Origin of the sequence: Pseudophaeobacter sp. A-200-2 (genome assembly GCF_041008815.1) — a bacterium.
Classification (GTDB): Bacteria; Pseudomonadota; Alphaproteobacteria; order Rhodobacterales; family Rhodobacteraceae; genus Phycobacter; species Phycobacter gallaeciensis_A.
Genome location: NZ_JAXGFU010000009.1, coordinates 167,853 through 224,792, shown reverse-complemented (window position 1 = coordinate 224,792; position 56,940 = coordinate 167,853). Strand labels below are relative to the sequence as shown.

At 58.9% G+C, this 56,940-nt stretch carries 52 protein-coding genes, 1 tRNA gene and 4 pseudogenes (2 of these 57 running past the window's edge); 26 read left to right on the top strand and 31 right to left on the bottom strand.

The features are described 5' to 3' along the window. The 3 genes from SM766_RS15205 to SM766_RS15195 all read left to right on the top strand — a co-directional run. Positions 1-881, top strand: the 3' portion of a protein-coding gene (locus SM766_RS15205) for a TRAP transporter small permease subunit (protein ID WP_368948329.1). 442 nt of this gene lie to the left of the window's left edge; only the last 881 of its 1,323 coding nucleotides appear in the window; its start codon lies off the left edge, out of view; it ends in the stop codon at positions 879-881. Between the two features lie 3 nt (positions 882-884). Then, entirely contained in the window at positions 885-2,240 is a 1,356-nt protein-coding gene (locus SM766_RS15200; protein ID WP_065272999.1) for a TRAP transporter large permease, read from the top strand. Between the two features lie 313 nt (positions 2,241-2,553). Further along, positions 2,554-3,594: a fatty acid desaturase gene (locus SM766_RS15195; protein WP_368948328.1), complete on the top strand. Its 1,041-nt coding sequence runs from the start codon at positions 2,554-2,556 to the stop codon at positions 3,592-3,594. Positions 3,595-4,003: 409 nt separating this feature from the next. Here the strand turns inward: SM766_RS15195 and SM766_RS15190 are convergent, their stop codons facing one another. The 3 genes from SM766_RS15190 to SM766_RS15180 form a co-directional block, all read right to left on the bottom strand. Continuing rightward, positions 4,004-4,888, bottom strand: coding sequence for a DMT family transporter (locus tag SM766_RS15190; protein ID WP_368948327.1), 885 nt, complete (start codon positions 4,886-4,888; stop codon positions 4,004-4,006). 153 nt (positions 4,889-5,041) lie between these two features. After that, positions 5,042-6,073 carry a TRAP transporter substrate-binding protein gene (locus SM766_RS15185; RefSeq protein WP_065273778.1) on the bottom strand — a complete coding sequence of 344 codons (1,032 nt, stop codon included), beginning with the start codon at positions 6,071-6,073 and terminating at the stop codon, positions 5,042-5,044. 75 nt (positions 6,074-6,148) lie between these two features. Next, on the bottom strand, positions 6,149-7,339 hold the full coding sequence (locus tag SM766_RS15180; RefSeq protein ID WP_065272995.1) for a cytochrome P450: 1,191 nt from the start codon (positions 7,337-7,339) through the stop codon (positions 6,149-6,151). Between the two features lie 133 nt (positions 7,340-7,472). Between SM766_RS15180 and SM766_RS15175 the strand changes: the two genes are divergently transcribed. Beyond that, on the top strand, positions 7,473-8,366 hold the full coding sequence (locus SM766_RS15175; RefSeq protein WP_065272994.1) for a LysR family transcriptional regulator: 894 nt from the start codon (positions 7,473-7,475) through the stop codon (positions 8,364-8,366). A gap of 19 nt (positions 8,367-8,385) precedes the next feature. Here SM766_RS15175 and SM766_RS15170 read toward each other — a convergent pair whose 3' ends face one another. Further along, positions 8,386-9,378 carry a GT-B fold glycosyltransferase domain-containing protein gene (locus tag SM766_RS15170; protein WP_368948325.1) on the bottom strand — a complete coding sequence of 331 codons (993 nt, stop codon included), beginning with the start codon at positions 9,376-9,378 and terminating at the stop codon, positions 8,386-8,388. Between the two features lie 201 nt (positions 9,379-9,579). Here SM766_RS15170 and SM766_RS15165 point away from each other — a divergent pair, with 201 nt between their 5' ends. Further along, positions 9,580-10,017, top strand: coding sequence for a hypothetical protein (locus SM766_RS15165; protein ID WP_368948323.1), 438 nt, complete (start codon positions 9,580-9,582; stop codon positions 10,015-10,017). 30 nt (positions 10,018-10,047) lie between these two features. On the opposite strand, the gene SM766_RS15160 is transcribed toward SM766_RS15165, so the two are convergent. Next, on the bottom strand, positions 10,048-10,923 hold the full coding sequence (locus tag SM766_RS15160; protein ID WP_368948322.1) for a hypothetical protein: 876 nt from the start codon (positions 10,921-10,923) through the stop codon (positions 10,048-10,050). A gap of 197 nt (positions 10,924-11,120) precedes the next feature. Here SM766_RS15160 and SM766_RS15155 point away from each other — a divergent pair. The 3 genes and pseudogenes from SM766_RS15155 to SM766_RS15145 form a co-directional block, all read left to right on the top strand. Next, positions 11,121-11,196 (top strand) — tRNA-Thr (locus SM766_RS15155). A gap of 928 nt (positions 11,197-12,124) precedes the next feature. Then, positions 12,125-15,970 carry a hypothetical protein gene (locus tag SM766_RS15150; protein WP_368948321.1) on the top strand — a complete coding sequence of 1,282 codons (3,846 nt, stop codon included), beginning with the start codon at positions 12,125-12,127 and terminating at the stop codon, positions 15,968-15,970. Positions 15,971-16,261: 291 nt separating this feature from the next. After that, positions 16,262-17,326, top strand: a pseudogene (locus SM766_RS15145) (IS3 family transposase); the annotation flags it as partial. Positions 17,327-17,447: 121 nt separating this feature from the next. Here the strand turns inward: SM766_RS15145 and SM766_RS15140 are convergent. After that, entirely contained in the window at positions 17,448-17,777 is a 330-nt protein-coding gene (locus SM766_RS15140; protein ID WP_368948320.1) for a DUF2322 family protein, read from the bottom strand. A gap of 499 nt (positions 17,778-18,276) precedes the next feature. Here SM766_RS15140 and trhA point away from each other — a divergent pair, with 499 nt between their 5' ends. After that, the gene (gene trhA / locus SM766_RS15135) at positions 18,277-18,921 is read left to right on the top strand and encodes a PAQR family membrane homeostasis protein TrhA (protein ID WP_490363363.1); all 645 of its coding nucleotides are present in this window, start codon (positions 18,277-18,279) and stop codon (positions 18,919-18,921) included. 388 nt (positions 18,922-19,309) lie between these two features. On the opposite strand, the gene SM766_RS15130 is transcribed toward trhA, so the two are convergent. Next, positions 19,310-19,798: a flavin reductase family protein gene (locus tag SM766_RS15130; RefSeq protein WP_368948318.1), complete on the bottom strand. Its 489-nt coding sequence runs from the start codon at positions 19,796-19,798 to the stop codon at positions 19,310-19,312. Further along, positions 19,798-20,874 carry an LLM class flavin-dependent oxidoreductase gene (locus SM766_RS15125; protein ID WP_368948359.1) on the bottom strand — a complete coding sequence of 359 codons (1,077 nt, stop codon included), beginning with the start codon at positions 20,872-20,874 and terminating at the stop codon, positions 19,798-19,800. Before SM766_RS15125 ends, SM766_RS15130 begins: the two co-directional genes overlap by 1 nt. Before the next feature lie 134 nt (positions 20,875-21,008). Between SM766_RS15125 and SM766_RS15120 the strand changes: the two genes are divergently transcribed. Then, entirely contained in the window at positions 21,009-21,539 is a 531-nt protein-coding gene (locus SM766_RS15120) for a winged helix DNA-binding protein (RefSeq protein ID WP_368948317.1), read from the top strand. Positions 21,540-21,719: 180 nt separating this feature from the next. Here SM766_RS15120 and SM766_RS15115 read toward each other — a convergent pair. Next, positions 21,720-21,912, bottom strand: a pseudogene (locus SM766_RS15115) (IS3 family transposase); the annotation flags it as partial. Between SM766_RS15115 and SM766_RS15110 the strand changes: the two are divergent. After that, positions 21,909-22,108: pseudogene (locus tag SM766_RS15110) on the top strand (hypothetical protein); the annotation flags it as partial. The pseudogenes SM766_RS15115 and SM766_RS15110 overlap by 4 nt on opposite strands. 215 nt (positions 22,109-22,323) lie before the next feature. Here the strand turns inward: SM766_RS15110 and SM766_RS15105 are convergent. Next, the gene (locus SM766_RS15105) at positions 22,324-23,238 is read right to left on the bottom strand and encodes a LysR family transcriptional regulator (RefSeq protein WP_368948316.1); all 915 of its coding nucleotides are present in this window, start codon (positions 23,236-23,238) and stop codon (positions 22,324-22,326) included. A gap of 148 nt (positions 23,239-23,386) precedes the next feature. Here SM766_RS15105 and SM766_RS15100 point away from each other — a divergent pair, with 148 nt between their 5' ends. The 6 genes from SM766_RS15100 to SM766_RS15075 all read left to right on the top strand — a co-directional run bounded on the left by SM766_RS15100 (position 23,387) and on the right by SM766_RS15075 (position 30,398). Further along, on the top strand, positions 23,387-24,148 hold the full coding sequence (locus tag SM766_RS15100) for an HAD family hydrolase (RefSeq protein ID WP_368948315.1): 762 nt from the start codon (positions 23,387-23,389) through the stop codon (positions 24,146-24,148). A 2-nt stretch (positions 24,149-24,150) separates the two neighbouring features. Next, a complete protein-coding gene (locus SM766_RS15095) occupies positions 24,151-25,080 on the top strand; it encodes an ABC transporter permease (protein ID WP_368948314.1) in 930 nt (309 codons plus the stop codon). A 3-nt stretch (positions 25,081-25,083) separates the two neighbouring features. Continuing rightward, positions 25,084-25,971, top strand: coding sequence for an ABC transporter permease (locus SM766_RS15090; protein WP_368948313.1), 888 nt, complete (start codon positions 25,084-25,086; stop codon positions 25,969-25,971). A 76-nt stretch (positions 25,972-26,047) separates the two neighbouring features. Beyond that, on the top strand, positions 26,048-27,601 hold the full coding sequence (locus tag SM766_RS15085; RefSeq protein ID WP_368948312.1) for an ABC transporter substrate-binding protein: 1,554 nt from the start codon (positions 26,048-26,050) through the stop codon (positions 27,599-27,601). A 70-nt stretch (positions 27,602-27,671) separates the two neighbouring features. Next, positions 27,672-28,544 carry a metallophosphoesterase family protein gene (locus tag SM766_RS15080; protein WP_368948311.1) on the top strand — a complete coding sequence of 291 codons (873 nt, stop codon included), beginning with the start codon at positions 27,672-27,674 and terminating at the stop codon, positions 28,542-28,544. Between the two features lie 3 nt (positions 28,545-28,547). Continuing rightward, entirely contained in the window at positions 28,548-30,398 is a 1,851-nt protein-coding gene (locus tag SM766_RS15075) for an ABC transporter ATP-binding protein (protein WP_368948310.1), read from the top strand. A gap of 29 nt (positions 30,399-30,427) precedes the next feature. Here the strand turns inward: SM766_RS15075 and SM766_RS15070 are convergent. The 3 genes and pseudogenes from SM766_RS15070 to SM766_RS15060 all read right to left on the bottom strand — a co-directional run. Beyond that, positions 30,428-30,745, bottom strand: a pseudogene (locus SM766_RS15070) (transposase); the annotation flags it as partial. A gap of 444 nt (positions 30,746-31,189) precedes the next feature. Continuing rightward, positions 31,190-31,651: a hypothetical protein gene (locus tag SM766_RS15065; protein WP_368948309.1), complete on the bottom strand. Its 462-nt coding sequence runs from the start codon at positions 31,649-31,651 to the stop codon at positions 31,190-31,192. Between the two features lie 623 nt (positions 31,652-32,274). Then, positions 32,275-32,664 (bottom strand): transposase, encoded by a 390-nt coding sequence (locus SM766_RS15060; protein WP_368948308.1) that lies wholly within the window; start codon positions 32,662-32,664, stop codon positions 32,275-32,277. Positions 32,665-33,053: 389 nt separating this feature from the next. Between SM766_RS15060 and nirK the strand changes: the two genes are divergently transcribed. Together nirK and SM766_RS15050 are read left to right on the top strand one after the other, a co-directional pair. Then, positions 33,054-34,202, top strand: coding sequence for a copper-containing nitrite reductase (gene nirK, locus SM766_RS15055; RefSeq protein ID WP_368948307.1), 1,149 nt, complete (start codon positions 33,054-33,056; stop codon positions 34,200-34,202). Between the two features lie 77 nt (positions 34,203-34,279). After that, positions 34,280-35,080, top strand: a complete 801-nt coding sequence (locus SM766_RS15050) for an SUMF1/EgtB/PvdO family nonheme iron enzyme (protein WP_368948306.1) — start codon at positions 34,280-34,282, stop codon at positions 35,078-35,080. A 30-nt stretch (positions 35,081-35,110) separates the two neighbouring features. On the opposite strand, the gene SM766_RS15045 is transcribed toward SM766_RS15050, so the two are convergent. The 7 genes from SM766_RS15045 to SM766_RS15015 form a co-directional block, all read right to left on the bottom strand. Further along, positions 35,111-35,803: an NnrU family protein gene (locus tag SM766_RS15045; RefSeq protein ID WP_368948305.1), complete on the bottom strand. Its 693-nt coding sequence runs from the start codon at positions 35,801-35,803 to the stop codon at positions 35,111-35,113. Continuing rightward, entirely contained in the window at positions 35,800-36,018 is a 219-nt protein-coding gene (locus SM766_RS15040; RefSeq protein ID WP_368948303.1) for an NnrT protein, read from the bottom strand. Before SM766_RS15040 ends, SM766_RS15045 begins: the two co-directional genes overlap by 4 nt. Continuing rightward, positions 36,015-36,188: a hypothetical protein gene (locus tag SM766_RS15035; protein ID WP_368948301.1), complete on the bottom strand. Its 174-nt coding sequence runs from the start codon at positions 36,186-36,188 to the stop codon at positions 36,015-36,017. The genes SM766_RS15040 and SM766_RS15035 overlap by 4 nt, the downstream gene beginning before the upstream one ends. A 1-nt stretch (position 36,189) precedes the next feature. After that, positions 36,190-38,064, bottom strand: a complete 1,875-nt coding sequence (locus SM766_RS15030) for a nitric oxide reductase activation protein NorD (protein WP_368948300.1) — start codon at positions 38,062-38,064, stop codon at positions 36,190-36,192. A gap of 4 nt (positions 38,065-38,068) precedes the next feature. After that, entirely contained in the window at positions 38,069-38,863 is a 795-nt protein-coding gene (locus SM766_RS15025; RefSeq protein ID WP_368948299.1) for a CbbQ/NirQ/NorQ/GpvN family protein, read from the bottom strand. A gap of 4 nt (positions 38,864-38,867) precedes the next feature. Then, entirely contained in the window at positions 38,868-40,211 is a 1,344-nt protein-coding gene (locus SM766_RS15020; protein ID WP_368948298.1) for a cbb3-type cytochrome c oxidase subunit I, read from the bottom strand. Positions 40,212-40,288: 77 nt separating this feature from the next. Continuing rightward, on the bottom strand, positions 40,289-40,741 hold the full coding sequence (locus tag SM766_RS15015; RefSeq protein ID WP_274833916.1) for a c-type cytochrome: 453 nt from the start codon (positions 40,739-40,741) through the stop codon (positions 40,289-40,291). 125 nt (positions 40,742-40,866) lie between these two features. Here SM766_RS15015 and SM766_RS15010 point away from each other — a divergent pair, with 125 nt between their 5' ends. Beyond that, positions 40,867-41,079 (top strand): DUF1858 domain-containing protein, encoded by a 213-nt coding sequence (locus SM766_RS15010; protein WP_274830414.1) that lies wholly within the window; start codon positions 40,867-40,869, stop codon positions 41,077-41,079. A gap of 26 nt (positions 41,080-41,105) precedes the next feature. Here the strand turns inward: SM766_RS15010 and SM766_RS15005 are convergent, their stop codons facing one another. Continuing rightward, the gene (locus SM766_RS15005) at positions 41,106-41,801 is read right to left on the bottom strand and encodes a Crp/Fnr family transcriptional regulator (RefSeq protein ID WP_368948297.1); all 696 of its coding nucleotides are present in this window, start codon (positions 41,799-41,801) and stop codon (positions 41,106-41,108) included. Positions 41,802-41,900: 99 nt separating this feature from the next. Between SM766_RS15005 and SM766_RS15000 the strand changes: the two genes are divergently transcribed. Together SM766_RS15000 and SM766_RS14995 are read left to right on the top strand one after the other, a co-directional pair. Beyond that, positions 41,901-42,329, top strand: a complete 429-nt coding sequence (locus SM766_RS15000) for a pseudoazurin (RefSeq protein WP_368948296.1) — start codon at positions 41,901-41,903, stop codon at positions 42,327-42,329. 77 nt (positions 42,330-42,406) lie between these two features. Continuing rightward, positions 42,407-43,618: an NnrS family protein gene (locus tag SM766_RS14995; RefSeq protein WP_368948295.1), complete on the top strand. Its 1,212-nt coding sequence runs from the start codon at positions 42,407-42,409 to the stop codon at positions 43,616-43,618. A 441-nt stretch (positions 43,619-44,059) separates the two neighbouring features. Here SM766_RS14995 and SM766_RS14990 read toward each other — a convergent pair whose 3' ends face one another. The 3 genes from SM766_RS14990 to SM766_RS14980 all read right to left on the bottom strand — a co-directional run bounded on the left by SM766_RS14990 (position 44,060) and on the right by SM766_RS14980 (position 44,945). Then, positions 44,060-44,236: a hypothetical protein gene (locus SM766_RS14990; protein WP_274831099.1), complete on the bottom strand. Its 177-nt coding sequence runs from the start codon at positions 44,234-44,236 to the stop codon at positions 44,060-44,062. 131 nt (positions 44,237-44,367) lie between these two features. Then, entirely contained in the window at positions 44,368-44,598 is a 231-nt protein-coding gene (locus tag SM766_RS14985; RefSeq protein ID WP_116560341.1) for a DUF982 domain-containing protein, read from the bottom strand. A 140-nt stretch (positions 44,599-44,738) separates the two neighbouring features. Next, positions 44,739-44,945 carry a cold-shock protein gene (locus tag SM766_RS14980; RefSeq protein ID WP_274831098.1) on the bottom strand — a complete coding sequence of 69 codons (207 nt, stop codon included), beginning with the start codon at positions 44,943-44,945 and terminating at the stop codon, positions 44,739-44,741. A gap of 370 nt (positions 44,946-45,315) precedes the next feature. On the opposite strand from SM766_RS14980, the gene SM766_RS14975 reads away from it, so the two are divergent. Beyond that, positions 45,316-46,056 (top strand): NYN domain-containing protein, encoded by a 741-nt coding sequence (locus tag SM766_RS14975; protein ID WP_274832300.1) that lies wholly within the window; start codon positions 45,316-45,318, stop codon positions 46,054-46,056. 308 nt (positions 46,057-46,364) lie between these two features. On the opposite strand, the gene SM766_RS14970 is transcribed toward SM766_RS14975, so the two are convergent. From SM766_RS14970 to SM766_RS14940, 7 genes are all read right to left on the bottom strand, one after another. Then, on the bottom strand, positions 46,365-47,444 hold the full coding sequence (locus SM766_RS14970; protein ID WP_368948294.1) for a helix-turn-helix transcriptional regulator: 1,080 nt from the start codon (positions 47,442-47,444) through the stop codon (positions 46,365-46,367). Positions 47,445-47,682: 238 nt separating this feature from the next. Beyond that, positions 47,683-49,071 (bottom strand): calcium-binding protein, encoded by a 1,389-nt coding sequence (locus SM766_RS14965; protein WP_368948293.1) that lies wholly within the window; start codon positions 49,069-49,071, stop codon positions 47,683-47,685. Between the two features lie 195 nt (positions 49,072-49,266). Next, positions 49,267-49,725, bottom strand: coding sequence for a DUF995 domain-containing protein (locus SM766_RS14960; RefSeq protein ID WP_368948292.1), 459 nt, complete (start codon positions 49,723-49,725; stop codon positions 49,267-49,269). A 665-nt stretch (positions 49,726-50,390) separates the two neighbouring features. Beyond that, positions 50,391-50,702 (bottom strand): HGGxSTG domain-containing protein, encoded by a 312-nt coding sequence (locus SM766_RS14955; RefSeq protein WP_368948358.1) that lies wholly within the window; start codon positions 50,700-50,702, stop codon positions 50,391-50,393. A 256-nt stretch (positions 50,703-50,958) separates the two neighbouring features. After that, positions 50,959-51,672 carry a hypothetical protein gene (locus tag SM766_RS14950; protein ID WP_368948291.1) on the bottom strand — a complete coding sequence of 238 codons (714 nt, stop codon included), beginning with the start codon at positions 51,670-51,672 and terminating at the stop codon, positions 50,959-50,961. A 729-nt stretch (positions 51,673-52,401) separates the two neighbouring features. After that, positions 52,402-53,085 (bottom strand): hypothetical protein, encoded by a 684-nt coding sequence (locus SM766_RS14945; protein ID WP_368948290.1) that lies wholly within the window; start codon positions 53,083-53,085, stop codon positions 52,402-52,404. Beyond that, entirely contained in the window at positions 53,082-54,269 is a 1,188-nt protein-coding gene (locus tag SM766_RS14940; protein WP_368948289.1) for a tyrosine-type recombinase/integrase, read from the bottom strand. Before SM766_RS14940 ends, SM766_RS14945 begins: the two co-directional genes overlap by 4 nt. Before the next feature lie 307 nt (positions 54,270-54,576). Here SM766_RS14940 and SM766_RS14935 point away from each other — a divergent pair, with 307 nt between their 5' ends. The 3 genes from SM766_RS14935 to SM766_RS14925 all read left to right on the top strand — a co-directional run. Continuing rightward, a complete protein-coding gene (locus tag SM766_RS14935; protein WP_368948288.1) occupies positions 54,577-54,864 on the top strand; it encodes a DUF6538 domain-containing protein in 288 nt (95 codons plus the stop codon). 294 nt (positions 54,865-55,158) lie between these two features. Next, positions 55,159-56,391, top strand: a complete 1,233-nt coding sequence (locus tag SM766_RS14930) for a class I SAM-dependent methyltransferase (protein WP_490363362.1) — start codon at positions 55,159-55,161, stop codon at positions 56,389-56,391. Between the two features lie 263 nt (positions 56,392-56,654). After that, a protein-coding gene (locus tag SM766_RS14925) for an O-acetylhomoserine aminocarboxypropyltransferase/cysteine synthase family protein (protein WP_065272991.1) crosses the window boundary here: on the top strand, positions 56,655-56,940 show its beginning. Its footprint extends 1,007 nt past the window's final position; only the first 286 of its 1,293 coding nucleotides appear in the window; it begins with the start codon at positions 56,655-56,657; the stop codon falls past the right edge of the window.

Below are 56,940 nucleotides of genomic sequence, written 5' to 3'. Positions count from 1 at the left end.
TGAGTGACGGGCGCGAAAGGATCGCGCAGGCAACCGAGGATCTGAAAACCGCCACCCCCGCGCTGGAAGTGGCAGGCGACAATCTGGCCTTCTGGAACAAGGTCGGCGCCTATGCGCTTTATGTGCTGCTGGCGGCGATGCTGGTCGATGCGGTGCTGATGCCGGGGCTGGTGCGCCGCGCCAATCAGAACCTGCCCGAGGAAGAACCCGAAAGCGAAGCAGAAAAGGCCCTGCGGGAGCTGGAAGAATCTGAGCGGGTCGAGGATTCCAGCCATGTGTCGACGGGCTGGACCGGCTGGATCGACCGGACATCCCTGATGGCGGGTGAATTCGTCAGCTATTGGGCGGTAATCGCGGTCTTCGTCTATTACTTCGAAGTGATCAGCCGCTATGTCTTCGGCTCGCCCACCAACTGGGCGCATGAGGCGATGTATCTGATGTTCGGCATGCAGTACCTGATTGCCGGCTCTTATGCGATGCTGACCGAGGCGCATGTACGCGTCGACATCTTCTATGCGCCACTCAGCCGTCCGAAACGGGCCTGGGCGGATCTGTTTACCTCGATCTTCTTCTTCATCTTCGCCTTCACCCTGCTCTTCACCGGCTACAAGTTCGCGCTGGACGCGAACGCGGTGGCGACCGGCAACGGGTTCATCTCGGAATGGGCGCGCGGCAATATCGGATTTGGTGAAATGCTGGGCAGCATGAACCTGGCGCAGTGGACCGATCCGAATATCCGCTGGGGCGAAATCAGCTTCAATGAATGGGAAATCCCGCTGTGGCCGATGAAATGGGTCATGGTGATCGGCGGCCTGCTGTTGGTTCTGCAGGGTATTTCCAAGCTTGCGCAGGACGTGCGCGCAATCGTGAAGGGGGCCTAAGACATGGGTCTGGAAATCGGAATTGAGTGGCTGACACTCATCATGTTCGGCTCGCTGCTGGCGCTCTTGCTGGCGGGGCTACCGCTGGCCTTTGTCACCGGCGGTCTGGCCTGCGTGTTCCTCTATGTGCTTGGCGATGAGAGGGCACTAAATATCGTGCCCAGCCGGATCTTCCCGCTGATGACCAATTATCAGCTCTCGGCGATCCCACTCTTTATCTTCATGGCCTCGATGCTGGAACGGGCCGGGATCATCAACGACATGTTCGATGTGATCTACAAGGTGCTGGGCGGCGTCAAAGGCGGCCTTGCCGCCGCGACCATCATCGCCTCAACCGTTCTGGCGGCCATGGTGGGCGTCATCGGCGCCGCAGTGGTGACCATGGGCATCATCGCCCTGCCCGCGATGCTGAAACGCGGCTATGATCCGAAGATCGCGATGGGGTCTATCATGGCGGGCGGTACGCTCGGCATCCTGATCCCACCGTCGATCCTGGCGATCATCTATGCCGTGGTGGCCGAGCAATCGGTGGGTGAGCTGTTCATCGGCGCGGTGTTTCCGGGGCTGATGCTGTCGGGCACATATGTGCTCTATGTGATCCTGCGCTCTACGATCAATCCCAAGCTTGGCCCGCCGATCCCGGTGGAAGAACGCGTCAGCTTTGCAGAGAAGATGCGCCTGATGGGCAATATGTCGGCGCCTATCGCTCTGATCGTCATCGTTCTGGGGGTGATCTTTACCGGTGTTGCTACCCCGGTTGAGGCGGCCGGCATCGGCACCTTCGGTGCCTTCATAGTCGCCGCCATCCACCGAAAGCTGGACTGGCAGACCGTGCGCGAGGCTTCGATCGGCACGCTCAAGGCCAGCGCCATGGTGATCTGGATCATGTTCGGCGCCACCATCTTTGTCGGTCTCTACGTCCTCGAAGGCGGCCAGCAGTTCGTGCAATCGGCGCTGGAGGCAACCGGCTTTGGTCCCTGGGGTATCCTGATCATCATGATGATCGTCCTGGTGGTACTTGGCATGTTCCTTGACTGGGTGGGTATCCTGCTGCTCTGCGTGCCGATCTTTGTGCCGATCATCAAGGCGATGGGGCCTGAACCCTTTGGCCTCACCTCCGAGGCGGATCTGGTGCTGTGGTTCGGGGTGCTCTACCTCGTCAACATGCAGATGAGCTTCCTGTCACCGCCCTTTGGCTATGCGCTGTTCTACCTGCGCGGCGTGGCTCCGGCAGAAATCCCGATGACGGATATCTTCAAATCGGCGCTGCCTTTCCTTGGCCTGCAGATCCTCGGCCTGATCCTCTGCATGGTCTTCCCCGAGATCATCACATGGCTGCCGCGCCTGGTTTACGGCTAAGCAAGACTGCCGCCCAACCGGCCAAGACACCCAACCATGAGCCGCTCCGCCCCGGGGCGGCTCATATTTTTGTGACTTTGTGCCCTTGCGGCGCATTGTCTCTGCCAATCCCCGGCCCAGCAGAGAAGCACGACCTGCTTTATCCCTCAAAATCAGCTGGTTGAATGTGTTCTTGGCCGGATTTCACGCCGCAAAAGCGCCCGCACAGACCATGACCGCAGTTCCTGTTCCAGCAAAGGAGTTTCAAATTTCGCTTGCCATACCCATCTGCTAGGGTATCGGGACAATCAAGAAGCAATAATACAGCAGGCGCATGACCGACACGACCGACCTACAAAGCACCCCCCGGGGTGCAACTCCTGCACGCGACTGGGTGAAAACCCTTGCCGGCTACCGGGATCCCAACCAGCTGCGCAGCGCCTTTGAACTGGGTGCAACCGTCATTCCCTTCGTGATTCTCTGGGCGCTGGCCTGGTGGAGCCTGTCGGTCAGCTACTGGCTGGCCTTCGGCATTTCCCTTTTCAACGCCGCCTTCCTGCTGCGGCTCTTCGCCATTCAGCACGACTGCGGCCATGGCGCCTTCTTCCCCAACCGGACCTTCAGCGACTGGATCGGGCGCGTCATGGGGGTTGTCACATTGACGCCCTATGATGTCTGGCGCCGCACCCATTCGGTGCACCACAGCGCCACCGGCAACCTCGACAAACGCGGCATGGGCGACGTCCACACGCTGACCGTCGCCGAATACCGCGCGCTTGGTCCGTTTCAGCGCCTTGTCTACCGGCTGTATCGCAATCCACTGGTGCTGTTCGGCCTTGGCCCCAGCTATCTGTTCCTGCTGCAAAACCGGGTGCCGTTGGGACTGATGGACAGTGCGAAATACTGGGTCAGCGCCATGCTCACCAATCTGGCCATTGCGGCGGCGCTGCTGACGATCTGGTATTTCGGCGGCTGGCAACCGTTGCTGCTGATCTTCCTGCCGACCACCCTGCTGGCGGCAACCATCGGCGTCTGGCTGTTCTACGTGCAGCACCAGTTCGAACATACCAACTGGGACAGCAACGAAGACTGGCAGCTGCATGACTCCGCCCTGCACGGCAGTTCCTACTACCAGCTGCCCGCCGTGCTACAGTGGTTCAGCGCCAATATCGGCATCCACCACGTGCATCACCTTTACAGCCGCATCCCGTTCTACCGGCTGACCGAAGTGCTGCGCGACCATCAGGAACTGGCCGAAAGCAACCGCATGACCATCCGCGAAAGCCTGGCCAATGCGCGGCTGCACCTCTGGGACGAAGACAGCCGCCGCCTGTTGTCCTTTGCCCAGGCCCGCCCTCTGCTGGCGGCGGCCTGATCCGGGTCAAAGCCACCCTGTAACCGCGTCTTTCATGAGCAAAGACGCGGTTCACTCAGCTTAATACTCCGAAAACTCTCGCTATTTTTCCGGATCGCCGGAAACTCTCTGTTTGCAACGCGCATGCCAGGGTTTTCCAATCTGTGGACGTGGGGTCTGATCAACATGCATCAATTGCTCGAAAAAGAAGAGGCTGCGCTGCGGCGCAGGGCATTGTTCCGGCTGCTGCGCCGGTTCGATTTCGACGCGCCGGAATTCAAGGGAGAGGCGATCTCTGATCCGGTGCCTGCCAGCGTCAGCGCGGCAGAGTATCAGCCAGCCTCCCCGCCCTGTTCGTATCCGCGCAAAGGCACAGTCCCCGGCGAAGGAGCCGCTGCAACAGCTGTTGCAGGTCCTGCCTCATGGCGCCTTACCGCCCCGGCGCCCGGTCGCGAAACAGGGTCACCACCAGCAGGCCCGTAAGGATCATCACCACGCCGGTCAGACCGCCCGGCGTTACCGCCTCTCCCACCACTATGGTGGCGAGGAACCATGCGGTGACCGGCTCGGCCAGCGCCAGAGTAACGGCGGTGGATGCGGTGACCCGGGTCAGCCCCCAGGTATAAAGCGCATAGGACAGCGCCGTGGCCCCAACGCCAAGGAATACCAACCCGGTCCAGGCGGAGGGCCCCGCCAGCCAATCGAGCGGCACCATGAACAGAACCGGCGCAGTTACCAGCGCCGCAACGGTAAAGGTCGAAGCCGCGATCACGGTCGAAGGCAGCGTGCCGCCCATGCGACTGGTGGCCAGCGAATAGGCCGCATAGCAGCCACCCGAGAGCAGCGCCAGGATAACCCCCGACAGTGCGCCGCCCTCGCCTGCGCCCGCATAGCCCAGAAGACCAACGCCCAGAACCGACACCCCCTGCCCCATGAGCCGCAGAGGACCGGACCTGCGCCCCTGCGCAAACCGCTCCCACAGCGTGGCCCAGATCGGCGCACTGCCGATGGCGACCGCGGTACCGATCCCGACCCCGGCCAGCGCGACCGCGTAGAAGAACAACAGGTTGTAGCTGCCGATCGCCACACCGGCGAACAGGACACCCGGCAGCGGCAGATGCCGCAGGGCCAGTCGGTTCTTGGGTTGCATCAGTGCCAGTATGCACAGGGCACCGGCGCCGAACAGCAGGCGCAGCGCCCCCACAGCAAGCGGATCACGGCCCGCAGGCAACAGGGCCTGCACTGTCCCGGTGGTACCCCAGAGCATCGCTGCCAGGATCACCGCCCCCAGCCCCATCCATCTGAAAGACCCCATGTCCGCCCCTGCGTGCTGCCTCTGCACGATCTATCGCCGCAAAGCCCGCAACTTGCAACGCAGAGCCGCCCGCGCAGGATCCCCGGCACAAAGAAAGGGCGCAGGTCAGCGACCCACGCCCTTTCGTACCCCATCGGTTCTGGGATTGGGGTGTTATCCGCCGTGTTTGGCAATCAACGCCTTGGCCTGTTCAATCAGGGCTTCTCCGTCGATGCCCTTGCTGCCGACCTCATCAATCCAGCGGGCGATCACAGGCTGCGCCTTTTCTTTCCAGCGGGCCACTTCGGCCTCGTCCAGAACGACGATCTCATTGCCCTTGTCCTCGGCGATTTCGCGGCCCGGCGCATCGCGCTCCAGCATGACCTTGGCAGCAAAGGCCGAAAGTTTCTGGCCCGATTCCGCGTCGAGAATAGCCTTCAGATCATCCGGCAGGGCGTTGTACTTGTCGCGGTTCATCACCAGCACGATGGTCGCGGTATAAAGCGCCTCCTTGCCACTGAACTCGGTGTGGTGTTCCACTAGATCGGTCAGCTTGACCGCCGGAGTGACCTCCCAAGGGATCACGGTGCCGCTGATCACGCCCTTGGAGAGCGCCTCGGGAATGGCGGGGAGCGGCAGGCCAACTGGGGTGGCGCCCAGTTCCTTCAGCATATCGGTGATGATCCGGGTCGGACCGCGCAGGGTCTGCCCTTCCATGTCTTCCAGCTTGCTCACACCGCTTTCGGTGTGGATCACCCCGGGGCCATGCACCCAGGCGCCCAGCACCTTGACGTCCTTGTACTCGCCTTCCTGTAGATCGGTTTCAACCAGTTCCATGAAGGCCTTCGAGGTGGCCACCGGATCGGTCATCATGAAGGGCAGTTCGAACACTTCGGTCTTGGGGAAGCGGCCGGGCGTATAGCCCACCACGGTCATCACCATATCAGCGACCCCATCAGCCGCCTGATCCATCAGACCCGGCGGGGTTCCGCCCAGCGACATGGCATCGAAATGCTCAATCTTGATCCGCCCGCCAGAGGCTTCCTCCACCTGCGCGCCCCAGGGTTTCAGGATCATCTTTGGCACGGTGGCGGGGGGCGGCAGGAACTGGTGCAGCCGCAGCGTCACCTCCTGCGCCTGTGCCATCAGTGGTGACAATGCGGTGGCCGCGGCAAAAAACGCGGCGCCCAGCAGGGTATGTTTCATCATGTTTCCTCCCAGATGATGATGAAGACCGGGGCGGCATTAGATCACCGCCCCTTTGTTATACGTGTGTGGCTGTCAGTTCAGCGTGACCGGCAGGTTCCGGGGTCCGCGGAAGCCGAAGCCGTAGAAATTGACTGGCTCGCTGTCCGACAGGGTCATGTTGGGGAAGCGGTCGAACAGCATCGGCAGCATGATATTAGCCAACATGCGCCGGGCAATATGTGTGCCCTGACAGAAATGCGGTCCGTTGCCAAAGGCCTGATGCGGCTTGCGCTCGCGGAAGATGTTGAAGCTTTCGCCATCCTCGAAAATCTCTTCGTCGCGGCAGGCCGAGGCCTGAATGGTCATCACCGTATCGCCCTTGGGGATAAGGTGTCCGCGGATCTCGGTGTCCTCCAGCACAAGGCGCGAGCTGGCCTGAATCGGTGCAACCCAGCGCACCCCCTCCTCAAAGGCCTGGCCCCATAGCGCCTTGTCCTTTGCCTCGGCCAGTTGTTCAGGATTGGTGAAAAGGCCGTAGAGGATGGTCAGCAGCGCATCGCGCGGTTCATTGATGCCGCCGCCGATGGCGATCTTGATATTGGAAAAGATCTGGCTTTCGGGGATCGGATCCTCGGCATTCACCATCACAGACAGGGCGCTGGGGTTGGGATCGGCCTTGTGGCGCGGGATCGCAGCACGGAACAGCGCATCCATTTCATCGTTCGCCGCATCGCACTGGGCAAACAGCTCATCGGTGAAGCCGAAGTTGCCGGCCCCGTCGATCAGGATCTGGCTCCAGCGCTGCATGTCATCGTCGCTGGCTTCGGGGATACCCAACAGGTGTTTCAGGCAGCGCGCCGCAAAGGGGCCCGCCAGCGCCGGGAACAGGTCCACGGTTTCGCCGCGTGGCAGCCCCGCGACGAAATCCTCGGCAATCTTGGTATAGATACCCTCCCAGCAACCCTTGATATTGCGCCCGGTAAAGGTCGGCGCCATCGCCTCGCGCTCCCGCGCGTGTTCGGCGCCATCCTTGCGCATCAGCGTATGCGCTCTGAAGGCCCGCTGCATCGGCGTCTTGGGATCGTTGGAGCTGAAGATGCCTGGGTTGTCTTTGACGTATTTGGTGTCCTCGGCGCGGGTCAGCATGGTGCGGCCCAGCGATTTCACCCGCACTACGGGCGCCTCCCGGCGCAGGCGCTGGTAAATCGGATAAGGATCCAGGGTCAGGTCCCGGATCGTAATCGTCTCCTCCTGCGGTGCCTGTTGCAGCATCGAAACCGTCATCTTCTCCTCCCCGAGTGCGACGTGATCCGAACGAGCCTAAAAGCTCCGGCCAAAATGAGGCAATCCGATTTTGTTGATTTTGAACATGCATTTTTTCAATACAAGAGGTGTGCAAACGGGTTAGACTGCTAAAATGAAATCCAATCCCGATCCACTCAGCATTGATTTCGCTGCTTTGCGCACCCTGCGTCTAGTGCATGGCTACCGGTCGTTTTCCCGGGCGGCCGAGACGCTAAACATCAACCAGTCGACCGTTAGCTATACCATCGACCGGCTGCGCCGCGCCTTTGGCGATCCGCTGTTCGTGCGCCAGGGCGGGCGCATGGTCTCGACCGAGCGCTGCGAGGAAATCGTCGCCACCTCCAGCCGGATGCTGGACGAGGTGCTGCAACTGGCCGAACCGCGCGCCTTTGACCCCGGCGAGGCAGAGGCCGAGATCACCATCTCCTGTAACTACTACGAACGCGCCACCATCCTGCCGCAACTGATGCGCAACCTGCGCCGCAGCGCGCCGGGACTGCGCATTTCGATCCTGACCTCGACCGTGGAAGGCAAGCAACATCTGGACCGCGGCGAAAGCGATCTTCTGATCGGGCCGGTACGGATCGAGGGCAGCAATTATTTCCGCCGCACGTTGCTGAGCGAACATGCGGTCATGGTGATGGCCCGCGATGCCCCGCCGGACCGCATGCCGCGCTCCGAAGCGGAATTTCTGGCCGTGCCGCAAGTGGTTGTGAACTATGGTGATTCCTGGCGGTCCCGATTTCTGATGGAAATCGCGGCGGCGGGGAAATCGCTCAATCAGGTGATGTCGATTCCCAGCCCCGCCACCTTGCCGGAGTTGCTGGAAGGCACCGATATGATCGCCACGCTGCCATCGCGGCTGGCCGAACATTTCAAGGATAGGGTTCAGGCCGCGCCCTGCCCCTTTCCCGGGCAGTTCGAAATCGACCTGACCTGGACATCGCGCACCCATCATTCAGCGATGCACGTCTGGCTGCGCGACCAGATCGCCCGCGTCTGTTGACCCGCGCGACCTTGGGTCATCAGCGCATCCACAGACCTTCGGATTTGATGCGGTTGCGGATCGCCTGTTCACGCCGTGGCAGGTTCGCCTGATCAAACAGCGCACGCACCTTTTCGCCCCGCCCCTGATAGATCATCCGCTTCATCGGCTCGTAGGTTTTCAGCACCTTCTTGATCCAGTTCGGGGCCGATGCCTCGTGCAGGACCTTAATGACGTGATCGGTTTCGCGCGCATAGAGCAGCGGAAACAGCCGATAATGGCAGCTGGTCTGCCCATCAAGATAGCCCGAAGGCAACGCATCGCGCCCACCACCAAAGGAATGGATCACCAAAGGCAGCGCGATCTGATCCAGCCAGGGATCCAGCGACTGGCCGACCAGTTCGACTGGCAGATCATCCCGGATCGAGGTGGCATATTCGGCAAAGCGCGCGCCAAACCGGCGCGGGCAAGCGCCGTAGAAGAACCCGGCGTTGAAATAAAGATAGCGCCGCCAGTATCCCTCGGGCTGCGACAGGTCGAGGCTGCTTTCGAAATCGAGCCCGAAGCGGTCATAAAGTGCCCGCCAGATCCCGGTATAGCCCGGCCCATAAAGCGTTGGCTTGGGCCAGGTCCCTTCGCAGCGCAAAGAGGCCGAGGGGCGGCTGAAATCGAACGGCACCTCGGAGAGCTCACCGGTGATCAGCGTGTCGCTATCGAAAAACACGAATGGCTCGCCCTCGGGCAATGCCTGCAAGGCCTCGATCTTGTTGCCATAGGCATAGTTTTCCCCGAACAGCTGACTGTCAAAGGGCAGGATCTCTGCGCCAAGCCTTTCCAGCACCGAAAGAACCTGCTGGCTGCGCAAAGACGGATCCTTTTTCCACAGCGGACCGGGCCGGGGCGTAGCCACGAACAGGCGGCCTGTGAACCCGGGCGAGGCATGGCGGAGCGAGGCCGCAAACAGGATCGCCTCGTATTGCAACCTGCCGTTCTGAGCGACGATTACGATGTTGAAGGGCGGCTGCTCTGCCATCTGAAACCTCTTTGCCCGCCTGCTCAAGATGGCTGTGCGGGGTGCATTTCTTCAGTATAATCCCATGCAGACAGGGTCAAAACTATTCTGCCCCGCCGGGCGTGCTGGCTCTGGACGCTGTTGCAAAGGGGGCGTCTTCGCAATGCTCTGCTATGCTAAATGGCCCGCTTTGTTGAAGGCCCTCATGTTGAAGGAAAGAGTATGATGTTTACCCCCCTGTCCCGAAATCTTCTGGTTCCGCTGGCCTGCGCCCTGACACTGGGGACGCCCGCCTTGGCAGATCCTCCCTTCACCACCGCGGCAGAGGTCAAGCCGATCCTGGCAGCCACCCGCGCCAACTGGATCTCGGTCCGGGATTTCAACGGGCAGGATCTGGTCTATGTCACCCACCTGTGGTCCTGGCGCTGCGGGCTGGCACGGATCCGGTTATCGATCAACGATGGCGGCCCGGAAATCTGGCCTCTGCCGCCCTGCCATCTGGATCAGACCGCCCCGAACGCCATTCATGAGGAAGACGGCCTGCCCTACCGCGCCTTTGCCCCAGGCAGCATCGAGACGATCACGATCGAGCTTACCTATGATAATATGACGGTCGAGACCCAGACCGTGAACCGGCAAGGGCAACCGGCCACCCCCTGAGCAGACGCCCCCTGGGCCAATGGCCCCGGATCAGGCCGACAGCAGGGTCACGCCGGGGATCTGTGCGATCTGTTCCAGATCTTCCTCATAGAGGTCTGACAGGGTGTCCATCAGATCCTCGGTCCAGCCCGGCAGATCGATTTCCTCTTCGATCGCCTCGTCGATGGCATATTTGCCCAGGAAGGCGGCGATCACCCGCTGTTTATGCGCCTCGGTCATGTCCCGGTGTTCATGCAGATAGGCGCGCAGCCGTTTCATGCCTTCGGTGGACATGATCGAGGACAGCAGATCCATACCTCCCGAAATCCGCTCTTCCGAATTAAAGCCCATCATCTGCCGCAGGATCTGCGCCCAGTTCAGCGGCATATCCTCGTAACACCAGACGGTTATCGGCACATCCGGCACCGCGGTACGCAGGCGCAGCAGCAGGTTCGACCAGCGCAGGGCCACCGGGTCGCTGCTTTGCAGAACCTGATCGACACGCTGCGGACTGGCATCCGCCAGAAGGGTCGGCAACAGGCTGCCGGGATCGCGCAGCCCCATATGGATTTCCAGCTGATCTTCGGGGAACAGCCGCGCAAGCGCCCCCATACGCATTTCCGCCTCGGGGTAGAAATTATGCCCCTCAAGTGCCTGACGCTGCGAGCCGAAGAAATGCGGGTTGGACAGGATCACCCGGTCTGCATGTTCCTGCTCCAGGATCGAATCCCAAAGGACCTCCCCCGAATCCGGCGCCGGAGTTCCAGTCAGAAGCGCCCCCATGCAATCCTTCAGCAGGTAGCGGTACTTGCCGGGACCGGGAATAGCGACACCGCGTTTCGCCGCCGCTTCCTTGTTGTTCAAAAGTGTCTTCAGCAACCGGTCTTCTTCGGTGCCATGTGCACCCACGTGGAGGATGACCTGCATGAAATCGGGGCCTTGCTTGTGCGATGATTTAACGGGTTAAAGGCTTACTCCGCCTGCGTTCAAAGGTCAAACGAGGCGCCCCTATGCCCTGCAGGCCCGCGCGGCCAGTGGCCTGCACAAACCAGACGCAGGAATTGCACATTGCTTGCGTTTTCCATCTTGCAGGCTGCGCCCAATATCGCTAATTCCCCGGCAGCGCCCCTATAGCTCAGCTGGTAGAGCAACTGATTTGTAATCAGTAGGTCCGCGGTTCGAGTCCGTGTGGGGGCACCATTGCAAAGTAAATTTCCTCAGTATTTCATGAACTTACCCTGCACGGTGAATTCCCAGCCCACCTCTAGGTCCCCCCTTTGAATGCCGTATAACTGGTCTGTAGACCAGCAGCCCAAGCGCCCTCGCCCCGCTCGGAAACAATTGGGAAGAGCAAGCGCCCAGCCTGCCAACCTGAAAAGCGGTCAATCGGCCACAATTTTGAAGGTAGCTTCTGCCACTTAATCGAAGGCCAATTTACCCATCTAGGAATTGTCCACCCGCGATATGCGGAATTTGGAGGTCGACTTTGGGGCGGGCTCATGTTGCCCTCCACGCTCAGGACTGCTGGCCGGGCCACACAGAAAAGACACCTATAGCGGGTCGAGTTTATCCGATTCTGTGGTCTGAGGCCTTGAAGGGAAGCTTTCGGATATTCGGCGGTGTGTCGGTTTCCCCGAAGGCGCATCATGACATGACCTCTGTACCAATGCATGCATAGTTGAGACGGTGGAGCCTCCCCAGTAACCGACATCGCTGTTCTGAAACTTGCTGCGGGATAAAGTGAAATGGTCTCAAAGCACGATTTGCCGCGTTGCGGCAGCGAGATTAAAGCAAGAACGCAAACAACCCCGTTTAGCCTACGCCCTTAAGCAGCCCGAAGTAGATATGATCTGTGCGGACGCAGCACCAGAGCCTCCAGGCAAGTCGGGGCGGAGAACGGACTTTCGCTGCAGGTCCGAGTTGAGACGTGGTTCTAGCTGAAAGCAGACCTTTTACAATTGAGAGAACTTTAGGTCCAATCCAGGAAACTTTGCGAAACACTAAAAGGCCATGGTTTGCAGGTGTGATTTTCCTAATTGCCAAGATGGGCATCTCTTGTTCTCCAAATGTTCGCTCGCTAAAATTCCGAACGGCGTCCAAGTGACATTCGAGCAGAGTTGGATTCGCATTGCCAATTTTTGAACCAAGAAAAGATGAGTTAGCGCAGCTAGACGACAGTCAGCTGGAGGAACTCGTCGCTAGACTATGCGAAGCGGAGCTATCAGCGCGCGGTGGCTTCCTGCGTGATGTGAGATGGTCAGGATCGTTGACAGCGCCCGATGGCGGGGTGGATGTCAGGGTTACGGTAACTCGAGAGGGCTTCGACGGAGATTTTATCCCAAGAGCCGACAACGTGTTTCAGGCCAAGGCCAAAAGCATGGCGCGTGCCGAGATACTTGACGAAATGCTCTCGGAAGGGACGCCGAAACCCATCATTCATGAACTCGTCGAAAACAGTGGCTCTTACATCATTGCTTCGACTGAGGACTGCTCTCCGCCTATGTATCAGCGTCGTATCGATGCCATGAATGAGGCCTTAGCTGGTCTTGATAATCCCGATGCGATCCATGTGGACTACTACGATTGTTCTCGTCTCCTCCTATGGCTACGCCAGCACCCTACAGTCCAGATTTGGGTTCGTGAGGTTGTCGGCAGACCTCTTGCTGGCTGGCGCCCGTTTGGGAGATGGAGCGCCACTCCGGTGGACGCCAACGACGACCTAATATTGGACGATGGCGTTAGAGCGGTCGTTCCCTCAACCTCCCAACAGCCATTACAGCTTGGCGAGGCCATAGACAGTGTTCGGAGGCTAATAAACGCTTCACGAAAATCAATCAGGATCACCGGCCTTTCAGGTGTTGGTAAGTCTCGCTTCGTGCAGGCGCTTTTTGAGGACGGGGTTGGCGACACTCCTTTGGACCGTACCTCAGTGATCTACGCAGATATCGGTGACGAACCGGAACCATCTGCTCGCGCCCTAGTCGACGCAATGATAGCGCAGGGAGTTTCCGCCACTGTCGTCTTAGACAATTGCGCCTCTGACCTACACAATTCGCTGGCGTCGAGGCTCTCCAAGCAAGAGAATTCCCTCCGGCTGATTACTGTCGAGTATGACATCCGTGAGGATAAGCCGCAGACTACAGAAGTGGTACAGTTGGAGGCCTACGGGCCGCAAATTGCGGAGAAGTTGCTCCTTAGAAGGTACCCCGAACTGGGCAATGTGAACGCTGCAAAGATTGCAGAATTTTCAGATGGAAACGCTCGGCTCGCAATCGCGATCGCTGATGCCGCACCAATTGATGAGACGCTTGGTCGGTTGTCGGATGAAGAACTCTTCAATCGTCTATTTTATCAAAGACACGACCTTGACTCTGGCCTCAAAGAGCAAGCCGAAGCTCTGTCGTTGGTATACTCTTTCTCAATAGAAAGTGACGAAGAAGGCGTAGATGAGCTAGCGCTTCTGGGCGCGCTGTGTGAGCAGACTAGGCTCCGAATGCATCGCGCAGCCCAAACTCTAGTTGATCGACAAGTCGCGCAGAAGAGGTCGCGCTGGCGAGCCGTTCTGCCACATGCGGTTGCCAACCGGTTAGCTTCCGAGGCCCTAAGCAATATTCCACTTGATCAACTCACAGACACCTTCGAGCGAAAGGCAAGCGCGCGCCTTTTGAAGTCCTTTGGCCGCCGCCTTGGCTTCCTGCACGAGCACCCTATAGCGGTCGAAATCGTAGACGGATGGGTATCCGAGGGAGGCCTCCTGTCCGACTTGTCAGCTTTGAACGAGCACGGTCGAGAACTCTTGATGCACATTGCACCCGTTTCTCCGGCTCGCGCACTCGAATTGGTAGAGGCTTCATTTGCAAACCCTGAAACCTTAGCATCCTTTGAGCCACGAGACTCATTTAGGTCGGTCGCGCTTAGCATATTGGTAGGACTTGCATATTATCCTGAGTTCTTTGAACGCGCCGTTGCTGCATTGCTTGTAGTTGCGGACCATGAAGACCCGGACAACAACTATGATAGCGTAAGAGGCAAGCTAAAGGGTTTGTTCCAAGCTTACCTATCTGGAACTCATGCCACTACTGCCCAAAGGGCTGAAATCGTTCGAGCTGCGCTGCACTCCGGCAACGAGACACGAGTTCAGATTGGCGCCGAACTCTTAGACTCAGCGCTTGAGGCCAGCCGTTGGTCAAGCACCAACTCGTTCGAGTTTGGGGCTCGACCACGAGACTATGGGCATAGCCCAAGCTTCGAGGAGCGGCTTGAATGGTTTAGGACTTTCATCGGCATCGCCTGTGACGCCTCCCAATCCGACTCTGAGACAATTTCTAAATCGTGCAGAAGGCTCCTCGCCGCGAACTTTCGTGGGCTTTGGCGCTACCCCGACCTTCGCGCTGAAATCATTGACGTTTCTAATGCCATTAATGACAAGCTGCCTTGGGTGGAAGGTTGGCACGCCGTGCGATCTGCGCTGTATTTTGACTTTCGGCGGGTCGCAGAAGAGAAACGAGATGAAGAAGGAGCGGCGCTCCTTGCCTCGTTGGAAGAGAAGCTCGCTCCACAAGACTTGCTTTCTGAAATCGAAGCTCTCGTCATTGATCCGGGCAACGATATGTGGTCGCTGGACGAGGACTTCGATCCTGAGGAGCCTTCAAAATTTGAAGCATCTCGCAAGCGATTGAGTGAAAAGGCGCGGATCTTGGGTTGCCGCTGTCGCCAGTCTGATGGGATGCTTGAGGAGCAAGCCCATCGCTTGTTCAACCCGGGTTGGGCTCCGTACTTATTACCATTTGGAGAAGGCCTGATACGGTGCTCTTCGGATTGTCGATCTACATGGGAAACACTCGTCGGCGGCCTCAAGTCGCTCGATACAAAGCACTTTAACTATGGTGTTCTTTGTGGTGCGTTGAATGAGATTTCAAGCACAGATGAAGCCTTAACCGCTATGCTGCTAGATGAAGCAGCCTCTGACGAGTTGCTCCGCCCAATCATCGTTATGCTCCATCCGAAAGGGAGCTTCTCTGATCAAGACTTCGAACGCTGCTTGGCAGCGCTCCGTGGCACGGACAATCCCCGAGGGTTTGAGGATCTGCTTTGGCGGGAGGAGTATCAAGATTCAGGGTCGGCGAGAGCGGAGCAGCTCGCAAGAGTAATGGTGACGAAGGAAGGTGGCGAGCGGGGCCTTTTGGAAGGGCTCTCTATGAGACTTCATGATAAAAAGGACACTGAGGAGTTGCTCGGAACAGGCTTGCGCAGCGTAGCTCTTCGGGCGGCCGCAAAGCACTTGCTTGAACATGACAACGATCCGGGCGGAAATGGTGACTATCGACTGACCAAAGTCCTCGGGCACTGCCTTAGATACGATTGTGAAGATGCTGCGATTGGAGACCTGCTTGACAGTCTGTTCGACCCGGAAGACGGGGCCGCAATGCGCTACTATCAGTTCGACTCTGCCGTCGCTACTATAATCAAGTTCTTGTACGACCCGTTCCTTACCCGTGCTCTTCTCCAAGGTGAAATCAAGGATTACAAGCGCTTTCGTGCCTTTGAAGGAAGCTCACACTTCGAGAACCCACTTTCTCAAATTGAACCAACTGATCTTACTGCTTGGTGCGCAAACGCGGGCGAAGCCTCTGCTTGGAGTTTGGTTGCCCGAGCCATTTCGCCATTTGGAAGTAGTCGGGATGGCGGAATTGATGACCTAACGGAACAAGGCTTGGCGCTGATTACGGCTTCGCCGAACCCGGTTGAAGTGCTCTCGGTGTTTGTTGAACACATAGCTCCAATGAGCTGGTCTGGCAGTCGCGCAAACATCGTTGGCCAGCGGATAACGGCGCTTGAAGAAGTCTCCGAAGCGGCAATTCCAGGAGTGGCGGAATACCTTGCGGAGGTGGCGCCAAAGCTAAGAAAGGTGGAACAGGAAGAGCGCGACCGCGAGGCAAAAAGAGACAGAGATGACGAGCAAAGGTTCGAGTGATGTTGTGCGGCCCAGGCTTTCTCGATGCCTCCAATAGCGACAGTGCGGAAACCTCTGTGTTGCAGGTGCTCAACCTGCCGTATTCAGCGCTTGTTTGCGTCGCGTTCCCGACTTCAAAGTGCTAGCGGATGTTGGTCTCGCAGCGAATGGCGGCTCTGGCGGGCCGCGCCGCAGCATCTTGACCCATTGGCCAACGGCGGCTCTGGGCCGAACGGGCCTCAGCCTCTGACCTGCTCCCCTGAAAAGTCCGCGGTTTGAAGTTAGCCTGTTCTCCAAACGAGGAGACAAACGATGCGGAAGAGCCGATTCAGCGAAGAACAGATCATTGGCATCTTGAAGGAGCACCAAGCTGGCATCGCTCTGCCGGAAGCATGGCATCAGTGATGGCACGTTCTACAAGTGGCGTTCGAAGTATGGCGGCATGGAAGTGTCGGAGGCCAAACGGCTGAAGGCGCTCGAAGCCGAGAACGCGAAGCTGAAGAAATTGCTGGCGGAACACATGCTCGACGTGGCCACGCTGAAGGAAATGCTGGGAAAAAACTTTTGAAGCCCGGTGCAAGGCGGAGAGCCGTGGACTGGGCCATGACAGAGAAGAACTACAACCAGCGGCGGGCCTGTGCCTTGGCCGGGATTGATCCGCGCGTCTACAGGCGGCGACCAGCCAGGCCTGAGGCCACAGAGCTCCGAGAGAGGCTGAAGGAGCTCTCCGGGGAGCGTCGGCGGTTTGGCTACCGACGACTGCACCTCCTACTGGGCCGAGAGGGCTGGCAAGTTAACTGGAAGAAGCTCTATCGGATCTACCGTGAAGAAGGCCTGACAGTGCGCAAGCGTGGCGGTCGCAAGCGAGCGATTGGAACACGTGCGCCGATGTCGATCCCGCAAGGGCCAAACCAGCGATGGTCCCTGGACTTCGTCTCAGATAGCCTTTCGGACGGGCGCCGGTTCCGGGTGCTTTGCGTCATCGACGACTTCAGCCGGGAATGCCTGGCCGCGGTCGTGGACACCTCACTCTCCGGCCGGCGGGTTGCCCGTGAGCTCGATAATATCGCCCGAACGCGCGGTTATCCGTGCATGGTGGTCAGCGACAATGGGACCGAACTTACGTCGAATGCCATCCTGAAATGGCAGGAAGACCGGAAGGTCGAGTGGCACTACATCGCGCCTGGAAAGCCCATGCAGAACGGCTTCGTCGAGAGCTTCAACGGCCGCCTGCGAGACGAGTGCCTCAACGAGCACCTGTTCGCCAACCTGCGCCACGCCCGGGAGCTGATCGCGTCTTGGCGTGACGATTACAATCACCATCGCCCCCACACGAGCCTCGACGGGCTCACTCCGTGGGAGTATCACCAACGGTCAATAGACGACCAAACACTGAACAGAGCGAACAAACAACCGCGGACTCAAAGGGGAGCAGGTCACCTCCCGTGCATCTGTGTCTCAAATCGTGTCAGTTCTTACACAGGAGCAGCCTGGGCGGTTACTGCTTTACGAGCCGCATGTCCAAGGACCCTCCACCGCCTTGTATCTCGAACAGGCGGTCTATGTTCGGATGCGCGCCGGGTCGGTTTCGCGCATCCTCGGTATGTTCCGCAAAGACCGCCAGCCCGTGTGTCGCAGCTTCGGCATTCAGAACCCCATACGTCGCCAACAGGTATTGGTAGACCGCCAGGGCCCCCTGCTTGCCCGGTTGGTTCTCAATGGACGCGACCAAATCGCCTGCGGCATCAACCATCTCCAATCTCTCGATCCCGTCAATGGATGGCAGATTGTGAAGGTTCTCCTTGAACGAGGAAACGGGCTGAATCATAGGGCTTTCCTTTCAATCACCATTCCGAACCGCCCTACCAATCGAGGACCGCCAAGCCAAGGCTGCAAAGGCGCCGTATCATACTTGGATCAGCCCATCGGCACCTTCAATTCTGCAGCTGCAACGAATGCAAGGTTCGGGGGAACCGTGCCGCAGCAATGACCAACCCGGCGAACGGCATGAAAGGGCCGAAGCCCGCCCCAGTCGGAGGTGCTTCACGTGGGCTTTTGCAGCGCCGTTCAACGAGCGGCAGCAACGCGCAGGGAAGCGACATTTGCAAACTCAGCCGTTTGACACGATACGCCGCAGTTTTTTCTGCGATGACGCCCGCGAGAGCTGACTTTCACCGCAAGTGCAGTATGGCTATCCGATCAACTGGAGGCAGCGCGGGCAAAGCAGTCAAATTCATACATTGAGGCACCACCAACTGACGCCCCGGAAGCATGGACACTCTTTAGGCCCGGATGTAGCGTCAGCAATCCATTTTTCCGGGACCGACGTGACAAAAACGACATATCCAACCCCTAACCAAACACACCGACGAGCCGACGCTGTCATGCATGGTATCGCACTGGCGTTGATCCTGACGGCGGGCGGTTTTCTGATTTCCAAATCAATCAGTGGCCTCGAGCCCAAATTGGTTCTTGCCGTCGTAATTTACTTGCTTTGTTCGTTGGCATCTAATCTGGCTTCCGCCGCCTATCACTTTTCCACTTGGCATCACCGGCGCAAACTATTGCGACGCATTGATCACGCTGCAATCTATCCCAGCATTTCTGGCGCTTTCACACCCTTTTTCGTGTTGGCAAGCACCACGTGGACGATGACCCTGCTGTGGATCTGCTGGGGCCTGACTGTCGTGGCTGTCTGGAACAAAATCACAAACGAAACAGTCAAGTCGCAATGGTCAACAGCGTCCTACCTCGGACTGGGCGCACTTGGATTGAGCGCCTTGCCTGACCTCACAAATGTGCCCATTGCGACACTGTGGTGTATCGTGGCCGGGGCCGTCGCTTACGTCGTTGGAACGGCATTCTACGCCCAAAAAGCGCTGCCTTTCCGGTATGCGGTTTGGCATACGTGGGTAAATATCGGCGGAGCGTTGATGTTTGCGGGCATATGGATGGCCTTGCCCGCACAATGACGGACCTAACAAGGGCAACAACGAACCACTTCGCACACGAGACGTAGAATGCTCCGGTCACAACGAGCAGATACTAGGCTCGACGCTGGCATGCCGCATTGCAAAGATTGGTACGCGGCCATGATGCGTCGGGTGGACCAGCAAATGACGGCAGTCAGCCAAATCGCGACATTAACACGAAGCGCGACGGAGCCTCCGCTGCAAGCGCGAAAGAACTCAGAAGATCTCCCAAGAGCGGACACTTTGCAAAGTCCTGGCGTAAGCCCCTAGCAAACTCGCTTAGAGGGCCTTCTTCGGGCCTTGCCTTGCCCAAACGATGCTAGAGCGCGGCTTCCTGCCCCCGTGATTGGAAATGGTCGTTCCTCGATCGCACCGACTCAAGCTTTGGCTAGTTCATTGGTATGAATGATCCGTTCCAATAAATGAGCGCCCCGGCATCTTCACTTTCGCGGATGGCGCGCACCCTGCCGATCACAATCGAATGCGTTGCGCGATCAATCATCTCCTCGACCTCACAATCGAATGCGGCAGGCGCCCCTTTCAATAGTAAAGCACCACTTTCAGCAGTCTCCCAGTCTCCGTCCCTGTATCGGTCTGGCCCTTTCACCCCGCCAAACCCCGAGAAGTTCTCAGCAATCTGCTGGTGACCCGCGCCAAGAGATGACCAGCCGAACTTTCGGTACTTGTCGAGCAGGGGCCAACTGGAAGAGTTTCGATTGACACAGGCGAGCAGGAGCGGCGGTTCAGCGCTCAGCGAGATTGCTGACGTGACGACCAGACCAGAGATGTCATTGCCTTCGCCAACCGTGATGACTGAGCAGTTGCCCACCAACGCGCGCATCGCGTTGGTGAACGACTTGGAGGATGGCAGCTCCATTACCGGATACCCGCTTCGGCAAGCAACGGCAGGACTTTGTCGCGAAAATACGGGAACTCTTCGACATAATCGACAAAGGACAGCGTGGTACCGGAAAAACCGGTTTCATGCAGTTTGATGATGCCGTCCGCGACCTGTCTTGGCGTGCCGACAAGCGGGAAACCACCATGCCCCATTGCGAACAGATTCTTGATCTGGGCCAGCAAATCGTGAGGGAACGACTGAGCATGGGCAAATTGCAGATTCACCAGATTGTCCACCGCCTCCCAGTCTGCCAAATCGCCCATCAGCCGGTCCCGCAGCGCAGTGGCTTCTTCTTCGGTCTCTCGGCAGATGACATGGCTGAACGTCAAAACGCCAACATCGCGGCCCTTGGATTTCGCCAGTTCCTTCAGCTCTTTGAGCTCATCGACCGACCGCGTCAGATCAATCGCGGGCGTGAAAAGATAATCGGCGTTGTCGGTGGCAAAGGCGCGGCCGGTTTCAGAACCCGCGGCATTCAGGATCGGGGGACGGCCGTTTATCGGCTTCGGATCGCCGGCAACATGCTTGAGTTTGAAATATTGCCCGTCCCAGTCAAAGTAGTCTTCGGACGTCCAGAGTTTTTCGATGATATCGAACCATTCCTGCGCGTAGCCGTAGCGGGTCTCATGGTCATCCGGCAGGGTCAGTCCCAGCGCCTCGTACTCAGGTTTGTTCCAGCCCGCTACGATGTTGAGCCCGGCGCGCCCGTTGCCGACCTGATCCATTGTGGCGATCTGTTTGGCCGAAACAACCGGGTTGTTGGCAGCCGTATGCATTGTCGCAAAGACGCTGATGTTCTTGGTCGATGCCAGCAAGGCGGTGGCCCAGGTAACCGTTTCAAGGACGCCGCCGTGAAAATCCGTCTCGCCGCCGTATCCCACCCAGCGGGCGATGGGCAGCATGAAATCAATGCCCGCCTCATCCAGCATTTTTCCCAGTTTGAGGTTGTTTTCCCAGCTGTTCACCCAACGGTCCGGTGATTTCGTGACCGTCATGCCAGAGGAGCAGTTTGACGAAAACGTCCCCAATTTAAAGCCAGACTTGTCCTTCATCATATTAGTAGTCAACTTTCCCTCCCATAGGATAGATTTTTAATTTGATTATTGATTCGAAAGCGTATGCCAAAATTCCTTTCAGTCAAACAAAATCGACTGTAAGGTCTATCTGGTTGATGGGAGGGTAGCCGATGGCTATGGATCAAGACCCGCAAGATCTCGACTATCATTGGCATTTGTCAGGCAGTGATACCGAGGTCGCCTGCACCGAGCTCGAATTTTCCTTGATGCGCTGTTTCGAAGCTTTTGGGAGGTGGCAAACTGAATGCCTGGCGTCGGTCGGCGGTATCGCCGCCACGGGTCCCGAAAATGCCTTGCTGCATCTTGTCCGCATGAATGACCGTGCAAAGAGCATCAAAGAACTGGCACGTCTGACCAATCGCGATGACATACCAAATATCCAGTATTCGATGCGCAAACTGGTCGGCGAAGGTTTTGTCTCAAAACAAGGGTCTGGAAGGACTGGCGTTACCTATCAGGCGACCGAGAAAGGCAAACAAGTCACTGATGACTATAGCTCAATCCGCCAGCGCTTGCTGATCGAACAGATCAAAAGCCTGCCTGAGTTCGACCAGCGCCTCAAAGATGCAAGTCAAAGCCTGAATATATTGGCCGGGATCTATGAAGAAGTATCGCGAATTGCAGCCACCCACCGGCGCTGACGCGGCAGTGCCTCGCGGCCGCCAATACGTTGATGTGTTCCGGCTAGCCTCCAAAGTTTCTCTCGTGAGCATGTATCCAGATCACAGTATTGTCACGGGGTGATGGGCTAGCATCATAGGCAGTCTCTCCGTGCATGCGGGCATGGGATGCAACTCATGAAGCAGACAGCGGGCATGGTGCCTGCTTGTCGTGCAGCGGGCGACGTCAACACCTTCCCGTTGCAATTGCCGCCAGACCTTCCGAACGCCATAGACCCGCCAGTTCACTTCGAAAACCCGCCGGATCTCGGGCCGCAATGCCTCGTCACGCCGGGCACCGTCCGACAATCCGGGTCGGATCCGCCCGCTTCGTCAGGTGCTCCCAATACGTGGAGACGAACCAAGGTTACACACTCACCTATCGCAAGACTGGCAACTTGCGTGCGGTTCAACTGTTACTCGGCCCTACGAAGATGGATAGCACCGTTCGATACCTTGGCGACGAGCTTGAAGAGACGTTAGCGATCTCTGAAGCCGTTGAAATTCAAAGACACGGGCCGTCTTCGCGGACGGCCCAATCCTGCCGTTGATTTAATTGCCGATTGCTGCGTTGCAGCTTCCTCACAACGGACCTCGAAACGACACGCATTGTAAACGAGGGAAGTGATGTATGGGACCCGACCAGTTTCACGAGCGCCTCCTTCACATTCCGCGCCGTTAACATACGCGCATTGGTAGGGCTGAGTGCTGCGTCTGTTTCGCGCCTGCTACATGGGCGGATTGGAAGCCGGCAACTTTGCAACCGTCATATCTGCATCAACGCATCCGGCAGGAACTGGCTGGCGGTGTTGAAAAACAGATCGATCACAGCGTTCTTTTCATCTGCCAGGGAAAAGACAACCTCATCCACACGCGATCGAAATTCCGGGACGCTGATCCGGCGTACGGTGTCTGACCGGTAGGTCCCATAGCGCCACATGAAGCCGACCCCGATGCCAAGCGCAACCGCTTCGTAGACGGCGTCGCGGGTGTCAGCGGTCAACCTCGGTTCAGGGACCAGTCCGGCCTGCCGGAAGCCACGGTCCACCACCTTTTGGGTCGAGGATCCGGGAGACCGGAACACAAGCGGACTGGCCGCAAGCCGCGACAGGGACACCTCACTTTGCTGCGCCATCGGGTTATCCGGTGAGACGATCGCCACAACTTCCTGCGACAGGACCGGGAAGCGGCGGAAGCGGGGATCGGGGGGTAAATCCGGCAACACGGCGACATCGACCTCGCGCCGGGAGACTGCGGCCATGATATCCTGATGCGATCCGCTTTCGACCGACACCGTCAGCGATGGGTTCAGATCAAGCACGCGGCCGACAATCGCAATCCCGGGCATCGAGTTGCCAAGGCCGATCCGCAGCCGGTGCTTGCCCGACGGACCGCGCCGCGCAAGAACGCGTTCGGCATCCTCCTGCGCCCGCTGCATGCGATGCGCGACATCACAAAGCTCAAGACAGGCGGGCGTCGGGAGCAGCGTCCCGCGCGCCCGGTCGAACAGGTGGATGTCATATGCGCGTTCCAGATCACGGATCTGCTGCGCCACGGCGCTGTGCGAAATGCCGATTCGACGCGCGGCAGCAGAATAGGACCCTTCCTCGGCAACCGCCGTGAGAGCGCGCAAACGCGAAAGCGACAGGCCTGAGGCCGTTCCTGAAACCGATACCTTCATGAGCTGCAACATAGACTTCAACACGTAACGCCCCGGTTACAGTCGGGCGACATACAGCCAACAACAGCCGCCCACTGCGGCCCAGCAAAACGAAAAAACCTCGCCAGCGGGCGGGAACGGGGATTTCCCCGAACAGAGAGATATTGGCATGGCCCACCCGATCCGATTGCAGCAGTTCCTTGACGGCCCCTGGACCGACCGGGCGGCCCTTCTGGCCGACCTGGATGGATGTCTGGTGTCCGGTGATACGGTGCTGCCGGAGGTTCCGGACCTGTTCAAACGCTGCGGCGACCGGCTGTGGGTCGTCTCCAACAATTCAACCGACACCGCGCAAACCCTGTCGGCACGGCTGGGCGGGCTGGGTTTGGCACTGCCGCCCGAACGGGTGCTGCTGGCCGGGGAAATGACCCTGCGCGCGTTGCACCGCACCCGCCCTGGCGCCCGCATCGCGCTTTACGCCAGCGATCCGCTGCAGAGCCTGGCGCAGGAACTCGATCTGCTGCTGGACCGCACCGCGCCCGAACGGGTGGTGCTGGCACGCGATCCCGCGCTCAGCTTTGCCGACATCGCCCGCATCGCGGAATGCGCCAATGCCGGTATTCCCGTTACCCTCACCAATCCCGATACCAGCCATCCGGCAGCCGACGGCACCCCTGTGCCCGAAACCGGAGCACTCTGGGCGGCGGTCTCGGCCATCGTGCCACAGGCCCAGGCCACCAGCCTGGGCAAGCCCGCCCCCGACATGCCGCGCGAGGCGCTACGCCGCGCAGGCGTTGCCGCCGGGGCCGCTGTTTTCATCGGAGACACCGCCGCAACCGACGGCATGGCTGCCGCCGCCGCCGGTGTCGAATTCGTCCATCTGGCGCGCCCGGGCCACGCCCCCGCCCGCCCCGCCATGACCGGAGTGTGACCATGCTGAGCTTTGCCCTGCGAACCCTGCTCCGGATGGCGCTGACCTTCTTCGTCATCGTCACCATCGTGTTCTTCGCCACCCGCCTGTCGGGCAATGCGGTCGATTTCGTCATCGGCGAAGGCATGACCAGCGAAGACCGCGAGCTGCTGATCAAATACTACGAACTCGACCGGCCGGTGCTGTCACAATACCTCGCCTTTCTGCGGTCCTTCACTGACGGCCAGTTCGGCCTGTCCTTCATCGAACGCCGCCCCGTCGCCGAGATCGTGATGGAACGGATCTGGCCCTCGGCCCAGCTGCTGCTGTCGGCAGTCGGGCTCACCCTTCTCGTATCGATCCCGCTGGGCATTGCCGCCGCCATCTGGCGCAAAAGCTGGGTCGGCAGCGCGGTGATGGTGGTGGCCTTCCTCGGCTATGCGGTCCCCAATTTCGTCCTCGCCACCCTTATGGTTCTGATCTTTTCCTACTGGCTGAACTGGCTGCCGGTGGTGGGCAATGGCACCGCATGGCATTTCATCATGCCCACTATCGCCCTGTCGGGTGTACTAATTGCGGCGCTGACACGGTTCACCCGCAACGCCATGCTGGACGTGCTGGGGCAGGATTTCATGCGCACCGCCCGGGCCAAGGGGCTGCCGGAAAACGCGGTGATCGTCAAACACGGGCTGCGCAACGCGGGCATCACCATCCTGTCGGTGATCGGGCTGCAGGTGGCTGGTCTGGCGGCATCCGGGTCAGTGGTGATCGAGGCGATCTTTGCCTGGCCGGGCATTGGCGACCTGCTGGTCACTTCGGCCCTGCGCCGTGACTACCCGGTGCTGCAATTCGGTGTGCTGACCGTCGCCCTGGCCGTGATCGTGATCAACGCCGCCGTCGACCTTGCCTATGCCTGGGCCGATCCGCGCCTGCGCCACACCGTGAAAGGCTGATCCATGACTTATCCCGCCGTTCCCTCGAACTCTGCCCCGGCCGCCGCATTGCAGCTATGGCGTAGCGCCGATGTGATCCAGAAGGCCGCGATCCTGATCGGTCTGGCCCTGGTGATCCTAGCAATTTTCGCACCGCTGCTCGCGCCCTTTGATCCCAATTCGCAAAGCCTGATCTCGCGCCTGCGCCCGCCACTGGGGTTCGAACGCGCCAAGACGGGCTACCTTCTGGGCACGGATGAGCTGGGCCGCGATGTGTTCTCGCGCAGCCTTTACGGGCTGCGGCTGACCCTGATGCTCGCGGTGCTGGGCGCGACGCTGGGCTTGCTGATCGGCGGCGCACTGGGGCTGCTCGCCGGGATCGTCGGTGGCCGCACCGAAGCCAGCATCATGGCTGCGGTCGACACCCAGATCGCCGTCCCCTTTACCCTGGTTGCGCTGTTCCTGCTGGCCATCCTCGGCTCTTCGATCGAGGTAATCGTGCTGGTCCTCGGTCTTGCTGGCTGGGAACAATACGCCCGCATCGTGCGCGGCGAGGTGAAGCGGCTGATGAACATGCCCTTTATCGAGGCCGCCCGCGCCGCCGGGGCTGCCCCGCTGCGCATCGCCCGGCATCACCTGCTGCCCAACATCGTCTCTCCCATCGTGGTGCAGTTCACCCTGTCGCTGTCCAACATCGTGCTGCTGGAAAGCACCCTGTCCTTCCTCGGCCTCGGTGTGCAGCCGCCCACCGCGACGCTGGGATCGATGGTCGGGATCGGCCGCGACTACATGCCGACCGCCCCGTGGATCGTGGCTGCCCCGGCGCTGATGATCCTGCTGATCACTTTCGCGGTGCAGATCCTTGGCGACTGGCTGCGCGACGGCGCCGATGTGCGGCTGCGCGAACGATAACCCCGGACATACCAACAACAGAGGCGCAAACGCCCGCTCCTTCAAACGTCTACTCAATCCTCACGGAGAAAAGACAATGCTGAGACTGCTGCTTTCCACCGCCCTCGCCGCAGGGATCGCCTCGGGCGCATCTGCCCAGGAAATCACCGTCGGCGCCGCCAACGTGTCGAGCTACCTCGACCCCGGCCGCGACCATTCCAACGTCGGTTCGCAATTCTACTACAACAGCTTTGACACGCTGATCGGCAAGAACCACGACACGCTGGACGCCGAATGGGTTCCGGCACTGGCCACCGAATGGAAATTGGTCGACGCCAAGACCATGGAGCTGACGCTGCGCGACGGCGTGACCTTCCACAACGGCGAAGCAATGACCGCCGACGACGTGGTGTTCTCGCTCAACCGCATGTACCAAGCCGATTTCCCGCCCTATGTGGTGCGGTCGCGCGACCGTCTGTCGAACTTCGTCAAGGCCGAGAAAATCGACGACCTGACCGTGCGTATCATGGTCGAGAAGGAAGAACCGCTGTGGGAAACTCTGCTGAACCTGCAGCAGGTCATGATCATCCCCGAGGAGTACACCAAGGGCCTGACCGGCGACCCCAAAGTGGCCGAGCATGACGATTTCGAAGCCTTCTCGCTGGCGCCGGTCGGCACTGGCCCGTACCGGATCTCCGAATTCGTTCCCGGCGAACGCGTGGTCTATGAACGCTTCGACGATTTCTGGGGCGACAAGGCGCCGCTGGCCAAGGCCACCGTGCAGCAGATCCCGGAAACTGCATCGCGGGTGACAGCGCTGAAGACCGGCGAAGCTCAGATCATCACCAACATCGCCCCCGACCAGCTGTCGCTGATCGAAAGCGACCAGAACCTGCACACGGTCGGCAGCGCCACGCCGCTGTTCCACGTCATGATCATGAACGTGAACCACCCCAAGCTGCGCGATGCGCGCATCCGCCAGGCGCTGAGCCTCGCCATCGACCGCGACACGCTGAACGAGGCGCTGTGGCTGGGCAAGGCGGTGGTGCCTTCCACCCACACGCTGAAGGAATACGGCGATCTTTACATGCCGGAGCTGAAGACCTTCGAATACAACCCCGAAAAGGCCAGGGAACTGCTGAAGGAAGCCGGTTACGACGGGTTCGAGGTCACCTTTGACACCCACCCGACCTATTACACCAACGGTATGCTGGCCGCTCAGGCCATCACCGAGATGTGGAAAGAGGTCGGCATCAATGGCCGCGTCAACATCGCCGAGAAATGGTCGGGCCGTTCGCCCGAGATGATGACCCGCAACTGGTCGAACCCGATGTATTTCGCTGATCCCTTCGGATCCTTCGGCGTGATGTGGGCTCCCAACGGCCCCTCCGAAGGAGAAGGCCGCTTCAACACCGATGAGGGCTATGCCGAAATCTGGGAACGCTTCCGCTTCTCCAAGGACGTCGAGGCACGCAAGGTTGCCTATGGTGAGCTGATGGAACGTATCAAGCAGGATCCGCCGGTGCTGCCGCTCTATCGTCCGTTCGAAAGCTGGGCGATGCGCAAGGACGTGAGCTGGGCGCCGAAGCCGGGCCACATTCCCTATGTGCTCGACTTCCGCGCCGGTTCGATCTCCTTCGCGACCAACTGATCATGAAATGGCCCGTCGCCCAGGCGGCGGCGGGCCTCACCCCAAAACACACTTTCAGGAATATCCCGTCATGACCGTTCGCCTTGCCATCGTTGCCGACATTCACCACGGAACCCCGTCCGCCACCAAGCGCGGCGATGCCGCCATGGGCTTGATGGATGAATTTTCCCGCTATGTCCGTGACGCCAACGTTGACCATGTGCTGGACCTCGGGGACCGGATTTCTGATGTCGACCATGCCACCGACCTGCGGCTTGAAGCCGAAGTGGCTGAGGCATTCCGCGCTGTTGAAAAACCGATCTGGCACCTCAACGGCAATCACGACCGCGATTATCTGAGCGTCGAGGAAAACGAAGAAATCCTCGGCCAGTCTCTGGGCCATGAAACCCACGATATCGGCGACTGGCGTATCGCCCTGTGGCGCGCGGACTCCCGCATTCAACGCACGCCGGAGCATACCGGTTTCGTCTTACGCGAAGCCGATCTTCTGTGGCTGTCCCGCACCGTGCAGGCCGCTGACCGGCCGCTTCTGGTGGTCAGCCACGTGCCGGTGTCGGGTCATTCGCAGATCGGTAACTACTACTTCCAGAACAACCCGGGCCATTCCACCTATCCGATGGCCGACCGTGCCCGCGCCGCGCTGGCACAGGCCAAAGTGCCGGTGGTCTGCCTGTCGGGGCACGTGCATTGGAACACCGTTACCACCATCGATGGCATCCCGCATCTGACGCAACAATCGCTGACCGAAAGCTTCACCACCGAAGGCGACCCTGCCGGCGCCATGGGCATGATCGAACTCGGCGAAACCCTGCGCTGGGACGTGGTGGGTAAAGATCCTTACCGCGCGGAAATCACCCCTTCCGCCCGGCGCTGGACCCCGGTGATGCCCGATTTCCGCGACCATCCAGAACGACGTGACCGCACCCTCAAGACCGAGAGCTGAGCCATGACCCGTATCCCCCTTCTGAGTGTCGATAACCTGCGCCTGAACTTCGGATCGCACGAGGCGGTCAAGGGCATCTCCTTCGAGATCGCGAAGGGGGAAACGCTGGCTCTTGTGGGTGAGTCCGGCTCTGGGAAATCGGCAACCGCTTTGGCATTGCTCCGACTTATCGAACGCGAAGGCGGCCAAATCGCGGGCGGCACCGTCACCCTTCACGGCACGCCGGACCTGCAGCTCTCGGCGCTCAGCGACCGGCATATGCAGCAGGTGCGCGGTAACCGGGTATCGATGATTTTTCAGGAGCCGATGACCGCGCTCAACCCGGTGATGACTTTGGGCGACCAGGTGGCCGAGGTCCTTCAACTGCACCAGGGCCTTGATGCCGCCGCGGCCCGCACAGCCGCACGCGACGCCTTCGAGCAGGTGAAGATCCCCGAAGCCGAACGTCGCCTTGACCAGTTCCCGCACGAATTGTCTGGCGGCTTGCGCCAGCGGGTGATGATCGCCATGGCACTGGCCTGCCGCCCCGACCTGTTGATCGCGGACGAACCCACCACCGCACTGGACGTGACGACGCAGGCTGAAATCCTCACCCTGATCCGGCAACTGCAAGAGGAAATCGGCACCGCGGTTCTGTTCATCACACATGACATGGGCGTGGTTGCCAATATTGCCGACCGCGTGGTGGTGCTGAAACAGGGCGACAAGATCGAGGAAGGCCCCGTGGCCGAGATCTTTTCCCGCCCGCAGGCTGTTTATACGCAACAATTGATGGCTGCGACGCCGAAACTCGGCAGTGGCGCGCCCAAGCCTTTGTTGCGTCCGACTTCCCCTGTACTGGAGGTCGAAAACCTCGCGGTTCATTTTCCGGTGCGCCGCGGAGTGTTACCGGGCGGGCATCTGGACTATCACGCCGTAAACGGTGTTTCGCTCTCCATTGCTCCGGGGGAAACGCTGGGACTGGTGGGCGAATCCGGCTGCGGCAAATCCACCCTTGCCCGCGCCGTTTTGCGATTGGTCGAACCCAGCCAGGGCCGTATCCGGCTGGAAGGGCAGGAAATTACCGGGCTCAATGCTGCTGAAATGCGCCCCCTGCGTCAGCGCGCCCAGATGGTGTTTCAAGACCCCTTCGCCAGCCTCAATCCGCGCATGTCAGTACGCGATCTGATCACCGAACCGGCCCATATCCACCAGCGCCTGTCGCGCCGCGACCGCCGCGCGCTGGCCGGGGAACTTCTGCAAAAAGTCGGGTTGGAACCCGCTGCCGCGGACCGGTTTCCGCATCAGTTTTCCGGCGGGCAACGCCAGCGGCTCTGCATTGCCCGCGCATTGTCGGTGAGCCCCGCCCTGATCGTCGCCGACGAATCGGTGTCGGCGCTGGACGTATCGGTTGCGCGTCAGGTCACCGACCTGATGGCGCGGCTGCAGGCCGAGGACGGTGTGTCCTTCCTGTTCATCAGCCACGACATCGCGGTGGTCGAACGGGTCAGTCACCGTGTCGCGGTGATGTGGGCCGGGCAGATCGTTGAAACCGGCCCGACCGAAGCTGTGCTGCACGACCCGCAGCACCCCTATACGCAGCGGCTGCTTGCCGCCGTGCCGGTGGCCGATCCCTCGCGCCGTGGCGCCCAACGCCCGCAGCTGCCCGCCGTGCAGCCACCAAAACTGCTGCTTCCCGTAGGGTACGCGCCGGAACGTTCAAAGATGAGAGAGGTTAGCCCCGACCATTTCGTCGCGGTTCAGAACCCCGCCGATACCCTTCTGTCTGCGCGCCCAAAGCACAGGCCGGAACAGAATGTGACAGATCGCGAAGGTTCCTCCTCAACACGGTCCAGCCAGTTCGAACAGGTCTGAGGTCCGGATTCAGGCCATAGTGTCGGGATTCAGAACCAGTAGATTTCGACTGCGGCGAGGGCGATGATCGAGAGGAAGACCTTTGGACATCGGTCATAGCGGGTCGCTGCACGCCTCCAGTCCTTGAGCCTGCCGAACATGATTTCGATGCGATCGCGCCGCTTGTATCAGCTCTTATCGCATTTGACTGGCGTCTTGCGTTTCCTTCGACCGGGGCGACAGGCGCGTATTCCCTGGTCCTGCAATGCTTCTCTGAACCAGTCAGCGTCATATCCGCGATCCCCGAGCAGCCATTTCACGTTTGGCAAGCCGCTGAGCAGTGCCCGCGCGCCGATATAATCGCTCAAGGATGGGGAGACAGAGGACGATCTTTTTGCCTTTCTGACGTGTCAGCCAAATGCGGAGGTCGCTGCGGTCCATCCGAAGGCTATGCCGATGATTTTGACGGAGCCGACCGAGCGGGACCTCTGGCCAAATTCGCCTATTGAGGCTGCCCAACAATTGCAGCGACCATTGCCTGATGGGACACTTCTTCCTCTCGACACTGCGGATGAGACTGAGCGACTCATACGAAGGTGAAGTTCGCGATCAAAGCAGCAGCAATCAGTTCTGGAGACGTATTGACTTCACCACCAGATCCCTCATGCGACATCTAGGGCCGAGCTGCTGACATGGTCGTTCGTAGGCTTTTGTCGCCGTTCATGATCGACTGCAATGCGCAGATAGTGACATTTGCAAAGTCGTGAAATCTGCCAGCCGGACGGCGATCCCATATCTGATAGGAATGTCTCTTATGGAGACAAGGCCGGATCAATCAGATTGAGTTTCGTTGCCACTTGCTGCATCACGTCAACTGCCCTCAACGGGGAAGCTGAGGCACATGCAGCAGATATTTCATAATAGAATTTCGTGCCTTGGAGTGTTTTCGAAGGTAAAGAAGAATGCACGAGATCCGCCTCAATGATTTCGTTGTCTTGCATGAACCATCTCATGAGAACGATAAACGGCAAGGTCTCTTCCTGCGGCAGGCCCAGATCATCCTGAAAACCACCTGTTCGCCTATAGTTGGCAATTTCGGCATCATGATATGCGAAGATGAAGTCGTCATGCCGTGCGCTCAGCTCTGCGCAGGTTAATCCTACAAGGTCTTCGGCGGTATAATGCTTTATTTGAGACGGCTGGGACCAGGCGAAAAAGACCAGTGCGACCGCAGCAATGCAAAACAACAAGAAAAATCCGGCGATCTTCTTCATGGTCCCTCCTACAATCCTGCGGGCCTGCCTGTCAAAATGGCACTCTGCGCCAGTAAGGAAATTGCAGACTGCCGCGAAGAACCATACGAATAGCGATCGTCAAAACTTCCAGTGGACTAAGCTAATAGGGCTTGGAGCTGTCGTGTGGTAACGCAGCGAAGTAGGTTCGGCGATCTGATCTTGCTGCGTCGAGGACGGCTTAGGGCCGGTCGTGCCAATCGGCTTCTTCTGCTCCTCGGTTCCCTGTTGATCTCAGGCGTGCAGTGTCTCGAAGTCGTTTACCGGCGCAAGTGCCTGTTGCCGTTTTACTACGGCGCGAGTTGTCCCCGCGTGCTTCCAGAGTGCTTCCACACTTCCAGGGCTACAAACGCAGAAGGCGCCCCTTGGGGCGCTATCATATTGTAATTGTTGTGCGTTATTTTTGGTTGCGGGAGCGTGCAGCCGTCGCAATCTACCAAACCCGAACTGCTATATTTGAACCCTTTGGTACCTAGGTAGTTCGCGCGCCTCGCTTTGCCAGCGACAAGCGACAGGAAATGGCTGCTCTACAACCTGATCCTACGGCAGCAGGCCAACAATGCACTAACAATCAAACCGAACCACCCGATGGTTGCACGCCAAAATCATTGTGCTGCCCTCACAGCCCGCAGAACTTCCTCCAGGTGATCGGCAGGATAGCCAGGGGGTATCTCAATGGCTGCCGTTCCGATACTGATCCGGCAGGAGGTGCTACTTGCAGTCTCGTGGCCATACTCGTGAGGAAGCTCGGCCAGCCGCTGGACCGCCGGAGCAACGACCTCGACAAAAGCTGGGCTCTTCCCGGAAGTGTCGGCCTTCTTAACCCAGAGAGCGACCGGAGATTTGTTGGTGCCGATCTCCTCAGCCGTCTCACGGATTCCGGCTCCAGCTAAGATCTTTCGAACAGCCTTGGCGCGGAGCGCGTCTGGCCATTTCCGCCTCCTGGTTGGGGAAACGGGGACCGTGATCCCCCACACTTTCACTTCTTCCGGCATCATTCCATCCAGAATTACCGCCTCCTTTCTTCAGGTGGCGCCAGTATCTCAAACCCCTTATTTCATTGAAACATGGGGTCTTTGCACCGCTTACCCTCGAACTGCACGACCTCGCGCCCCGCCCCACCGAAACCCGCGATCCATGCCGGGCGTAATTCGCATCAGCCGGGTTTCCGGCGGGTGCCCTGCTCCAGCACCGCGTTGCGGCGTGCCGCAATAACGCCGCGCCCACAGGATTCGAGGCAGCACTCAGAGCAGAACAGCCGAGTTCAATGAAAAAAACTCCTCAAGAGTCAGTCACACCGAAAGTTTGTGTTTGCGCAACGTTCTGAGCTCCCGACCGGGATAGCTTTTTCTCAAACAGCAGTCATAATGGAAAGGAACGGGACATGCTGACGAGAAGAGCCGCATTAATGGGGGGCGCAGGCGTTGCCGCGCTGCCGCTTCTTGCAAAGGCTGCCAAAGCCGAAGAAATCATGGACACCTCCATGGCCCTGCCTGCCGACCTGTCGAGCCTCAAGCGGATCAAGCGGAGGCTGGTCCGTCCGCCGATGGTCCACGAGCATGAACAGGTGGCCCCTGCGGAACCGCGCATCGTCGAATTCGAGATGCAGATCGTTGAAAAGGAAGTCGAGGTCGGCGATGGTGCCTATCTTCAGGCGATGACCTTCAACGGATCAATTCCGGGGCCTTTGATGGTGGTACACGAAGGCGACTATGTCGAACTGACGCTTTATAATTCGCCCGAAAACCTGATGCAGCACAACATCGACTTCCACTCTGCTACAGGTGCCCTTGGCGGCGGGTCGTTGACGCTGGTGAACCCTGGCGAGAAGACCACATTGCGCTTCAAGGCAACCCGTCCGGGAACCTTCGTCTATCACTGTGCCCCGGGTGGCCCGATGATCCCCTGGCACGTCGTCAGCGGCATGTCCGGCGCAATCATGGTCCTGCCGCGCAACGGTTTGAGCGACCACAATGGCGAGCCGGTCCGTTATGACCGCGTGTTCTACATCGGAGAGAATGACTTCTACATTCCGAAGGATGCGGACGGGAGCTACAAGCGGTTCGAGGATGTCGGCGAAAGCTATCCCGACACGCTGGAGGTGATGAACGGACTGATCCCGAGCCATGTCGTATTCAACGGCAAGATCGGATCGCTCACCGGCGACAACGCGCTTCATGCGGCGCAGGGCGAGAAGGTGCTGTTTGTCCACAGCCAGGCGAACCGGGATACCCGACCCCACCTGATCGGCGGCCACGGTGACCTTGTCTGGGAAACCGGCAAGTTCAACAACCCGCCGGAGCGTGACCTGGAAACCTGGTTCATTCGCGGTGGCTCTGCCGGTGCTGCGCTCTATGAATTCCTGCAACCCGGTGTCTATGCCTATGTGAACCACAATCTGATCGAAGCGGTGAACCTTGGCGCGACAGCCCACGTGGTGGTCGAGGGCGACTGGAACAACGACCTGATGGAGCAGGTACAGGCACCGGTCGAATATAACGCGGCCTATGAGGGCAAGACCGCGCTGCCATAACCGGCCAGGCACAATCAGTGATGATGATGGGGGCGGCCAGAGTATTGGTCGCCCCGCTATGGTTCAGGAGTTCGGATATGAAGAGGATTGCGCTTTCGTTTGGAGCCACCGGTCTGGTCGCGCTTGTCGCCCTGGCAATGTGGCCCGCGCAGGAAGCTGCGCCCCCGCCCTTTGACCCGGTTGAGATGGTGGGCGTTGAGGCAGGAGTCATTGACTACCGCCCCTTCGGGAATTTCGAACGGGCGGGAAAGGCACAGACCCCACAAGAGATCCTGCTCAGGGTCGAGGGGTTTTCAATCATGAAATTTCAGGTCAGCCGAGAGCAATATGGCGCCTGCGTGGAGGCCGGTGCCTGTACTCCGGTTCCCGCCGAGGGAGTGGGACTGCCGCAGACGCAGGTGAACTGGCAGGATGCCAGTGACTTTGCGGCCTGGTACTCCGACGTAACCGGGGATGTGTGGCGCCTTCCGACCGACCGCGAATGGCAATTGGCAGCAGCTGAACGCTACGGGGATGCGGTCGCGGATCCGGGCGATCTGGATCCGGGTGAGAGGATGCTGGCCCGTTACAAGGCCGGGGTTTTGTTGCGCGGCACGGCCAGCCCGGCACTGCGGCCTGCCGGGGGGTTTGGAATAAATTCCAAAGGGGTGGCTGATCTCTCCGGCAACGTCTGGGAATGGACCGGCGGCTGCATGGAAAACGGAACCCTGAACCCGGACGGCTCCATCGCGTCGAGCGAACCCTATTGCGCGGTTCGCATTGCGGGCGGCCTGCATCGCGCGGCCATTGTCGATTTCATCAGAGATGCCCGTTCAGGGGGATGCGCCGTTGGCCTGCCCCCGGAACACCTGGGGTTTCGACTGGTCCGGGAACAATGAGCCAATCAGCGTCTCTTCCGTGTTTGACGCTCAGAGCGGAAAGGGGGAAACGCCGATCACCAGACTGTGCAGGTGCAGCGCGGCAACCCAGAGGATCAGGCCGAGGGCGGCGCGCATAACCAGCGCCCGACCATTGACCGCCAGCCAGCTGCGATCTGCCAGTGACATTAGCGACAGGGTTGACGTCGCCGCAAAGAAGCTGGCGGCTTGCGGCCCGAGTTCCCGCCGCGCGCGGGCATCGAATGCCGGGATCGCGGCAAGGGCCATCACCGTGAAACTGCCGAACAGGATGACATGAGCAAGGTCGCCATTGGGGACAAGATGCGCCCCGGCCCAGAGCGCGAGAGCGACAAAGAGCGGGTGACGCGTGATGGAGGCGAAGCCGGGATTTGCCGGATCGAAAATCGCCTTCCGTTTGCCGCCAAGCGTGAACGGGTTCGACAGCCCGCTCCCACAGGTCACCAGAACGACAGAAAGCGGCATCAAGACGTTGGGCACCCACCGTGACCACTGCATCTGTGGCCAGAGTTCGACATAGGGCGCCCGGCCCGCAGCCACGATCACCCAGACCAGCAATGCGAGGGACAGCAGCCCGTAGGCCGAGAAATACACCCGCCGCCCGAACGCGCGGATCAGCCGCTCGCGCAGTCCCCCAACACGCGGCAGAAAATGGCTCGCGACGAAGACCCCAAGCGCGAAGCCGTATTCTGTCCAGTCGGTCATTCGGTGTCGGCCTTTTCCATCAATCGCACGATGTGACATGCGAAGGCGTACGTCGCCGGAAGGCCGATGACCAGCCCCCCGGCAGCCGATTGTGAGGGCGTCAGCACCGGCCAGCCCAGCCAGGATCCGATCAGAGAAGCAAAGAAGAGATTCACCGCCATGGCCCCAGCACCGAACGGATAGAGTGCGGCGACAAGTTTTGGTGAGGGCCTCATCGGCGGCTCACCAGCATCTGCACCGCAACGAGCGCCAGGATCAGCGCGATCGATCCGATGAGAAACCAGAACTCCGCGGTGTCTGTCTGCGGTTGCGGGATCGGGCGGTCAAAGGCCTCGGCAATGGCCGTACTCGGCAGGGTCAGGGCGACGGCAAGGATGGGTTTCATCTCAGTTCTCCATGGTCAGAGTTTGATAGATTTCAGGCAGAGCGCGTGGCAGGCGCTCGGGATGGGGCAGCAGGGTGAAACCGGCGCGGCCAAAGATCCGGGCGAACCAGTCCTGTCCGTCCTGATCGACGATGACCCCATGCACCGCTTGCCCAAGGGCGCGGGCCTCGCGGACGGCCATGCGGCTGTCCTCGATCCCATGCTGGCCTTCGTAATGGTCAAGGTCATTGGGTTTGCCATCGGTCAGCACCAGCAGCAAACGCCGCGTCGCGCCTTCCTCGGCCAGTTGGGCAGAGACATGGCGGATCGCCGCGCCGAGCCGGGTGTAGTGGCCCGGGGTGAGCCCGCCGATCCGCGCTGTAACGTCGCGCGACATCGGTTCGGCAAAGGTTTTTGCCCGGTGCAGGAAAACCCGGTCGCGGCGCAGCGAAGAAAATCCCCAGATGCCAAGCCTGTCTCCGGCGGTGTCGATGCCTTCGGCCAGCGACGACAGCGCCTCGCGCGCCACCTCGATAACGGAGGTGTCGCCAATCGCTGCCTCGGTCGAGCGGGAGCAATCCATCAGGATCGCCACCGAAAGGTCCCGCGCCGTGGGGCGGCCCGCCTGCCAGACCCGGTCCGATCCTTCCTGCCCACAGGCAATATCGGTGCGCGATGTGACCAACGCGTCAAGGTCCAGATCCTCGCCGTCGATCTGGCGCGGCAGGATCACCCGACGTGGGTGCAGTGGCGCGAACTGCCGTTTGACCCGTGCAACAAGGCGCGGATCGGGCGCGTATTCCGCGCGCGGTTTGGCCGGGGCCTCCAGCACGCGGGTGTGGCCTGGCATGTAGTCTCCGGTGCGGCGGTTCCATTCGGGATAGGTGAACTTGCCCGCCAGCATCTCGTGATCGGCGTCCTGCGGCGACAGGTCCAGCGACAGGCGCAACCGGGTCGCCGCGCGTTTCATGTTCTCGGAAAAGGTCAGGTGATCCTGATCCTCGGCGGCCTTGGCAGCGTTGTCCTGATCATCGTCATCGACCATGCGGTTGATGTTCCGGCTCTCGGCCCAGGACATGATCGTCTCGAAGCGGTGAATAATGAAGCCATCGTTGCGGTTGGCCTGATCACGTTCCTCGCGTCTGGCTTCCTTGCGGCTCGGGACGGCAAAGGCGGGCGTCTGGCCCGGCTCTTCTGCCGTTTCGGATGCGCCCTTGCCAGCGGCGCGCTGCAGGAAGCGCAACCAGATCGGCACAGGGGCATAGCTGCGATAGCCGCGCGGGGCTGGGGTGTCGATTTCCTCGATCCCACCGCGCTGGCAGCCGATCTGATCGAGGATCATCCGCTCGACCGATGCCTCATGTTTTGGCAGGGCGCTGCGGTCCCGCAGAGCACAGGTTTCAAGGCACAGTGCGCGGTAGGCGTCCTGAAGGCCCGGACAGGCCGCAAAGGCACGATCCATCGCAGCCGCGTTTGCAGTGATCTGCGCCAGATCGTTGCGGTAGGAATCTTCCTGCCGTGCGGGGATCTCAGCAAAGGCGGCGATGGCAGCGAGCCACAGGTAGGCGGCGCGGTTCAGCTCGTGGGTGGAAAAGACATCCACCACAGGAGGAAGACGCAGGCGGTCGCCATCGAAATCCGCCACATGGGCCATCTCGCGCGGGGTGCCGATCCGGCGCAACAGGCCGGGCCGATGGTCTGAGGAAGCAAGCGGCGCCGCCACGATCTCGACCCCTGCCGACCCGCCAAGCGCGCGCAGCAGCGCGGCAAGGCTGGGGCGTATGGCATCGAAACCCACGGCGCGCTCTGCATCGGTTGCGGCCTTGCGCGTGGCCATGTCGTGCCAGAGGTTGCCGACGGTTTCCTCCGGCTCCATGAGGTCGAGAACGTGGATCATGGCGTCACCCGTAGACAGCGCTGGCAAGATCGCGCAGCGCCTGCTGAACGTCCGGTTCGTCGGACAGCGGTTCGATGATTGCGGCCTCAAGAGCTCGGTCGACGGGCATACCCTTGGTGATCATCGTGGCGGCGTAAATCAGCAGGCGGGTCGACACCCCCTCCTCCAGATCCATGCCCGACAGGTTGCGGATGCCAGCCGCCAGCCGGACCAGCGCCTTGGCCCGGCTTTCATCGAGACCGCTTTCGCGGGCGACCACGGGCACCTCCACCTCTGGCGAGGGGAAGTCGAAGCCGATGGAGACAAAGCGCTGCCTAGTTGAGGGCTTCAGCTTTTTCAGGATGTTCTGGTAGCCTGGGTTGTAACTGGCTACGAGCATGAAGCTGTCTGGCGCCACCAGTTCCTCACCTGTCTTGTCAATGACCAGCCGACGGCGGTCGTCGGTCAACGGGTGCAGCACGACGGTGACGTCCTTTCGGGCCTCCACCACCTCGTCGAGGTAGCAGATACCGCCCTCCCGCACCGCCCGTGTCAGCGGACCATCGACCCAGACGGTTTCCCCGCCTTTCAACAGGTAACGCCCGATCAGGTCAGAGGCGCTGAGGTCATCGTGGCAGGCCACGGTGTGCAGCGGCAGGTCCAGCCGCGCCGCCATATGTTCGACAAAACGCGTCTTGCCGCAGCCGGTCGGCCCCTTCAGAAGAAGGGGCAGAGCGTTGGCATGGGCCATCTCGAACACCGCGCATTCATCGGCAGCGGGCGCATAGAAGGGCAGGTCGGGTTTATGCAGGTCTTTCATCGGATCACTCTCCCGGAACGGCCACAGGGCCGGGTTTGACCACCTCGCGGCGCACCACGAGCATGGAGTAGATGAAGAGGATGGCGCCAAGGACCACCGCGATGCCTGAGCCAAAGCGCATCAGGTAGAAGAGACCCAGCTGGTCCTGCACATCCATGTAATAGTCGCCCACGATGCGCTGCATGTGTGTCTGGATCGTCCCGGCAAAGGTCAGCGTGAAGGTCATGAAGGCCATCCCGCCGGTCATCAGCCAGAAGCTCGCCATATTGAGCACCTGATTATAGGGCGCGCGGTTCCGCAGCAGCGGCATGGCATAGCTGAACATCGCGAGGTTCAGGGCAACATATGCACCGTAGAAGGCCAGGTGCCCGTGGGCAGCGGTGATCTGCGTGCCGTGGGTGTAGAAGTTCACCCCGTGCAGCGTGTGCAGGAAGCCCCAGACGCCCGCGCCAAAGAAGGCAACGGTGGAAGATCCGAGCGACCACAGCAGCGCGGCCTTGTTCGGGTGGTTTTTGCGCCCTTTCCAGACCATGACAAAGGCAAATGACATCATGGCGAAGAAGGGAACCACCTCGAAGGTCGAGAAGATGGAGCCGATCCACTGCCAGTAGCCCGGGGTGCCGATCCAGAGGAAGTGGTGGCCGGTGCCAAGGATGCCCGAGAACAGCGCCGTCGCGACGATGATATAGAGCCACTTCTCGATGACCTCGCGGTCAACGCCTGTCAGCTTGAGCATCAGGAAGCCGAGGATCGCGGCCATGACGAGCTCCCAGGTCGCCTCGACCCACAGATGCACGACCATCCACCAGTACATCTTGTCCAGCGACAGGTTGTCGGGATTTATGAAGGCGAAGACCCAGAGCAGGCAAAGCAGCCACAGCCCCATCATCAGGATATTGGTGATCGCCGTCTTGCGCCCTGCAAGGAAGGTCAGCGAGACATTGACGAGAAAGATCACCGCGGCGACGAGAATGCCGAACTTGACCCAGAGCGGTTGTTCAAGGAATTCGCGTCCGCCATGGATGCCGACAAGGTAAGAGCCGACAGCGCCAAGGGTGCCGACCACGAGAATGGCGAGCTGGATATAGGCCAGCTTGACCGAGAATATTTCGCGTTCGCTTTCCTCGGGCACCAGGTAATAGGCCGCGCCAAAGAAGCCGAGCAACAGCCAGACGATCAGCGCATTGGTATGGATCATGCGGATAACGTTGAAAGGCAGGATCTCGGATAGCGTGTTCGGTGACACGTAGATCCAGCCGGCCAGCAGCCCGCCCAGCACCTGAATGCCGAAAAGCGCCATGGCCACAAGGAAGTAGGCGTAAGCTACCTTTTGAGATTGATATTTCATGGTTGTTCTCCTGACGCGCAACGTGATCCGAAAACCGGTTCCCACTTTTCGGGTTGCGCTTGTCTCCTGTCCCTCGATCAGCCCGCGTCGTTCGGCGGCCAGTTCTGGGTATCGGTCTGATCAGCCCAGCGGAGGAATTCGGCGAGCCCGCGCATTTCCTCTTCGGTGAGCTCGAAATGCGGCATCTGACGACGCCCCTCGATGCCCGAGGGCTGGGATTTCATCCAACCGTCGAGGATCTCATAGGCAAGTTCCGGATCGTCCTGCGCGCCCCAGCGGGTCATCACGTTGCCGACCTCGGGGGCGAAATAGGCGCCCTCGCCATGCAGGGTGTGGCAGTTGATGCAGGAGTTGCGCTCCCACACATGTTTGCCCAGCCTGACCTCGTCGGTCAGGGGCATTCCGGCCGTGGCCTCGTTTACGATATAACGGTGGCTATGCGCCGTCAGGGCCACGAACACGACGACGAAGAAAATGGATCCCCCGTAGAACACGTTCCTGGCCCGCGATTTGGTAAGTATTTCTGACATGTCGCGGTCCCGACAAATTGTTGCGGATACCTGACGTCTATGGGGGGTGGCGTGGTCGCTTATTGCGGAATCGCAAAGAACGAGCCGAAAGATGCGCGCAGCATGTCGGTATGAAAGGACCCGCCATGCGCAAGCCTGATTTCGATGACCCCGATCTGGCGCTGTCCGAGCTGTTTGCAGCTTGGCCACAGATGGCGGCCGTATTCTTTGACCGGCGCATGCTTTGCCCTGGCTGTCCGATTGCGCCTTTCCATGCGCTGACGGATGCCTGCCTTGAATATGATCTGGACGAGGATGCGTTCAGGGCGGAATTGGCTGCACTGATACCGAAAGTTTGATCCGGCAGAGCACAGCCTGTTCGGTTTCAGCCTTCCATGCCGCTCAGGAGGACAAGCCGGTGCGGGTCCGTGACAACGATATGCTTGCGGGTTGAGCGAACGACACCGTCCTTTTGCCAAGCGGATAGCAGGCGACTTACTGTATGCAAGGTGGTGCCGGTCATTTCGGAAATGTTCTGGCGGGTCACGGGAAAGGCGATCTCGATCCCATCCGCGGTCTTGCGGCCAGTCTGATTGACCATCCGCAAAAGAGCACAGGCGACGCGTTTTTCCACCGCCTGGGTCGCCATCTCGGTGAGTGTTTCCTGGATCTGGCCCAGGCGCTGCCCGAGGGTCTTGTAGCTTTCACTCGCGAAGCCCGGAAACCGCGATGTGAAATCCTCCCACACGCTGGTGGGCCAGGACAGCGCAATGGATTCGGCTGCTGCGATGGCTGTCGCCGGGTAGGTATCCCGCTGGAGCGCAGGGGCGATGCCAAAGAGCTGTCCCGGCGAAATATGCAGCACGATAATCTGGTCGCCACCGGGCGTCGTCCGCACAACGCGCAGGTAACCATCAAGAAGAAGATAGAACCGCTCGGCCTCATGCCCCTCCCGGAAAATCTCGCTCCCCTCTTCATGCCGACGCGAAACCGCATGTGTCAGGATTTCGCGGATCTGTCCCCTCTCCAAAAGCGAGAACGGCGGCAGATCGGTCAGCAGGCTTTCATCGAGCTTGGGCACGTTTTGTGTCCGGAGTTTGTTTCAGAGCAACGTTTGGCGTCTCCCCATAACGCATATCAGGGGCAGAGAACGCAACCGGACAAATGAAAGGATGTTCCGATGCTGAAGAAACTGATGCTGACCGCCTGTGTTGCCCTTGCCGCCGGAGCTGCTGGTGCGGAGACCTTCGAGGTTAGAATGCTAAACAAGGGCGATGTTGGTGCGATGGTCTTCGAACCTGCCTTTGTGAAGGCTGCGCCGGGCGACGTGGTGAGGTTCATTCCCACCGACAAGGGCCACAACGTGGAGGCCATCAAGGGCATGCTTCCCGAGGGCGTCGAGGGCTTCAAGAGCAAGTTCAACAAGGAGTTTGATCTGACCGTCGAGGCGGAAGGCGTCTATGGGATCAAATGCACGCCGCATTACGCCATGGGCATGGTCGCCCTGATCCAGGTCGGGGATGCGGTGAACCTGGATGGCGCGAAGGTCGTGAAACAGAAAGGCAAGGCAAAGGCCCGGATGGCCGATCTCATCGCTCAGGTCGAATGACCGAAAGGCCCGTGTCAACTGACCGAAACGGGCGGTGCCGGAGGTGCCGCCCGATTGCTTTCAAAGGGGTATGATCAATGAAACCGCGGAATGATTTTCAGGGGCCACCGCTGTTCAGCTATGGCTTTCGCCCTTTCTTTCTTTTTTCCAGCATCTTCGCCTGCGGGGTAATCCCGCTCTGGTGGCTGGTCTGGCGTGGGTATGTGACCCTTGGCGGATATTTTGTTCCGGCAGACTGGCATATCCACGAGATGGTTTTCGGATACGGTGCCGCCGTGGTCGCCGGTTTTCTGTTCACCGCGGTTCCCAACTGGACCGGAAGAATGCCATCGCGGGGCTGGCCACTGGCGTTGCTGCTGATGCTGTGGCTGGCTGGGCGAGTGGCCGTCGCGGGCCTTTTGCCTTTTGCTGCGCCTTGGATTCTGGGCATCGACCAGATGTTCCTGTTTGTCGTTGCCGCTATGATTGCCCGCGAAATCGTGGCGGGCCGCAACTGGAAGAACCTGAAGGTGCTTGTCCCCGTATCTCTGCTCTGGGGCGCGAATGTCCTGTTTCACATCGAAGCGCTGACAGATGGTGTTGCTGACACCGGTCGGCGGCTTGGCATTGCACTCCTGATTTTCCTGATCACTCTGATCGGCGGGCGGATCGTGCCGAGTTTCACCCGCAACTGGCTGGCACAGCGGGGCGCGACGCGGCTCCCGGTCGCGTTCAACAGGTTTGACGGGATCTGCATTATCGCCGGTCTGGCCGCCTTGCTCAGCTGGGCAGTGGCTCCCTTCGATCTGGTGAGCGTGTTCACAGGTGGCGCTGCGGCCATTCTGCACCTCTGCCGCCTTGTGCGGTGGCGGGGGCAGAACACTTGGCGGTCCCCCTTGTTGCTGATGCTGCACATCTCCTACCTGATGGTGCCGCTCGGCTTTGCATCGATTGCAGCGGGTGCTCTGGGGATCGCAGAGCCTGCCGTCACTGCCCATGTGTTCGGCATCGGGGCAGTTGCAGGTATGACCCTGGCGGTGATGATGCGGGCCACCATGGGGCATACAGGCCGCCCGTTGGTCGCCGGGAGCGCGCTAAGTCTGGCATTTGCAATGATCTGCGCCGCCATGCTTGCCCGCGTTGCCGGGCAGGAATTCAGGATCGAAAACTTGGATGGAATTGATCTCTCAACCATGTTTTGGACTGTTGGCTTTGGCATTTTCCTGTGGCGTACGGGGCGCTGGATGACGAGGCCAAAAATCAGAAGGAAACCAGTGTCAAACGTAAGCTTTGTATCTTGCCCTGCTTAAGGCTCGAAGCCGACTTGCGGCGTTTCGGCGACCGGTACGCGATCTTTTTGGTCGTCCGGTCGGTCACCGGATGACTGCAGACAGCCCAAACAAGACATTGGTGCTGAGTGCAGCGCGAGCCACGCTGCATACGCGAAGAGAAGGAACGGATTTCCCGAAAGCAGTCATTCAAGAGGAAACCTCGGCCATGGGAGATGGTGCAACCCAATTTTCGGGATGCTGCGGCTCAAAACCGACGCGACATCTCGGAACAGGGCCAACAGGAGGTGCGAAAAACCTCATGGGCAGCACTTACGACACGCACTCCCCCAAAATACCGCAGGAAACATTAGCGATAGAAAACCGCTCTCTCGGCAATTTCGGCTTGCGGGTGGAGCTCCCCTGCCGTCTGGAGACATAGAAACGGCAATATCTCGGTCCGGCTGTCAGAAGGGATTTGTCCTACCGATCGCCGCGTTCATATTGCAGTCGGGATCGTCTAAGGCGCTCATTCTTGGCTCGGCGCATTTCGTTTTCGTCATCCAGAATTTCACGCGCTGCACGGGTGGTTTTCTCCATCGCTGTTTCCTTGCGGCGAACACCGACGAGTTTCAGCGCCTCAGTATCAAGCTTGGTCATGGTCTTGCTCCGTTGAGATCGATTGTGCGGCAGGGCGGTATTGCGTAAAAATTCAGTCCGTTTTCTGTCGGGTGGGCTATGGGATGGATGGAAACGGCTGCGCGGCCATGGCGCCAACTAGCGGTGGCTGCCTAAGCAGCCGCAGGAACATCCGCCTGAAATCCAGCGGTGTCCACTGCCAGAAGGAATGCGGCGCGCGCAGCTCCGACAGGAGCAAGACAGTCCATGGCCGCATCGATCTGCTCGAGTGCGACGTCTCTGTTTCTGTCAGAAACAGGCCATGCTTTCTGCAGCCAAAAATGGGCTTGTTCGATTGTGGAGATTTTCCGCGTTCGCCCTTCGGACGGCAGGAAAATGGTCATGGGGGTGCCCCAAGAGAGTTCTATCAAGTGTATTCTTTCGGTACTTTGGGAAAAACCGCATCTGGAACATGATCACTGAAGATGCGGGAAGCGAGAGCATTGCAGAATGCTCCCGCTGAGTGCTTGAAACCTGTAAAGGTTTAGGCGAGTGCAAGATTGCTGGCGGACTCGCGTCCGTCGCGACCGGCCTCGACATCAAAGGTCACGGCTTGACCATCGTCCAACTGCTGGATGCCAGAGCGTTCCAGAGCGGAAATATGGACAAAGATGTCCTTCGATCCGTGCTCGGGCGCGATAAAACCAAAACCTTTTTGAGAGTTGAACCATTTCACGGTGCCATTGGCCATCGTGTCGTCTCCTTGAAAAAATGCCATCCGCAACATGCGATAGCCCGGCCCAGTGTCGACATAAGAACAACTGGGGCCGTGAGGAAACAGAAGAACGTAGGAAGAAGCTTTGCCCAACCTACATGGGGGAGGTCCCCGGCAATTGCAAGGATTTTCAAGTGTTTTGCAGTAAACTGCATGCCCGCGCCGGAGCCCAATCCCTTTGCGACGGCATGTTTCCGGTTCGATTGCATCGCCGATCAAGATCGGGTCTAAAGATCTTTAGCTGGCTCCGCAGGCAATCATAGCAAGGCTGAAGACAGCCGTATCATTTTGCATACCCATGGGTTTGTCCTCGTGGGACAGGTCAACACGACAGAGAGTTTACCCCATGCTGAGCACATCCAAGCCACCGCTCCTGGCCGTCCTTATTGACGCAGACAACATATCTGCCAAACACGCCGAGATCATGTTTGAGGAGATCGCATCCCTGGGAGAGGCGAGCATTCGCCGTATTTACGGCGATTTCTCGGGGTCCGGCGCTCAAGGCTGGACCAAGGAAAAGCTTGCCTCGTTGGCAATCGTGCCGCATCAGCAGTTTTCCAATACCACAGGCAAGAATGCCTCTGATATCGCGCTGGTCATCGATGCCATGGATATTCTTCATTCCGGTCGCTTCGACGGGTTTGTTCTGATCTCCTCGGACAGCGATTTCACGCGGCTGGCCAGCCGCATACGCGAGCAGGGATTGGATGTTTTCGGCATGGGGATGCGCAAGACCCCAACTGCGTTCGTGAAGGCCTGCAAACGGTTCATTTATGTTGAAAACCTCATCTCAGAGCCAACAAAGACAACACCTAAATCAACGGCCCCAAAAGAGGACAGCCAGGACGGTGCTCCGACGCATCTGGAAGATCCAAGCAAGCTTGTGAAGCGGGCAATGGATGCGATCAATCAGGACGATGAGTGGATTCCGCTTGGGCAGATCGGGCAATATCTCTCCACTGCTGCTCCTGATTTTGACACGCGCAGCTATGGAAAGCGAAAGCTCAGCGAGCTGATCGCCACATTGAAAACGCTCGAGACCAAACGCGGCGAAGGCAATCAGATTATGGTGCGTCGTCTCGACTAGTTATGGTGCGTCGTCTCGACTAGGGGTTAAGCTCGCCTTTGCCTAACGTCGTTTGACCGCTTCCCGCTGTACGACCCGTCGTGCTGCACATGGCTCGAATGCGCCACGGCCAAGGTCTGCTTGTGAGTGCGGCGTCACAGCGGTGAGGACCTATTGAACTGGCCCGAAGGCCAGACTTTGCAAATGTCGCTATCTGCGCCTAGCGGCCTTTGGCCTTTGTGGCAGCGTATCGAGTGTCACCTCGAAGAAACGGTCTTGCGAGTGAGCTTGCGCAAGCGCCGATACTTACTCCTTAGCAATAGCGTTCTTCAAGTTTCAGTCGGCGCGCCTTCCCCTGGTAGTCGCGTTGCCATTGCAAGACGCAAGATATCCATCCGGGACGCGCAGTTGAGCTTAGCCGCAGTAGACTTGATCTGGCTCTTCGTGGTTTCCACCGATGTGTTTCGGGTATCGGAAATATCGGTTGTAGTATGACCCCGAACAAGGAGCTCACACACTTCCAGTTCGGCATCCGTCAATAAGCCGAAAGCTTCAAGACCGCGCGCATTGAGCCTATGGCAATCTTCAGGATCCAGGACCATCAACATGATGACGGGTTCCCGTGCGAGTTCGGCATCTCTGATCTGGACTGATTTCACCACCAGGGGCAATGCGCCTGATAGGCGACGCAGGGTGGTTGAAAGCGCGGAATTTGCAGCAGGCGCTGACATCGTGGCGGCGTGCAGTTTGTTCAAAACACCACGCTCCAGAGGGTTGGCCTCTCTGAGATATCCATTTCGAATACCAAGAGCGTCCCACTCTTTGGCAATTGCACGCAACGCATTGTTCTCGCACAGGATCTTTCCGTCAGGGCGGAGGAAGGCGACGCCAAAGTCTAGACGGTCAAACAGGGTCATAAGCCGAGCGTAGCTTTCGGTCAGAGAGGCAATCGTACGGCTAGCTTCCAAAGTGCGAGCCAGCAGAGGTTGCAGAAACGGGGCAAACCGGCGGTATTCCTCGGATCCCGTTTCATGGGCCGTGCGGTCGAGCGTTGTAGCCAGATCAGTGAAGGGGCCGAATTCATTCAGTCTCATTGAGCTTCTGGCAAGGCCGCCTGTCGCCGCGAGAACCCTATCGCGCCAGTCACTAGGTGGAAGCGGTTCATTGTCGGGAATGGAAAAGAATTCCCGTTCTCCCAATACCTTTCCGGGTTTGACATGGCGCATGAACTCAAAAGCGGGAAGGTCTTCTGTTCCTCCACCCAGGCGCATTTCTTCCAAGAGTTCAAAAACTCTATCCGTTCGGCCAAGCTCAGAGGTCTTCGACCAGTCAATTCCGTGTGAAATCGTGTCGTAAACAAACAGGAAAATGCCGACGGCATCGACCTGCTCGGCGACTAGATCACACAATCGCCCCCATCCCTCAGGCGCCACAGTCGCATCGATTGCGGCAAGCGAAATTTCGGGCCAAAGCCCTATGGGGTGGGCCGGGTTCATCTTAGTAAACTGCCGCGCGAGCAGTCTGCCGTCAACAAAATCCCACGTAGGTGTTCAATAACGACCTTGGAAACAAACATTCTGTGGAATGGTCGCTCCAAGGTCAGTGCGTTTGGCGCATGTGTTGCCACGAAGGGCCATCCCTGCGGGGTCAGAACAGGAAATCATCTTCAGTCAGGGTTTGACCTGCCATATCATCCAGGCGGATCGTGCCATGGTTATGGGTAATCAGTAGGTCACCGTCGTCATCCGCAATCGTGAGCGATGCAATGTCTCCATCCTGGCGTTTCAGCTGGATAAGATCGCGACCATCCTGGAAGTCGGCAATCCTGTCGTTGCCCGAGTTCTTTCCGAAAACGAAGGTATCGGCCGCGCCGCCACCTGTCAGAACGTCGTTGCCACCCCGTCCGTCGAGCTTGTCCCGGCCAGAGCCTCCGCTCAGCTTGTCGCGTCCACCTCCTCCGTTCAGGAAATCACGGCCCCCACCGCCGAACAATCGGTCCTGTCCACCACCCCCATTGATACGATTGTCGCCACCGTCCCCAGTGAAGTGATCCCCGCGCCGGGTGCCAATCAGGTTTTCCATCGAAACTTCCGAGACATACCCGATTTGTGTGTCCCCACGTGCGATATCCTGAAAGGCCCCAGCTTCATCCAGCGAAAACCGCACGCCTGTTAAGGTGATCCCTCTGAAGTCGATTGTGTCCTCGCCTGAACCGCCCTGCAAGGCGACACCGTAGCTTGGGTCCTGAGTGTTGATGACGACGCGATCATTGCCGCCGCCGAGCTTGACAAAGCCCACGCCCCCTGTGCCCAGTTTTACCAGATCGTCGCCATCGCGGGTAAGGATCGCTTCGACATAGCCTTCACTGGTTTCCACTCTGTCATTATCGTCACCTGTTTTCACAAATGCAGCTCCACCGGATCCAACCGTGATGTTGTCATTTCCACTGCCGGTGACAATCGTTTGAACATAGGATGTTGTCGTTTCGATCTGGTCATCGCCATCATGAGTGCGGACTGATCCGGCCCCACCCGATCCGATGCTGATCTGGTCCCCCAGTGCTTCTCCTTCCCCGAACCAGCCCGTGTCGATGGCTTCGACAAATCCATTGCCCGTTGTCAAAATATTTTCGCGGGCGTTGAGTTTTACAAAAAAAATGGTCTTGTCCTGATTGTCGCCAAGCGTGATTTCGTGGCGTTCGCCGTCCCATCCCTGAATGTTGCGCACCCTTGTGCTGTCCAACGTAACGACGGAGTTAAAACCGACTTCGAGATAGTCGATACGGCGCCCGGCACCACCATCAGCATCTGACAGGGTGACCAGGTTGTTGGCGCCGGCACCTGAAAAACGGACGATCTTTGCCGTCCAGTCACTGCCAGTTAGGCTGACATCGGCAAACAGTCTGTCATCGGCATCTGACAGATAGAGGCTGTAGTAGCTCAACCAGGAAGAATCCCATTGCACGTAAGACTGCCCGGGAAGCCGCGACACATCTGTTGTTCCATCAAAAGTGACACTCACATTTACATCGGCCATAATACGTTCCTCGGGTTTGGGTTGATCTGTCGAATGGATTCCTGGCCCCGCGTTCAGTTATGGTGGGACTGCGGTCAGCCCTAGCCACGAATTGCCTGCCTCATATCTTTTTGAGCTTTAAACGTTTGCAACTGCCAGGTCGGCTGGCTCCGGGTGCATCCCGGAGTGATGAGACCAAAACACGCGTTTGCGAAGCTAACCGCCGAGCCCGCGTTTTATGCGATTGAAACTACGTTTGAAGACAAATCCGCGTTCGAACCGTGTTTCCGGGCGCAGACGGTACCATTCATTGCTGTCGGGACCGGACCGCTGCCACACGAACCCATTCGTGTCGGAGACATGGGGCCAGCAGACCTTGCTGTCTTTTTCACCCTTGTTGCTTGTCCAATGCGCTTCGTAGCAGACGTTTCCGCTGTGTGTTGCGTACCATTTTCCCTCGGCGTATCCACGGTCTTCCCAAACAGCTTTAAACACTCCGCCGCCACCGAAAAAAGCGTAGCCTTGTCTCCACTTCCAGCTGTTGCCGTTGTAGGTCTTGGCCAAATACTGCCCATCGACCTTTTGCGCGGGGCGGGGTTTCTTATCCGCCGAACTAGGATTTGCGAAAATGAGCACGGCCGCGACTATGGTCAATCCGAGTTGAAGGGGTTTCATCCGTTCATCCTCCTTTGAAACTCGATGCGGGCATCATGGCAGGAACGCAAAGAGTGTGTCGCCACCGAAAAATCAATGACCTAGCCGACATGTTCGCAGCCCAAAAATAGAAGACCATTTTGCGTGCAGCCCCGTCATCCCCCGCCGGGGGGATGACAAATAGATCTCTAAACTTTTCAAAATATTTTCCCTAAAAACGGTATGAGTACCTCGAAGTGGTTCGTGCTTTTGATAGCCAAGATGCGTTCGTTGCACCTCGCGCATTCATGGAACAGCCATTTTACAAAGGTCGCTATCTACGCTTCGCTGACCTTTAAGCCGGGCGCAGCATCCCCTGCGCGGGCTTCCTCGATCTGCCGATGGTGATGCGACAACACGGGAGATGGCGCTCAAGGGGTGATTTTTTGGTGGCTTTGCTTCGCCTCACATAGAGGGCCCTGTCTTTGAAATGGCACTGTGACCATTATTTCGGGGCAAAACGTTTTCCCTGTGGCCAATTGGTCAATGATCTTCAGCATTCCGCCCAACTCGTCATTCGACAATCCCCCCAATTTGTCACCCCTTATAGTGGTCAGTGCTTCGGTGCTGTGGTTCCAAGGGCAAAAACGGTGGAAGCTGGCTTCAAACCTCCCAAGCTTCTTTGCTCAACAACTGCCTAAACTGGATCACCGCCTATTCCCCCATCGCTTGCGCTGGGCTTCGGCAATCCGTGCGCGTCCCTCGGCAGTCTTCGGCCCTGTGGAGGCGCCACCATGGAGCCGACAACGGCGCTTGCCAGGTTCTACAGGCAGCTTGCAGTGCGACCCCTTGCGGTTCTTTGCTCCGCATCGCGGACGTGCCGCAGTGGGGAGCGGCGTCCCGTCATCACAAAGCCCTAGCGCCTGAAGATCCCTGCAAGCACCCGCCAGGCAGGCGAGGCAGATGTCTTGATGGTAGCGCCGAGTGACCCCTTCGAACGGGCAACGTCGAAACTGCACCGTCGAGTTGGGGTGGAGCCTCTCCAAGCCCTGTAAAGCTTGCCGTCTCCGCTCAGGCGGTTTTCTCACCGAATTTTCTCCAAATGTAGGCAATTGTCATCCACCGAATAAGACCCCATGTGTTTCTTGAGGGATTTCCAAAAGATACGGCACTTAATTGGCCATTTTGCCTCGTCAATTTCTGCAGAAATTACCCGGGGTAAATTCCAAATCCTTTGGACAGACTGAACAAGGTTTGCACGAACGCAAATTGTCCTCAGGGCGCTCGGGCCATCGCTCGTATCGGTTTGTCGAAATACTTCCAGGACGAAATCCATTCTTCGCCTTTTTTGTTCATGACCTCGTTTGCCTTCGAGATGATTTTCTCGGGCGCCAGACCGAGTTCGAACCACGTCGACACCTGGCGCTGCGCGTCTTCCAATGACAGGGCGTCTGCTAGGTTCGGATGCCCGTTGTGAGAGGCGTGAACCTGCAACTCCTGAACGAGACTGTCGAAAGGTGTACTCATAGCCGCGTCGCCCACTTCATGAACAGTCTGCCGGTGAGGTGTCAAAGCGGCAGGTGTGTCACTCTTGCAGCCATCGGGCAGCTTCGCTTCCTGCGACGCCTTATCGGTTGCGGAAGCGCCTGGTTGACGGTCCTTGCGGTGCCCCACAGCACGCTTGCCGTTGGCCGACTTCGTTTGGAAGTGCTCGATACCTTTCTCGGCAATGAGCGCCATGATCATCCCTTCTTCCTCGCGGACAAAGCCTTTGCTGATAAGCGCATCAAGAAGCCGGTTGAAGGTCTTCTTGGATTTGCTCCCGAGAAGTCTCGCAAGCCGATCATCATCACGCTTCAACGGCCCCTGGATCAAACAATTTTCGAGCATGATGCGCATCAGCAACCCAAGCTCAGCATGATCAAGACGGCGAAAAATGCGGACCATGTCCTGAATGAGGATATGTAGAAAGACCATATCTTTGGCCATTGGGCTTCCCTTTCGGGTTTCTGGCTCTCGCGCGCATTTAGAGCGCTGGGGAGGTATGCGTTCGGGAGTTATTGAGACACAGCCAGCAGATACGCCTTAAGGCAGTTCTGCTTTCACAGTCCCGTGCGTCTCACGGCGGGCCTTAGCATCTTCGATCACAGCGAGAATTTCTGATTGCAGCCAGCGGGACGAGGAGCCGAGCTTAATCGGCTTGGGCACGGATCCGTCCGCAACCCGACGCCAGAAGCTAGGTACGCTAATTGACAACACCTTCGCGGCCTCACCGACCTTCAGCAGTGGATCGACGCCAGGATGGGGAGAAGTTGATTGAAACGACATGTCTTTGGATGCCTCCAATTGATTCGGGATGAGACATCCAAAGCAGGTTTTCTTGCGCGCTTCGTGGGTAGGAAAATATTCTACCTCGGTCAGACTGGTTTCCCTCATCCGGAAAAACAGTCGGCTTCAGCCAATCGCAGTCATCAACAAATCTTCTTCTTGGTATGTTCTGTTTTGTATTTATCCGTACATCAGTAAAGTCATGCATTTGAATTCAAACGGAAAAGATTGTTTTTTCTCAACTATTTCTGGAACTTTTTGAGAGTTTGCGCAGGGTTTTGGAAAATTTCCTGCGCTATGTACGAAATGCCTCCATCCCGCCACAAAACGGCGTAAGTCCAATCACCCTCATCAAACTCGCAAACAAGCTCAGCCGAGCAGGTTATGCGGCTAGCGTTTCGGAGCGGTAGCACTTGTTCCAGCAGCAGAGACGAGTTTTCTCTCTTCAATGCTCAACGCAGGGATCTCCCAGCGGAGCGCAGGGGAAATCTGCTCCGGAACACGCCAAGGCTTCCACGTCAGTGCACTCTGCAAACAAACATCGTCCATGAGAAGCTCGAACGCCTTCGCCATTGCGAGGAAGCTCATGAACTGTGCCTGATCAGCCTCGAAAGTTTCCCCATTCTTAGTGGTGGCAATGCGGAACGCGAGCTCGAGATGGCAAGTGCTTCGCCATTTGCTGAAAGCCGTCTTGGCTTGTTGCTTGCACGAACTTTCTGTGGCGGGGTGAGGGCTTTTCCTCAGTTCATGAGCCACCAATATGAGGGCATTTCCAAGAGTAGGCTCTTCCTGGTTCGACCTGAGCCGCAACAATTCCGTCAGGACCATAGCTGAGTACCGGCGTTCGGTCATTTTCCCTCTAATGAACTGCCGTTCAAGCACTGCCTGAGGCCCATTCAAGGCGGGTTTCGAGTTGTCGGAAGAGTTAGCCATGTACTGGTAGGCTTGCTCCACCTCTTCATGCCCTTGATCATCCCGCACAGACATGCGGACCAAGGCATAGAGATCAGGCCGTTCCAAAGCCCAGCCACCTTGATCATCAAACAGGGGAAGATAACGTTTCTCTGCGGTCATGTAGCTACCAATTTGACAAGGTTATCCGTGTTGCTTGTGACATGTGACGCCCAGCGCTCAAGAAGCGCCCGGCGCTGCTCCAGGAAATCAGTGCGGCGGTAGGCGCGCACGACAGAACTCCCGACCACATGGCCAAGCATCGTTTCCGCGACTTCATGGCTGGCATCTGTTGCCTCAGCCAACCAAACTCGAAGACTCGACCTGAACCCGTGGGGACGGGCTTCCATTCCACGCCGCTCCATAAGGCGTGACATTGTGGCGTCGGAAATCACTCCCTTGCGTACACTTGGGAAGAGATGTCCGTCTCGCGCATGTTGGCGCGCTTCGTTGATGACCCGCATCGCCTCCGTCGAGACTGGGACGCGAAAATCCGTGGTCGCATCTTTTCGCCCCTTCACGTGCTCCGCCGGGATCACCCAGACATCCCCCTCTATCTGCTCTTCCCGCATGAACCTGATGGGCTTCGAACGCACGCCGGTCAGGATCAGAAGGCGTAGCGCGAGATGCGTTACGGATCCCTCATCAAGGCTCTGATAAAAGGTCGGCACCTCCTGCCAGGGCAACGAAGGAATGTTGGTGGATTTTGTACTGGGTTTTCCGAGGAGTGCCCGCGCCTTCTTCGGCGCCTGCAAATCCACATCAAGGCCCAGCGCCGCCGCATGTTCCAGACAGATGGAGGTACGGGTCAGGGCTTTGCGAGCGGTTTCAGCCTTCGTGTGCCAGATCGGGGCAAAGCAGTCACGCAAGTCAATTTGCGTGATCTCCGCGACAGGCACATGGCCCAGTTTCGGTAGCACGTGCAACTCGAGCGGGCTGAACCAGCGGCCTGCCTTTCCGCCATCTCTCAGCTCCGCTTTGCGGGCTTCAAACGCATCATGAGCAATATCTCGAAACAGGTGCAGATTGCGCTGGGCATCCCGGCGCCGCTTTTGGCGCTCCCGGATGGGGTCGCGCCCTTCCCGCAACTCGCGGCGTGCGTCGTCTGCCGTTTCGCGGACTTCGGCCAAGCCTATATCGGGCCAGCGCCCAAGCCCCATTTCTCTTCGCTTGCCATGAACCGTGAGGCGCAGGACCCATTTGCCGGTTTTTGAGTCCGATTTTACCAGCCAAAGCCCAGCGCCATCGCAGTACTTCCCCGCCTCGAGCGCCATGACGCCGCGCGCAGTCAGTTTGTTTCTGGCCATAGGCCCCTCATTTTCAGTCCACCCTTTGGTCCACCTCCAGGTATAGTATTGAACGGAGTTCGTCGAGACTGATTGAGACAGAAAGATATCGGAACTAAAGAGAAAAATGGGAAAACACGTACAAGCTGACATCACAAAGAACATCCAGATATAGCTTTTCAAGGCCGTGTGGGGGCACCACTCCTTCATCTAAGATATTGTTTTACGTTAGCTTTTAGCCTGACCAAGGCGAGGCGTAGAACAAATTGGAGACCATTTCGCACAGCTATGTCTTCGTGAAGGAAGGTATCTACTACTTACCCCCCATATGCCGGTGGGCCTCCGACAGAACTACTCTTCGGGAAAAATCTCCTACTCCCTGCGGACCAGGTCCCGCGTCATCGCTCTCTCCCGGGCAAACAGGGCTGCCTGCAAACTCCACGAATTCTGGTATCGCCTCCGCACTCAGGATGCGGAACTCCCAGGCAACCACTTTCTTCGGCATAGTCTGACCCCGCAAGCTCCTCTCTCGTCGGCAGACGCCTCTGTCACGTATGATGTTCTGACGCTGTCGGAGGCGATGTTGACGTATCTGCGTCTCAAAGGTCAGCCGTGAACGGATCGTTCTCCTTGTCGGTTCGGTAGCATGGGCATCGCAGAGGGGCTATGCGCGGACCTATCACGCGCTGTGCTCTCCCCTGTCCCGCACAGCATTCAGAGCAAAAACATCTCAGCGCCGGACCGCAATCAAATGGACACCCCATGCCGATCAGGCCGGTCTGAGCGCCGAGACACGCGGCAGCAGTCAATGAAGCATTCACAGCTTCGTTAGTTCAGCTTTACCCTTTGTTAGACGCGTCTGCGCAATATGGGATCAATCGCATTTGCCTCAAATAAGGAAATCTAAAAGTTGGCCGAAAATCAGATGCCGCATTCGCCTCAGGACAACACCTCTCAGGCTGCGCACGGCGCAGAGAAACTTGTAGAGCTCGCAAAATCCATGCCTCTGACCGATGGGGGCCGCAGGACGTCGCAGATGCTGTCCCAGGCCCTTGCGCTTGATCCCCGGAACCACGAGGCGCAGATTTTCCAGGAACGGCTGCACCAGATGTTCGTGCCGCGCTGGCATTTCCCGATGCTGGCGGATACGGCCCGCAACAGCGCCTATGCCAAGGCGATCGCAGCGAAGGTAAAACCGGGCGATGTGGTGCTGGACATCGGCTGCGGCGCCGGTCTGACGGCGATGCTGGCCGCGCGCGCCGGGGCGAAACACGTCTACACCTGCGAACAACAGCCGCTGATCGCCGAGGCTGCAACTCGCGTCATCGCTGACAATGGTCTCTCTGACCGCATCACCGTGATCCCGAAATGGTCGCATGAGATCGTCATTGGTGAGGACATGCCAGAAGCGGCAGATGTGGTGATTTCGGAAATCGTCGACACGGTCCTTCTGGGCGAAGGCGCGCTGGCAACACTTACCCATGCGATGGGCGCTCTGGCCAAGCCCGAGGCGCGCGCCATCCCCGAACGCGGTACCCTGGTGGCGCAAGCCGTGGAAAGCGATCAGTTGCTTGATCTGTGGCGCCCGCAACGGGCGGAAGGCTTTGATCTCAGTGCCTTTCACCACTTTGCCCGCGTTGCGCAGATCACCCCGAACGATTTCGCGGCCTGCAACCTGCGCCCGCTGGGGCCGACGACGGAGCTGTTCCACTTCGATTTCACCCGGCCCAGCCTCAAACCGGCCCGCACCACGGCGGATCTGACCTGCACGGAGGCAGGCACCCTGCAGGCCGTGCTTGTCAGCTTCGAGATGGAGCTGGCTCCGGGAATCCAGGTGGACAACGGACTGGCCTCTGACGGCCATTGGGGCCGAACGGCCTATCTGCTGGATCAGCCCGCCAAGGCCTGGCCAGGGCTGCAGTTTGCCGTGACCGCCCAGCACGATTCCGCACAGCTGAGCCTGTCGGTCCATGAGGACGAGCTGCGCACAAAAGTAGCCGATCAGGCTGCCGTCTGGATGCACCCGGCCTGGAACCTGCGCCCCGCACCGCAGGCGGATGCCGCTCTTGCCGCCGATGGCGCCCCGATCTGGGGCCAGACCCCTCCCATAGGTATCGAGCATCAGGGCCCCTCTTTCCACTAGGCCCGCTTCTCACGAAGAATGCCCCCCATGCAGCGCCGCGGCCCCCGCCCGGCGCTGCATTCACTTGGGCCGCATGTGTTTTGGAGCCAATGTCAGAGGCGCCATCCCCTTCTCACGACGGCCTCCCCGGCAAAGGCCAGGAATAATTTCCCACGACCTGCGCGGGTTGCAGGTAGCCTGTCCCGATTTCACCGGTTTGCGTTGTGTGGGCGCCCGTGCTGCCCTACACCTGTGGCAAGTCACGATTTCAGGGAGAGAGACATATGACCGATGCCCCCAGCTACGGCTTTGATACATTGCAAATTCATGCCGGTGCACGACCCGATCCGGCAACTGGCGCCCGCCAGACCCCGATTTACCAGACCACTTCTTACGTCTTTCGCGACGCGGACCATGCGGCCGCTTTGTTCAACCTGCAGGAAGTCGGCTATATCTATTCGCGCCTGACCAACCCCACGGTTGCGGTGTTGCAAGAACGTCTGGCCACGCTTGAAGGCGGCGTCGGCGCGGTTTGCTGCTCTTCCGGCCATGCGGCGCAAATCCTGGCCC

Bases quoted from the DNA above. Each gene is read 5' to 3' on its own strand.
- SM766_RS15200 (WP_065272999.1), top strand. From the start codon at position 885: ATGGGTCTGGAAATCGGAATTGAGTGGCTGACACTCATCATGTTCGGC.
- SM766_RS15195 (WP_368948328.1), top strand. From the start codon at position 2,554: ATGACCGACACGACCGACCTACAAAGCACCCCCCGGGGTGCAACTCCT.
- SM766_RS15190 (WP_368948327.1), bottom strand. From the start codon at position 4,888: ATGGGGTCTTTCAGATGGATGGGGCTGGGGGCGGTGATCCTGGCAGCG.
- SM766_RS15185 (WP_065273778.1), bottom strand. From the start codon at position 6,073: ATGAAACATACCCTGCTGGGCGCCGCGTTTTTTGCCGCGGCCACCGCA.
- SM766_RS15180 (WP_065272995.1), bottom strand. From the start codon at position 7,339: ATGACGGTTTCGATGCTGCAACAGGCACCGCAGGAGGAGACGATTACG.
- SM766_RS15175 (WP_065272994.1), top strand. From the start codon at position 7,473: ATGAAATCCAATCCCGATCCACTCAGCATTGATTTCGCTGCTTTGCGC.
- SM766_RS15170 (WP_368948325.1), bottom strand. From the start codon at position 9,378: ATGGCAGAGCAGCCGCCCTTCAACATCGTAATCGTCGCTCAGAACGGC.
- SM766_RS15165 (WP_368948323.1), top strand. From the start codon at position 9,580: ATGATGTTTACCCCCCTGTCCCGAAATCTTCTGGTTCCGCTGGCCTGC.
- SM766_RS15160 (WP_368948322.1), bottom strand. From the start codon at position 10,923: ATGCAGGTCATCCTCCACGTGGGTGCACATGGCACCGAAGAAGACCGG.
- SM766_RS15140 (WP_368948320.1), bottom strand. From the start codon at position 17,777: ATGATTCAGCCCGTTTCCTCGTTCAAGGAGAACCTTCACAATCTGCCA.
- SM766_RS15130 (WP_368948318.1), bottom strand. From the start codon at position 19,798: ATGGAGCTGCCATCCTCCAAGTCGTTCACCAACGCGATGCGCGCGTTG.
- SM766_RS15125 (WP_368948359.1), bottom strand. From the start codon at position 20,874: ATGAAGGACAAGTCTGGCTTTAAATTGGGGACGTTTTCGTCAAACTGC.
- SM766_RS15120 (WP_368948317.1), top strand. From the start codon at position 21,009: ATGGCTATGGATCAAGACCCGCAAGATCTCGACTATCATTGGCATTTG.
- SM766_RS15105 (WP_368948316.1), bottom strand. From the start codon at position 23,238: ATGAAGGTATCGGTTTCAGGAACGGCCTCAGGCCTGTCGCTTTCGCGT.
- SM766_RS15100 (WP_368948315.1), top strand. From the start codon at position 23,387: ATGGCCCACCCGATCCGATTGCAGCAGTTCCTTGACGGCCCCTGGACC.
- SM766_RS15095 (WP_368948314.1), top strand. From the start codon at position 24,151: ATGCTGAGCTTTGCCCTGCGAACCCTGCTCCGGATGGCGCTGACCTTC.
- SM766_RS15090 (WP_368948313.1), top strand. From the start codon at position 25,084: ATGACTTATCCCGCCGTTCCCTCGAACTCTGCCCCGGCCGCCGCATTG.
- SM766_RS15085 (WP_368948312.1), top strand. From the start codon at position 26,048: ATGCTGAGACTGCTGCTTTCCACCGCCCTCGCCGCAGGGATCGCCTCG.
- SM766_RS15080 (WP_368948311.1), top strand. From the start codon at position 27,672: ATGACCGTTCGCCTTGCCATCGTTGCCGACATTCACCACGGAACCCCG.
- SM766_RS15075 (WP_368948310.1), top strand. From the start codon at position 28,548: ATGACCCGTATCCCCCTTCTGAGTGTCGATAACCTGCGCCTGAACTTC.
- SM766_RS15065 (WP_368948309.1), bottom strand. From the start codon at position 31,651: ATGAAGAAGATCGCCGGATTTTTCTTGTTGTTTTGCATTGCTGCGGTC.
- SM766_RS15060 (WP_368948308.1), bottom strand. From the start codon at position 32,664: ATGCCGGAAGAAGTGAAAGTGTGGGGGATCACGGTCCCCGTTTCCCCA.
- nirK (WP_368948307.1), top strand. From the start codon at position 33,054: ATGCTGACGAGAAGAGCCGCATTAATGGGGGGCGCAGGCGTTGCCGCG.
- SM766_RS15050 (WP_368948306.1), top strand. From the start codon at position 34,280: ATGAAGAGGATTGCGCTTTCGTTTGGAGCCACCGGTCTGGTCGCGCTT.
- SM766_RS15045 (WP_368948305.1), bottom strand. From the start codon at position 35,803: ATGACCGACTGGACAGAATACGGCTTCGCGCTTGGGGTCTTCGTCGCG.
- SM766_RS15040 (WP_368948303.1), bottom strand. From the start codon at position 36,018: ATGAGGCCCTCACCAAAACTTGTCGCCGCACTCTATCCGTTCGGTGCT.
- SM766_RS15035 (WP_368948301.1), bottom strand. From the start codon at position 36,188: ATGAAACCCATCCTTGCCGTCGCCCTGACCCTGCCGAGTACGGCCATT.
- SM766_RS15030 (WP_368948300.1), bottom strand. From the start codon at position 38,064: ATGATCCACGTTCTCGACCTCATGGAGCCGGAGGAAACCGTCGGCAAC.
- SM766_RS15025 (WP_368948299.1), bottom strand. From the start codon at position 38,863: ATGAAAGACCTGCATAAACCCGACCTGCCCTTCTATGCGCCCGCTGCC.
- SM766_RS15020 (WP_368948298.1), bottom strand. From the start codon at position 40,211: ATGAAATATCAATCTCAAAAGGTAGCTTACGCCTACTTCCTTGTGGCC.
- SM766_RS15015 (WP_274833916.1), bottom strand. From the start codon at position 40,741: ATGTCAGAAATACTTACCAAATCGCGGGCCAGGAACGTGTTCTACGGG.
- SM766_RS15010 (WP_274830414.1), top strand. From the start codon at position 40,867: ATGCGCAAGCCTGATTTCGATGACCCCGATCTGGCGCTGTCCGAGCTG.
- SM766_RS15000 (WP_368948296.1), top strand. From the start codon at position 41,901: ATGCTGAAGAAACTGATGCTGACCGCCTGTGTTGCCCTTGCCGCCGGA.
- SM766_RS14995 (WP_368948295.1), top strand. From the start codon at position 42,407: ATGAAACCGCGGAATGATTTTCAGGGGCCACCGCTGTTCAGCTATGGC.
- SM766_RS14990 (WP_274831099.1), bottom strand. From the start codon at position 44,236: ATGACCAAGCTTGATACTGAGGCGCTGAAACTCGTCGGTGTTCGCCGC.
- SM766_RS14985 (WP_116560341.1), bottom strand. From the start codon at position 44,598: ATGACCATTTTCCTGCCGTCCGAAGGGCGAACGCGGAAAATCTCCACA.
- SM766_RS14980 (WP_274831098.1), bottom strand. From the start codon at position 44,945: ATGGCCAATGGCACCGTGAAATGGTTCAACTCTCAAAAAGGTTTTGGT.
- SM766_RS14975 (WP_274832300.1), top strand. From the start codon at position 45,316: ATGCTGAGCACATCCAAGCCACCGCTCCTGGCCGTCCTTATTGACGCA.
- SM766_RS14965 (WP_368948293.1), bottom strand. From the start codon at position 49,071: ATGGCCGATGTAAATGTGAGTGTCACTTTTGATGGAACAACAGATGTG.
- SM766_RS14960 (WP_368948292.1), bottom strand. From the start codon at position 49,725: ATGAAACCCCTTCAACTCGGATTGACCATAGTCGCGGCCGTGCTCATT.
- SM766_RS14950 (WP_368948291.1), bottom strand. From the start codon at position 51,672: ATGGCCAAAGATATGGTCTTTCTACATATCCTCATTCAGGACATGGTC.
- SM766_RS14945 (WP_368948290.1), bottom strand. From the start codon at position 53,085: ATGACCGCAGAGAAACGTTATCTTCCCCTGTTTGATGATCAAGGTGGC.
- SM766_RS14940 (WP_368948289.1), bottom strand. From the start codon at position 54,269: ATGGCCAGAAACAAACTGACTGCGCGCGGCGTCATGGCGCTCGAGGCG.
- SM766_RS14935 (WP_368948288.1), top strand. From the start codon at position 54,577: ATGCCGGTGGGCCTCCGACAGAACTACTCTTCGGGAAAAATCTCCTAC.